This is a genomic window from Asanoa sp. WMMD1127 (assembly GCF_029626225.1).
In the GTDB taxonomy this organism is placed as follows: domain Bacteria; phylum Actinomycetota; class Actinomycetes; order Mycobacteriales; family Micromonosporaceae; genus Asanoa.
In genome coordinates, this window is the sequence record NZ_JARUBP010000001.1 from 3,755,555 (window position 1) to 3,810,703 (window position 55,149).

General features: G+C 71.8%; 56 protein-coding genes and 1 pseudogene (2 of these 57 only partly in view). 33 read left to right on the forward strand and 24 right to left on the reverse strand.

Annotated features, from left to right (window positions below; translation table 11 throughout):
- Together O7635_RS17895 and O7635_RS17900 are read right to left on the reverse strand one after the other, a co-directional pair.
- Positions 1–56 carry the 5' end (the start) of a cellulase family glycosylhydrolase gene (locus O7635_RS17895; RefSeq protein WP_278081568.1) on the reverse strand. It extends 1,546 nt beyond the left edge of the window, so 56 of the gene's 1,602 nt are visible here — the first part of the coding sequence; its start codon is at positions 54–56; the stop codon falls past the left edge of the window.
- Between the two features lie 290 nt (positions 57–346).
- Positions 347–1,555 carry a DUF349 domain-containing protein gene (locus O7635_RS17900; RefSeq protein WP_278081569.1) on the reverse strand — a complete coding sequence of 403 codons (1,209 nt, stop codon included), beginning with the start codon at positions 1,553–1,555 and terminating at the stop codon, positions 347–349.
- A gap of 231 nt (positions 1,556–1,786) precedes the next feature.
- Between O7635_RS17900 and O7635_RS17905 the strand changes: the two genes are divergently transcribed.
- The 3 genes and pseudogenes from O7635_RS17905 to dapF all read left to right on the forward strand — a co-directional run bounded on the left by O7635_RS17905 (position 1,787) and on the right by dapF (position 4,642).
- Positions 1,787–2,479, forward strand: coding sequence for a hypothetical protein (locus tag O7635_RS17905; protein ID WP_278085516.1), 693 nt, complete (start codon positions 1,787–1,789; stop codon positions 2,477–2,479).
- Between the two features lie 73 nt (positions 2,480–2,552).
- Positions 2,553–3,467: pseudogene (gene miaA / locus O7635_RS17910) on the forward strand (tRNA (adenosine(37)-N6)-dimethylallyltransferase MiaA); the annotation flags it as partial.
- Positions 3,468–3,487: 20 nt separating this feature from the next.
- Entirely contained in the window at positions 3,488–4,642 is a 1,155-nt protein-coding gene (gene dapF / locus O7635_RS17915; RefSeq protein WP_278081570.1) for a diaminopimelate epimerase, read from the forward strand.
- A 943-nt stretch (positions 4,643–5,585) separates the two neighbouring features.
- Here dapF and O7635_RS17920 read toward each other — a convergent pair.
- Positions 5,586–7,013, reverse strand: a complete 1,428-nt coding sequence (locus O7635_RS17920) for an NAD-dependent malic enzyme (protein ID WP_347405335.1) — start codon at positions 7,011–7,013, stop codon at positions 5,586–5,588.
- Positions 7,014–7,182: 169 nt separating this feature from the next.
- On the opposite strand from O7635_RS17920, the gene hflX reads away from it, so the two are divergent.
- Both hflX and O7635_RS17930 read left to right on the forward strand, forming a co-directional pair.
- Positions 7,183–8,583, forward strand: a complete 1,401-nt coding sequence (gene hflX / locus O7635_RS17925; protein WP_278081571.1) for a GTPase HflX — start codon at positions 7,183–7,185, stop codon at positions 8,581–8,583.
- Positions 8,584–8,638: 55 nt separating this feature from the next.
- On the forward strand, positions 8,639–10,276 hold the full coding sequence (locus O7635_RS17930; protein WP_278081572.1) for a hypothetical protein: 1,638 nt from the start codon (positions 8,639–8,641) through the stop codon (positions 10,274–10,276).
- A 458-nt stretch (positions 10,277–10,734) separates the two neighbouring features.
- Here O7635_RS17930 and lexA read toward each other — a convergent pair whose 3' ends face one another.
- Positions 10,735–11,523, reverse strand: a complete 789-nt coding sequence (gene lexA, locus O7635_RS17935) for a transcriptional repressor LexA (protein ID WP_278081573.1) — start codon at positions 11,521–11,523, stop codon at positions 10,735–10,737.
- Between the two features lie 203 nt (positions 11,524–11,726).
- On the opposite strand from lexA, the gene O7635_RS17940 reads away from it, so the two are divergent.
- The 3 genes from O7635_RS17940 to O7635_RS17950 all read left to right on the forward strand — a co-directional run bounded on the left by O7635_RS17940 (position 11,727) and on the right by O7635_RS17950 (position 16,236).
- Positions 11,727–12,080 carry a LysM peptidoglycan-binding domain-containing protein gene (locus O7635_RS17940; RefSeq protein WP_278081574.1) on the forward strand — a complete coding sequence of 118 codons (354 nt, stop codon included), beginning with the start codon at positions 11,727–11,729 and terminating at the stop codon, positions 12,078–12,080.
- A 704-nt stretch (positions 12,081–12,784) separates the two neighbouring features.
- Entirely contained in the window at positions 12,785–13,288 is a 504-nt protein-coding gene (gene nrdR / locus O7635_RS17945) for a transcriptional regulator NrdR (RefSeq protein ID WP_278081576.1), read from the forward strand.
- 38 nt (positions 13,289–13,326) lie between these two features.
- Positions 13,327–16,236, forward strand: coding sequence for a vitamin B12-dependent ribonucleotide reductase (locus O7635_RS17950; RefSeq protein WP_278081577.1), 2,910 nt, complete (start codon positions 13,327–13,329; stop codon positions 16,234–16,236).
- A gap of 569 nt (positions 16,237–16,805) precedes the next feature.
- Here O7635_RS17950 and O7635_RS17955 read toward each other — a convergent pair.
- Positions 16,806–17,108, reverse strand: coding sequence for a DUF6582 domain-containing protein (locus O7635_RS17955; RefSeq protein ID WP_278081578.1), 303 nt, complete (start codon positions 17,106–17,108; stop codon positions 16,806–16,808).
- 30 nt (positions 17,109–17,138) lie between these two features.
- Positions 17,139–17,444: a hypothetical protein gene (locus tag O7635_RS17960; protein WP_278081579.1), complete on the reverse strand. Its 306-nt coding sequence runs from the start codon at positions 17,442–17,444 to the stop codon at positions 17,139–17,141.
- 161 nt (positions 17,445–17,605) lie between these two features.
- On the opposite strand from O7635_RS17960, the gene O7635_RS17965 reads away from it, so the two are divergent.
- From O7635_RS17965 to O7635_RS17975, 3 genes are all read left to right on the forward strand, one after another.
- Positions 17,606–17,785, forward strand: a complete 180-nt coding sequence (locus O7635_RS17965; RefSeq protein ID WP_278085517.1) for a DUF5522 domain-containing protein — start codon at positions 17,606–17,608, stop codon at positions 17,783–17,785.
- 10 nt (positions 17,786–17,795) lie between these two features.
- Complete coding sequence (gene lhgO / locus O7635_RS17970; RefSeq protein ID WP_278081580.1) at positions 17,796–18,980, forward strand: L-2-hydroxyglutarate oxidase; 1,185 nt, start codon at positions 17,796–17,798, stop codon at positions 18,978–18,980.
- A gap of 96 nt (positions 18,981–19,076) precedes the next feature.
- Entirely contained in the window at positions 19,077–19,700 is a 624-nt protein-coding gene (locus O7635_RS17975; protein WP_278081581.1) for a hypothetical protein, read from the forward strand.
- A 345-nt stretch (positions 19,701–20,045) separates the two neighbouring features.
- Here O7635_RS17975 and O7635_RS17980 read toward each other — a convergent pair whose 3' ends face one another.
- Positions 20,046–20,729: a metal-dependent transcriptional regulator gene (locus O7635_RS17980; protein ID WP_278081582.1), complete on the reverse strand. Its 684-nt coding sequence runs from the start codon at positions 20,727–20,729 to the stop codon at positions 20,046–20,048.
- Between the two features lie 91 nt (positions 20,730–20,820).
- Here O7635_RS17980 and O7635_RS17985 point away from each other — a divergent pair, with 91 nt between their 5' ends.
- From O7635_RS17985 to O7635_RS17995, 3 genes are read left to right on the forward strand one after another with little or no spacing between them, the layout of a single operon-like run.
- A complete protein-coding gene (locus O7635_RS17985; protein ID WP_278081583.1) occupies positions 20,821–21,654 on the forward strand; it encodes a sulfurtransferase in 834 nt (277 codons plus the stop codon).
- Positions 21,655–21,681: 27 nt separating this feature from the next.
- On the forward strand, positions 21,682–22,860 hold the full coding sequence (locus tag O7635_RS17990; RefSeq protein WP_278081584.1) for an acetoin utilization protein AcuC: 1,179 nt from the start codon (positions 21,682–21,684) through the stop codon (positions 22,858–22,860).
- Entirely contained in the window at positions 22,860–23,390 is a 531-nt protein-coding gene (locus O7635_RS17995; RefSeq protein WP_278081587.1) for a GNAT family N-acetyltransferase, read from the forward strand. The genes O7635_RS17990 and O7635_RS17995 overlap by 1 nt, the downstream gene beginning before the upstream one ends.
- Positions 23,391–23,562: 172 nt before the next feature.
- On the opposite strand, the gene O7635_RS18000 is transcribed toward O7635_RS17995, so the two are convergent.
- Positions 23,563–24,069 carry a hypothetical protein gene (locus O7635_RS18000; RefSeq protein ID WP_278081589.1) on the reverse strand — a complete coding sequence of 169 codons (507 nt, stop codon included), beginning with the start codon at positions 24,067–24,069 and terminating at the stop codon, positions 23,563–23,565.
- 87 nt (positions 24,070–24,156) lie between these two features.
- On the reverse strand, positions 24,157–25,485 hold the full coding sequence (locus O7635_RS18005; RefSeq protein WP_278081590.1) for a vanadium-dependent haloperoxidase: 1,329 nt from the start codon (positions 25,483–25,485) through the stop codon (positions 24,157–24,159).
- A 252-nt stretch (positions 25,486–25,737) separates the two neighbouring features.
- On the opposite strand from O7635_RS18005, the gene O7635_RS18010 reads away from it, so the two are divergent.
- Both O7635_RS18010 and O7635_RS18015 read left to right on the forward strand, forming a co-directional pair.
- A complete protein-coding gene (locus O7635_RS18010; RefSeq protein ID WP_278081591.1) occupies positions 25,738–26,832 on the forward strand; it encodes an XRE family transcriptional regulator in 1,095 nt (364 codons plus the stop codon).
- 153 nt (positions 26,833–26,985) lie between these two features.
- Positions 26,986–29,463 carry a GNAT family N-acetyltransferase gene (locus tag O7635_RS18015; RefSeq protein ID WP_278085518.1) on the forward strand — a complete coding sequence of 826 codons (2,478 nt, stop codon included), beginning with the start codon at positions 26,986–26,988 and terminating at the stop codon, positions 29,461–29,463.
- 49 nt (positions 29,464–29,512) lie between these two features.
- Here the strand turns inward: O7635_RS18015 and sigB are convergent, their stop codons facing one another.
- Positions 29,513–30,469: an RNA polymerase sigma factor SigB gene (gene sigB, locus O7635_RS18020; RefSeq protein ID WP_278081592.1), complete on the reverse strand. Its 957-nt coding sequence runs from the start codon at positions 30,467–30,469 to the stop codon at positions 29,513–29,515.
- Between the two features lie 199 nt (positions 30,470–30,668).
- On the opposite strand from sigB, the gene O7635_RS18025 reads away from it, so the two are divergent.
- Complete coding sequence (locus O7635_RS18025) at positions 30,669–31,457, forward strand: sporulation protein (protein WP_278081593.1); 789 nt, start codon at positions 30,669–30,671, stop codon at positions 31,455–31,457.
- 57 nt (positions 31,458–31,514) lie between these two features.
- Here O7635_RS18025 and dtd read toward each other — a convergent pair whose 3' ends face one another.
- Positions 31,515–31,937 (reverse strand): D-aminoacyl-tRNA deacylase, encoded by a 423-nt coding sequence (dtd, locus tag O7635_RS18030; protein WP_278081594.1) that lies wholly within the window; start codon positions 31,935–31,937, stop codon positions 31,515–31,517.
- On the reverse strand, positions 31,934–33,394 hold the full coding sequence (locus O7635_RS18035; RefSeq protein ID WP_278085519.1) for a methyltransferase: 1,461 nt from the start codon (positions 33,392–33,394) through the stop codon (positions 31,934–31,936). Before O7635_RS18035 ends, dtd begins: the two co-directional genes overlap by 4 nt.
- On the opposite strand from O7635_RS18035, the gene O7635_RS18040 reads away from it, so the two are divergent.
- Together O7635_RS18040 and O7635_RS18045 are read left to right on the forward strand one after the other, a co-directional pair.
- Positions 33,393–33,827: a VOC family protein gene (locus O7635_RS18040; protein WP_278081595.1), complete on the forward strand. Its 435-nt coding sequence runs from the start codon at positions 33,393–33,395 to the stop codon at positions 33,825–33,827. The two genes, O7635_RS18035 and O7635_RS18040, sit on opposite strands and share 2 nt — an antisense overlap.
- Positions 33,828–33,868: 41 nt before the next feature.
- Positions 33,869–34,996, forward strand: coding sequence for a Fic family protein (locus tag O7635_RS18045; RefSeq protein WP_278081596.1), 1,128 nt, complete (start codon positions 33,869–33,871; stop codon positions 34,994–34,996).
- A gap of 47 nt (positions 34,997–35,043) precedes the next feature.
- On the opposite strand, the gene O7635_RS18050 is transcribed toward O7635_RS18045, so the two are convergent.
- Both O7635_RS18050 and O7635_RS18055 read right to left on the reverse strand, forming a co-directional pair.
- Positions 35,044–36,663, reverse strand: coding sequence for a M28 family peptidase (locus O7635_RS18050; RefSeq protein WP_278081597.1), 1,620 nt, complete (start codon positions 36,661–36,663; stop codon positions 35,044–35,046).
- 114 nt (positions 36,664–36,777) lie between these two features.
- Positions 36,778–37,203: a cupin domain-containing protein gene (locus O7635_RS18055; protein WP_278081598.1), complete on the reverse strand. Its 426-nt coding sequence runs from the start codon at positions 37,201–37,203 to the stop codon at positions 36,778–36,780.
- A gap of 67 nt (positions 37,204–37,270) precedes the next feature.
- Between O7635_RS18055 and O7635_RS18060 the strand changes: the two genes are divergently transcribed.
- The 4 genes from O7635_RS18060 (at position 37,271) to O7635_RS18075 (ending at position 39,754) form a co-directional block, all read left to right on the forward strand.
- Positions 37,271–37,915, forward strand: a complete 645-nt coding sequence (locus O7635_RS18060; protein ID WP_278081599.1) for a PadR family transcriptional regulator — start codon at positions 37,271–37,273, stop codon at positions 37,913–37,915.
- Positions 37,912–38,580, forward strand: a complete 669-nt coding sequence (locus O7635_RS18065; protein WP_278081600.1) for a class I SAM-dependent methyltransferase — start codon at positions 37,912–37,914, stop codon at positions 38,578–38,580. Before O7635_RS18060 ends, O7635_RS18065 begins: the two co-directional genes overlap by 4 nt.
- Positions 38,581–38,624: 44 nt before the next feature.
- Entirely contained in the window at positions 38,625–39,197 is a 573-nt protein-coding gene (locus O7635_RS18070) for an HhH-GPD-type base excision DNA repair protein (protein ID WP_278081601.1), read from the forward strand.
- A 311-nt stretch (positions 39,198–39,508) separates the two neighbouring features.
- Entirely contained in the window at positions 39,509–39,754 is a 246-nt protein-coding gene (locus O7635_RS18075) for a hypothetical protein (RefSeq protein ID WP_278081602.1), read from the forward strand.
- A 600-nt stretch (positions 39,755–40,354) separates the two neighbouring features.
- Here O7635_RS18075 and O7635_RS18080 read toward each other — a convergent pair.
- The 3 genes from O7635_RS18080 to O7635_RS18090 all read right to left on the reverse strand — a co-directional run bounded on the left by O7635_RS18080 (position 40,355) and on the right by O7635_RS18090 (position 43,111).
- Complete coding sequence (locus O7635_RS18080) at positions 40,355–42,103, reverse strand: DEAD/DEAH box helicase (RefSeq protein WP_278081603.1); 1,749 nt, start codon at positions 42,101–42,103, stop codon at positions 40,355–40,357.
- Positions 42,104–42,215: 112 nt separating this feature from the next.
- Positions 42,216–42,824, reverse strand: a complete 609-nt coding sequence (locus O7635_RS18085; protein WP_278081604.1) for a trimeric intracellular cation channel family protein — start codon at positions 42,822–42,824, stop codon at positions 42,216–42,218.
- Between the two features lie 14 nt (positions 42,825–42,838).
- On the reverse strand, positions 42,839–43,111 hold the full coding sequence (locus O7635_RS18090) for a DUF3039 domain-containing protein (RefSeq protein WP_347405287.1): 273 nt from the start codon (positions 43,109–43,111) through the stop codon (positions 42,839–42,841).
- Positions 43,112–43,169: 58 nt separating this feature from the next.
- Here O7635_RS18090 and O7635_RS18095 point away from each other — a divergent pair, with 58 nt between their 5' ends.
- Together O7635_RS18095 and O7635_RS18100 are read left to right on the forward strand one after the other, a co-directional pair.
- Positions 43,170–44,069 carry a pseudouridine-5'-phosphate glycosidase gene (locus tag O7635_RS18095; protein WP_278081605.1) on the forward strand — a complete coding sequence of 300 codons (900 nt, stop codon included), beginning with the start codon at positions 43,170–43,172 and terminating at the stop codon, positions 44,067–44,069.
- Positions 44,066–44,947, forward strand: coding sequence for a PfkB family carbohydrate kinase (locus O7635_RS18100; RefSeq protein WP_278081606.1), 882 nt, complete (start codon positions 44,066–44,068; stop codon positions 44,945–44,947). Before O7635_RS18095 ends, O7635_RS18100 begins: the two co-directional genes overlap by 4 nt.
- Here the strand turns inward: O7635_RS18100 and O7635_RS18105 are convergent.
- The 3 genes from O7635_RS18105 to O7635_RS18115 are packed head-to-tail and all read right to left on the reverse strand — an operon-like array spanning position 44,944 to position 46,204.
- Positions 44,944–45,603 (reverse strand): NAD(P)H-binding protein, encoded by a 660-nt coding sequence (locus O7635_RS18105; protein ID WP_278081607.1) that lies wholly within the window; start codon positions 45,601–45,603, stop codon positions 44,944–44,946. The genes O7635_RS18100 and O7635_RS18105 overlap by 4 nt on opposite strands.
- 5 nt (positions 45,604–45,608) lie before the next feature.
- Positions 45,609–45,920 carry a hypothetical protein gene (locus O7635_RS18110; RefSeq protein ID WP_278081610.1) on the reverse strand — a complete coding sequence of 104 codons (312 nt, stop codon included), beginning with the start codon at positions 45,918–45,920 and terminating at the stop codon, positions 45,609–45,611.
- 2 nt (positions 45,921–45,922) lie between these two features.
- Positions 45,923–46,204 carry a hypothetical protein gene (locus O7635_RS18115; protein ID WP_278081611.1) on the reverse strand — a complete coding sequence of 94 codons (282 nt, stop codon included), beginning with the start codon at positions 46,202–46,204 and terminating at the stop codon, positions 45,923–45,925.
- Positions 46,205–46,277: 73 nt separating this feature from the next.
- On the opposite strand from O7635_RS18115, the gene O7635_RS18120 reads away from it, so the two are divergent.
- Positions 46,278–46,652 carry a DUF3099 domain-containing protein gene (locus O7635_RS18120; RefSeq protein WP_278081612.1) on the forward strand — a complete coding sequence of 125 codons (375 nt, stop codon included), beginning with the start codon at positions 46,278–46,280 and terminating at the stop codon, positions 46,650–46,652.
- A 12-nt stretch (positions 46,653–46,664) separates the two neighbouring features.
- On the opposite strand, the gene O7635_RS18125 is transcribed toward O7635_RS18120, so the two are convergent.
- Positions 46,665–48,254 carry an RNA polymerase sigma factor gene (locus tag O7635_RS18125; RefSeq protein ID WP_278081613.1) on the reverse strand — a complete coding sequence of 530 codons (1,590 nt, stop codon included), beginning with the start codon at positions 48,252–48,254 and terminating at the stop codon, positions 46,665–46,667.
- Between the two features lie 268 nt (positions 48,255–48,522).
- On the opposite strand from O7635_RS18125, the gene O7635_RS18130 reads away from it, so the two are divergent.
- Entirely contained in the window at positions 48,523–49,332 is an 810-nt protein-coding gene (locus tag O7635_RS18130; RefSeq protein ID WP_278081614.1) for an inositol monophosphatase family protein, read from the forward strand.
- Between the two features lie 4 nt (positions 49,333–49,336).
- On the opposite strand, the gene O7635_RS18135 is transcribed toward O7635_RS18130, so the two are convergent.
- Entirely contained in the window at positions 49,337–49,852 is a 516-nt protein-coding gene (locus tag O7635_RS18135) for a LytR C-terminal domain-containing protein (RefSeq protein ID WP_278081615.1), read from the reverse strand.
- A 401-nt stretch (positions 49,853–50,253) separates the two neighbouring features.
- Here O7635_RS18135 and O7635_RS18140 point away from each other — a divergent pair, with 401 nt between their 5' ends.
- Positions 50,254–50,550: a DUF4193 domain-containing protein gene (locus O7635_RS18140; protein WP_089248459.1), complete on the forward strand. Its 297-nt coding sequence runs from the start codon at positions 50,254–50,256 to the stop codon at positions 50,548–50,550.
- Between the two features lie 119 nt (positions 50,551–50,669).
- Positions 50,670–51,491, forward strand: a complete 822-nt coding sequence (locus tag O7635_RS18145) for a hypothetical protein (RefSeq protein WP_278081616.1) — start codon at positions 50,670–50,672, stop codon at positions 51,489–51,491.
- Here O7635_RS18145 and O7635_RS18150 read toward each other — a convergent pair.
- Positions 51,469–51,936, reverse strand: coding sequence for a DUF3093 domain-containing protein (locus O7635_RS18150; RefSeq protein ID WP_278081617.1), 468 nt, complete (start codon positions 51,934–51,936; stop codon positions 51,469–51,471). The two genes, O7635_RS18145 and O7635_RS18150, sit on opposite strands and share 23 nt — an antisense overlap.
- An 87-nt stretch (positions 51,937–52,023) precedes the next feature.
- On the opposite strand from O7635_RS18150, the gene dut reads away from it, so the two are divergent.
- The 4 genes from dut (at position 52,024) to O7635_RS18170 (ending at position 54,434) form a co-directional block, all read left to right on the forward strand.
- Complete coding sequence (dut, locus tag O7635_RS18155; RefSeq protein ID WP_278081618.1) at positions 52,024–52,506, forward strand: dUTP diphosphatase; 483 nt, start codon at positions 52,024–52,026, stop codon at positions 52,504–52,506.
- Positions 52,506–53,255 (forward strand): DUF3710 domain-containing protein, encoded by a 750-nt coding sequence (locus O7635_RS18160; RefSeq protein WP_278081619.1) that lies wholly within the window; start codon positions 52,506–52,508, stop codon positions 53,253–53,255. The genes dut and O7635_RS18160 overlap by 1 nt, the downstream gene beginning before the upstream one ends.
- Before the next feature lie 121 nt (positions 53,256–53,376).
- On the forward strand, positions 53,377–53,757 hold the full coding sequence (locus O7635_RS18165) for an OB-fold nucleic acid binding domain-containing protein (protein ID WP_278081620.1): 381 nt from the start codon (positions 53,377–53,379) through the stop codon (positions 53,755–53,757).
- Positions 53,754–54,434 carry a DUF3159 domain-containing protein gene (locus O7635_RS18170; RefSeq protein ID WP_278081621.1) on the forward strand — a complete coding sequence of 227 codons (681 nt, stop codon included), beginning with the start codon at positions 53,754–53,756 and terminating at the stop codon, positions 54,432–54,434. The genes O7635_RS18165 and O7635_RS18170 overlap by 4 nt, the downstream gene beginning before the upstream one ends.
- Here the strand turns inward: O7635_RS18170 and O7635_RS18175 are convergent.
- On the reverse strand, positions 54,397–55,149 hold the 3' portion of the coding sequence (locus O7635_RS18175) for an MFS transporter (protein WP_278081622.1). Its footprint extends 561 nt past the window's final position; only the last 753 of its 1,314 coding nucleotides appear in the window; its start codon lies off the right edge, out of view — the gene reads right to left on this strand; it ends in the stop codon at positions 54,397–54,399. The genes O7635_RS18170 and O7635_RS18175 overlap by 38 nt on opposite strands.

The following is a 55,149-nucleotide window of genomic DNA, read 5'->3' on the forward strand; positions in this document are numbered from 1 at the left end:
GTCGCGGCCGCGACCAGAGCCGCGACGAGATCGCCGCGGACAGGTGTGCGTTGCATGTGCCAGGGCTCCATTTCACGGGGGTACGAGACTCCGCGCGCAGACGCTCGTGCGGCGCGGCGCGTTGCCCTGGCTCCGCGCCCATTCTGATCGCAGTCGATGCCCCCGGTCAATGCCGAAGCGCAAGGAACGGCCCGTTCCTAACGCTTTTCGCATAGGAACGGGCCGTTCCTAACGCTCGACCCACCGCGGAGCTGGCAGGGACGGGCCCCGTGGGGCCCGGCCCGGTCTCCGGCGGGAGCGACGGTCCGCACCACCGCGGACCCGGGCAATAGCCCTATGTGGACTCTCAGTTGGCTTGTTCGGCCAGGTTGAGGAACTGGCGCTTCTGGTTGAGCGCGTTCTCGGCCTCGCGGATGCGCTTGGCGTCGCCGGCGTTGCGGGCGCGTTCGAGGCGCTGCTCGGCCTCGGCGACCTGCTCGCGCATCTGGGCCAGCAGCGGGTTGGCGGACGGCTCGGTGCGGCGCCAGGCGGAGTCCATCGCGAGGCGGACCTTCTCCTCGACGGCGCGGATCCGGCGGTCGAGCCGGCTGGCGTCCTCCCGGGGAACCCGGCCGGCGTCGTGCCACTGGCCCTGGATCTCACGCAGCTTGGCCTGCGCGGCCCGCGGGTCCGCGTCGACGTCGATCGCCTCGGCCTCGGTCACCAGCGCCTGCTTGCGCTCGAGGTTGCCGCGCTGCTCGGCGTCGCGGGCCGAGAAGACGGAGCTGCGGTTGGTGAAGAAGGCGTCCTGCGCGGCGCGGAACCTCTCCCAGAGGCGCTGCTCGGCCTCCTTGGAGGCGCGCGGCGCGGCCTTCCACTCGGTCATCAGCTCCTTGAGCCGCGCGGCGGTCGGACCCCAGTCGGTCGACTCGCGGAGCGCTTCGGCCTCGGTGACCAGCGTCTCCTTGGCGGTCTGGGCCTGCTTGCGCTGCGCGTCGAGGGTCGCGAAGTGGGCGCCCCGGCGGCGGGTGAAGCCGTCCCGGGCGGCGGCGAAGCGCTTCCACAGCTCACCGTCGGACTTCTTGTCGACGCCCCGGATGGTCTTCCACTCGTCGAGGATCTCCTTGAGCCGGTCGCCGGCGGACTTCCAGCCGGTGGACTCGGCGGCGATCTTCTCGGCCTCTTCGACGAGCTGGGTCTTGCGGGCCAGGGCCTCGGCGCGGGCGGTCTCCCGGGCGGCGCGGGCCTCGCCGGCCTTGGCCTCGGCGGACTCGGCGAGCCGGTCGAGCCGGGCGGTGAGCCCGTCGATGTCACCGACGACGTGGGCCTCGGGCAGCGACGCGCGGATGCGCCGGATGGTCGACAGCGAGTGGGACGCGTCGGCGGCGCCGGAGTTCATCCGGGCCTCGACGAGGTCGACCTCGGTGACCACGTCGGCGAACCGCCGGGCGAAGTGGGCCAGGCCCTCCTCGGGCGAGCCGGCCTGCCACGAGCCGACGACTCGTTCCCCCTCGGCCGTCTTGACGTAAACCGTGCCCTCCGCGTCCACGCGTCCGAAGGCCGTCCAGTCGCTCATCTGCCCATCCTCGTTCGTCCGACTCCGTCCGGGATCGCACCCTTTCGGCGTCGCCATAGCGCAGTATTGTTACCGCTGCATTGTCACAGGTCCCACCCCGTGTAAGTCGAGCGCCTATTGGCGACCGTGACCATACGGAGACCGGGGCCGGAATCACGCGGCTATGGTCTGCCGTCCCGATACCGTTATGCGGTGACCCTCGTAGCTGTCGCGGTCTGTCCTCATCCGCCCATGATCGTCCCTGAGGTGGCCGGCGGCGCCGCCGCGGAGCTCGACGACCTGCGCGCGGCCTGCGGCGAGGCGGTCTCGGCGCTCGGCCGGGCCGGTGCGCGGCAGATCGTGGTGTTCGGGGCGGATTCGGCCATGACGTCCTATGACCCACCCCAGCGCGGCTCGCTGCGGCCGTGGGGCGTCGACCTGGACGTGTCGCTCGGGCCGCACGACCCGCTGGAGAGCCACCCGTTGCCGTTGAGCCTGGTGATCGGCGCGTGGCTGCTGCGGCAACACCCGCCCCGCCAGCCCGTCATGGTCAACATGCAGGGCATCGCCGCCGACGCGTCGCCCGACGAGTGCCGCGACTTCGGCGAGTGCTGCGTCCCGGACGGCCCGTGGGCGCTGCTCGTCATGGGCGACGGGTCCGCGTCGCGGGGCGTGAAGTCCCCGGGGTACGACGATCCGCGCGCCAAGCCCTACGACGACGCCCTGGCGGCGGCGCTGGCCGGTGTCGACGTGGCCGCGCTGGGCGCGCTGGACCCGGCGCTGTCCGCGCAGCTGCGGGTGGCCGGCCGACCGGCGTTCCAGGCGGCCGCGGGCGCGGTGGCGGCAGCCGGCGGTGAGTGGTCGGGCGACCTGTCCTACTACGCGGCCCCGTACGGCGTCGCCTATTTCGTCGCCTCCTGGCAGCGCCGCGGGGCGACGGCATGAGGGAGCTTGCGACCGAATCATTCGGCTCAGTAGCCGGCTCATGCTCCTCCGAGCGAAGCGAGGCAGGCGCATGACCGTTGTCGCGGTGGTGGGGCCGACGGCGGCCGGCAAGACGGCGCTCAGCCTGGCGCTGGCTGCCTCGCTCGACGGCGAGGTGGTCAACGCCGACTCGATGCAGCTTTATCGCGGTCTCGACATCGGCACCGCGAAGCTGCCCGTGGATTCGCGGCAGGGCATTCCGCACCACGTGCTGGACATCTGGCCGGTGACGGCGCCGGCGAGCGTGGCGGAATACCAGCGGCTCGCCCGGGCGGCGATCGACGACATCCTGGCCCGGGGCAAGGTGCCGCTGCTGGTCGGCGGCTCGGGCCTCTACGTGCGGGCGGTGCTGGAGGAGTTCGAGTTCCCGGGTACGGACGCCGCGTTGCGCGCCTCCCTGGAGGCCGAGCTGGCCGAGGTGGGCGCCCCGGCCCTGCACGAGCGCCTGCGGGCCGCGGATCCGGTCGCGGCGTCGCGGATCCTCCCGACCAACGGCCGCCGGATCGTCCGCGCCCTGGAAGTGATCACGCTCACGGGCCAGCCGTTCGCGGCCGCGCTGCCGGAGGAGCCGGTGCCGTTTTATCCCTCTGTGCAGATTGGGATCGACGTGTCGACGCCCGTGCTGGACGAGCGTGTCGCGTCCCGGGTGGCGGCGATGTGGGCCGACGGTCTGGTGTCCGAGACGGCCGACCTGGTGTCCGCGGGCCTGCGGTCGGGCCGCACGGCCAGCCGGGCACTCGGATACCAGCAGGTCCTGGCGTTCCTGGCGGGGGAGTGCACGGAGCAGGAGGCACTCGCGGAGACGGTCCGGGCGACGCGCCGCTTCGTACGCCGCCAGCGCACCTGGTTCCGCCGCGACCCCCGGATCAGCTGGCTCGACGGCGCCTCGCCGGGTCTGGCCGCGGCGGCGCTGGGTGCGGTCCACGCACAGCGGGCGGGTGCGCCATGATGGGCGGCGGCAGCTTCGGGATGGGGGGCACTGTGCGGTTCTTCAAGGGCCACGGCACCGGCAACGACTTCGTGATCCTGCCGGACCCCGACGGCGTCCTCGCGCTGACGCCGTCGACGGTGGCGGCACTCTGCGACCGCCGCTTCGGCATCGGCGCCGACGGCGTGCTGCGCGTCGTCCGCTCGGCCAAGCACCCGCACGCCACCGACCTGGCCGGCGAAGCCGAGTGGTTCATGGACTACTGGAACGCCGACGGCTCGATCGCCGAAATGTGCGGCAACGGCGTACGCGTCTTCGCCCGTTTCCTGGCCTCCGAAAGTTACGTCGACGACGCCAGCTTCCCGATCGCCACCCGCTCGGGCATCGTCAACGCCACGGTGACGCCTTCCGAGGTCACGGTCGACTTCGCGATCCCGCGAGTCGGCGCGGCCTCCACCGCGACCCTGGGCGGCTTGACCTTCACCGGCACGTCGGTCGACGTCGGCAACCCGCACCTGGTCTGCACCCTCCCGACGGGCATGGCGCTCGCGGACCTGGACCTGACCGCGGCCCCGGTCTACGACAAGACCCTGTTCCCGACGGGCGTCAACGTCGAGTTCATCGTTCCCGGCGACTCTGAGGCCGCTGTTTTCGGCCACATAGCGGTGGACCGCCGCCCGGCTCCCGACTTCGGCCACATCGCCGTCGATTCGCCGCCCCCGGATCAGCGTCAGCAGGGCCACATCGCGGTGGACTCGCCGCCGCCGGATGGCCCGGTGACGCCGCCACCGGCGCAGCCGGCCCGCGGCCACATCGCCGTCGATTCGCCGCCCACGGACGAGCGTCAGCAGGGCCACATCGCGGTGGACTCGCCGCCGCCGGATGGCCCGGTGACGCCGCCGCCGGCGCTGCCGGCCCGCGGCCACATCGCCGTCGACAAGCGCCCAGCCCCAACGGGCGTCGACGCCCACGTAGCGATGCGCGTCTACGAACGAGGCTCAGGCGAAACCCTCTCCTGCGGCTCAGGCGCCATCGCGGTGGCCGCGGTAGCCCTCCACGACGCGGGCAAGCAAACCGGCGTGGTCGCGGTAGACCTACGAGGCGGCCGCCTGACGATCGAACTAACGGACCAGGCCTGCATCATGACCGGACCAGCCGTCCTGGTAGCCACCGGCGAAACCCTGACAGACCTGTAACGAACGGCGCGCCCCGCGACTACCGCCTATGCGGCGGTGTCGCGCGCTCGCGCACGCAACCGCACCTCCCTTCGCGAACCCGGCCAGCTACGTTCTAGAAACAGACCGCAGCAAAGCGCGCGAATCCACATCGGACCAGCCACTAAGCCGCAGTAGGCCGGGGACCGGGCCGCATCGAGGCGCAACCAATGGATTGTGCCGTGCCGCCGGCGATCGGGCTGACTGAGCCGGAGTAGGCCGGGGACCGGGCCGCATCGAGGCGCAACTAATGGATTGTGCCGTGCCGCCGGCGATCGGGCTGACTGAGCCGGAGTAGGCCGGGGACCGGGCCGCATCGAGGCGCAACTAATGGATTGTGCCGTGCCGCCGGCGATCGGGCTGACTGAGCCGGAGTAGGTGGGGGAGCGGGCCGGTATCGAGGCGCAACCGACGGAGGTGTCCTGCGGCCGGCAATTGGCCCGATTTGAGCCGAAGGAGGTCGGCGACCGGGCCGGCATCGAGGCGCGACCGGTGGATTATGTCGCGAGGCCGGCGATCGGGCTCTTTGAGCCGAAGTAGGCCGGGGATCAGGCCGGTATCGAGGCGCAACCGATGGATTGTGTCCCGCGGTCCGCAATCGTCCCGATCAAGCCGAAGTAGAGCAGGGACCGGCCAAACAACGAAGCGCAACGAATGGACTGTGTCCCCCGAACCGCAATCGGAGTCGATCAGGCCGAAGTGGGTCAGGGCGGGGGAGGATGTTGTGCGCGCCGACTATCAGAGGCGCGCCTTTTGCGACTTGTCGGTGCGCACAACATTCTCCCCCGCCCTAGACAGCAATCAACCGCGAAGCGACAACCCTGACGAAGACCGCGACCGATCGTGGGACGGCCGCACCCAAGACGAACCCGGCCTCCCCGGCGGGAGCAACGGCCCGCACCACCGCGAACCCGGGCAATGAAAATCAGGGCGTAGATGTATCCACGGCCGCAATAGCAGCGCTGGCCTGCGCCGCGGCCCGGACCGCCGCCGCTACCGCAACCGCGACCCGCGAGTCGAACACACTCGGCACGATCACGGTCGGGTTGATCTTGTCCTCGCCGACCACATCCGCGATCGCCTGGGCGGCGGCGATCGCCATTTCCTCGGTGAACTCCTCGGCGTGCGCGTCGAGCATCCCGCGGAACACGCCCGGGAACGCCAGCACGTTGTTGATCTGGTTGGGCTGGTCCGAGCGCCCGGTCGCGACGACGGCGGCATGCTTGCGGGCCTCGCGCGGATCGACCTCGGGATCGGGATTGGCGAGCGCGAAAACGATCGCGTCGTCCGCCATCGCGGCGATGTCGTCGCCGCTCAGCAGGTTGGGTGCGCTGACACCGATGAACACGTCGGCGCCCCGCAGCGCCCCGGAGAGATCACCCTGATAGCCGGACCGGTTCGTGTTCTCGACCAGCCATTGCCACGCCGGCGGCAGGTCCTTCAAACCGGCGTGCAGCACACCGGGCCGGTCGTACGCGATGATGTCGCCCACTCCCTGGCGCAGCAGCAGCTTCATGATCGCGGTGCCGGCCGCCCCCGCGCCGCTGACGACGACGCGCACGTCCTCCATCCGCTTTCCTACCACCCGCAGGGCGTTGGTGAGCGCCGCCAGCACGCAGATCGCAGTGCCGTGCTGATCATCGTGGAAGACCGGAATGTCCAGCAGCTCCCGCAGCCGCTCCTCGATCTCGAAGCAGCGCGGGGCGGCGATGTCCTCGAGATTGATGCCGCCGTACGCCGGCGCGATCGCCTGCACGATGCGCACTATCTCGTCGGTGTCCTGCGTGTCGAGCACGACCGGCCACGCGTCGACGCCGCCGAAGCGCTTGAACAGCGCCGCCTTGCCCTCCATCACCGGCAGCGACGCGGCGGGTCCGAGGTTGCCGAGGCCGAGCACCGCGGAACCGTCGGTCACCACCGCGACCGTGTTGCGCTTGATCGTGAGCCGGCGGGCGTCGGCGGGGTTCTCCGCGATCGCGAGACAGACCCGGGCCACACCCGGTGTGTACGCGCGGGACAGCTCGTCCCGGTTGCGCAGCGCGACCTTCGGCGTCACTTCGATCTTGCCGCCGAGGTGCAGGAGGAACGTACGGTCGGAAACCTTGCGGACGTCGACCCCGTCGAGCGCCTCCAACGCCTTGACCACCTGGTCGGCGTGGTTGGCGTCGGCGGTGTCACAGGTGAGGTCAACGATCACCGTGGTGGGGTCGGAGTCGACCACGTCGAGGGCGGTGACAATCGCCCCGGCCTCGCCTACGCAGGTGGTCAGTCGGCCGATCGCCGAGGCGTCGGCGACCACCCCGATCCGGATCGTGATCGAAAAGCCGGCACTGGGCAGGCGGGTCTGCGCCACGGGGTCCTCCGTCGTTCTTCGGCCCGGGCCACGGCGCCCGCGCCGTAGCGCATTCTTGCCCACCTAGATGGAGGTCGGCCAACCGGCTGGGCGATTTACGGATGCGCTCTCGCTGTGGGCCTGTCACGATTGGTGTTCGAGGAGGATTGTTTTGCGCACATTCCACGCTGTGGATGATCTCGCCGACGTCGACGCCACGACCGGCGAGCTGGAGCTCGAAGACCGACATGCGCTGCGCCGCGTCGCAGGCCTGTCCACCGAGCTCACCGACATCACCGAGGTCGAATACCGGCAGCTGCGGCTCGAACGGGTCGTGCTCGTCGGTGTCTGGACCGAGGGCACCGCCACCGACGCCGACAACTCGCTGATGGAGCTGGCCGCCTTGGCCGAGACCGCGGGTTCGCAGGTGCTCGAGGGCCTGATCCAGCGCCGCGGCCGGCCGGACCCGGCGACGTTCGTCGGTCGAGGCAAGGTCGACGAGCTGCGGGACGTGGTGATCTCGACCGGCGCCGACACCGTGATCTGCGACGGCGAGCTGTCCCCGTCGCAGCTCCGCAACCTGGAGCAGCGGGTCAAGGTCAAGGTCGTCGACCGCACGGCGCTGATCCTCGACATCTTCGCCCAGCACGCCAAGAGCAAAGAGGGCAAGGCGCAGGTCGAGCTGGCCCAGCTCGAATACCTGCTCCCGCGGCTGCGTGGTTGGGGCGAGACGCTGTCCCGGCAGACGGGTGGTTCCGGGCGGGGCGGCGGCGCGGGTGGCGGCGTGGGCCTGCGTGGTCCCGGTGAGACCAAGCTCGAGACCGACCGCCGGCGCATCAACCACCGGATCGCCCGGCTGCGGCGCGAGATCAAGGGCATGCGGACCGTACGCGCGACCAAGCGCGCCCGCCGCAACCGCAACGGGATCCCGGCCGTGACGATCGCCGGCTACACCAACGCCGGCAAGTCGAGCCTGCTCAACCGGCTGACCGGCGCGGGCGTGCTGGTCGAGGACGCGCTGTTCGCGACCCTGGACCCGACCACCCGGCGGGCCCGGGCGGCCGACGGGCGGATCTATACGCTCTCCGACACGGTCGGCTTCGTCCGGCACCTCCCGCACCAGATCGTCGAGGCGTTCCGCTCGACGCTGGAAGAGGTCGCCGAGGCCGACCTGGTGGTGCACGTGGTCGACGGCGCCCACCCCGACCCGGAGGAGCAGGTCCGCGCGGTCCGCGAGGTGCTGGCCGAGGTCGGCGCCGACAGCGTTCCCGAGCTGCTGGTGGTCAACAAGATCGACAGTGCCGACGAGGAGACGCTGCTGCGGTTGAAGCGGTCGTGGCCCGACGCCGTGTTCGTCTCGGCCCGCTCCGGCCGGGGCATCGACGACCTCCGCACGACCATCGAGGCGCACCTGCCGCGGCCGGCGGTCGAGTTGCGCGTCGTGGTGCCCTACGACCGGGGCGAGCTGGTCGCCCGCCTGCACCGGCGGGCCAAGGTGCTGAGCACGGCGCACATTCCGGAAGGCACGGCGCTGCACGTACGCGTCGATCAGGCGCTGGCCGCCGAACTGGCGCCGTACCTGTCGGCATAGGGCGGAGATCACGAGGGGGAGGCGCGCACCCAGCACGACGTGCGACACTGGCCCGATGCCGCGCGCTTCCTCTTCGATCACGGTCGTCCTGGGCGTGGTCGCAGCGGCGCTCGGTGCCGGGTTTGGCACCGCATGGGCCGCTCCATCCCCCGGACCCGACGGCGCCGGTGCCGCGGTCCCCGTGGTGGAGGGCAAGAAGGTCTGCACCGTCAACGACTCGAAGCTGGTCGAGCTGTCCGGGCTGGTCGCCACCAAGTCCGGCTACGTTGTGATCAACGACTCCACCGAGTTCCAGAGCCGCGAGCGGGTCTTCTTCCTCAACAAGCAGTGCAAGGTCGACGACTCGGTCACCTACCCGGGTGGCGGGCCGCGGGACACCGAAGACCTGGCGCTGTCGCCCGACGGCAAGACTCTCTGGGTCGCCGACACCGGCAACAACCTCGGCAGCGACGACCCCCGCTCCAGCATCGTGCTGTGGAGCCTGCCGGCCGACGGCAGCAAGCAACCGACGCTGCACCGGTTCGTCTACCCCGACGACACTCCGCGCGACGCCGAGGCCCTGGTGCTCTCCGGCACCGGCGCCGGCACGCCCCTGGTGATCACCAAGTCGACGGGCAAGGCCGAGCTGTTCATCCCCGCCGCGGCGATCAAGAACAACAACCAGACCGGCGTCGAGATGAAGAAGGTCGGCGACCTGACGCTGCCGAAGACGGAGACCCCCAACCTGCTCGGCCCCGCCGGGCGGCTCACGGTCACCGGCGCGGGGCGGTCGCCCGACGGCTCCAAGGTCGTCGTCCGCACGTACGCCGATGCCTTCGAATGGGATCTCGCCGACGGTGGCGACGTGGTGGCCGCGCTGACCGGCGACGCCGCGCCGCGGATCACCGGCCTGAGCGACCCGTTCGGCGAGGCGATCTCCTACACGCCCGACGGCAAGCAGTTCGTCACGGTCTCCGACGGCGGCCAGCTCGGTGAGGACGAAGAGATCCAGATCCTGAGCTACGCGCCGGCCGCGGCGCCTCCGCCCGCGACCGAGGCCCCAGCCGGGGGTGCCGCCGGCGAGGGTGGCTCGTTCCTCTCCAACCTGTCGCTCAAGGACATCACGACGCTGATCGCGGCGATCGGCGTGATCGGCCTGATCCTGGTCGGCGCCGGCGTGGCCGGCATCGTCGTGGCCCGCAAGAAGAAGGCGGCCGGCGGCGACGCCGAGCCGGTGCCCGGCGCGGGCAAGGCCCGGGTGGGTCGCCAGGTCGCGCCGGAGCAGGCCACGTGGGACAAGGACGGGCCCGGCGGTCGCGTCTACGGCGGGCAGCCGAGCGGCGGCGTCTACGGCGGCCAGCCGGCCGGCGCGCCTGGGGTCTACGGCGGTGGCGGCGGTCCGTCGGGCCCGGGTGGCGGCGGCGGTGTCTACGGTGGCGGGGCGCCGCAGCGTTCCGGTGGCGTTTATGGCGGCGGTGGCGGTGGCGGTGGCGGTGGCCAGCGTGGCGGGTCCGGTGGCGTCTACGGCGGTGGCGGCGGTGGCGACGACGGTCGGGGTTATGGGCCGCCGCAGCAGACCGAGCGGCCGCGTGGGGCCAGCTATGGGCGGCAGCGCAGCGCGCCTGACGACTACGGCTACGGACCGCAGGGCCAGAACGGGCCTGACGGCTACAACGGCTACGTCGGCTCGGGCCACCACCCGGACTACCGCTAGCCGCGCGGCGGTCGGCTGCGACGCTGAGATCGCGATCCGGCTTACCGCAACTTGCTGCCGTACGGCCGGTTGCGCCGGCACTGGCCATGGCCCGGACTACCGCATCCAGCCGCGGACCGGGTTCGCACCTGCGCCGCAGGGAAGATCAGACCACCGTTGACGGCGACCACTGCAACCCGTTGCCGCAGGCGCTGGCATCCGCCATCGGGAGAAAGCGGCGGCGCGTCCGCCGTGTCAATGGTGCGGCGGGCTCGTGTGCCGCGTTGCGTGGCGGGCTCGTGTGCCGCGTTGCGTGGCGGGCTCGTGTGCCGCTTTGCGTGGCGGGCTCGTGTGCCGCTTTGCGTGCGGGCTCGTGCGCCGCTTTGCGTGCGGGCTCGTTGACGGCTGGCGGGGCTGCCATGCCGCGTTGTTGTGTTGCCCGCCGGCCCGGGCGCCGGCGGGGCGTACACCTTGGTTCGTCAGATTCGGCGTAGGACTGCGACGACGCGGCCCATGATGGTGGCCTCGTCGCCGTTGATGGGGTCGAACGCGGGGTTTTGCGGCATCAGCCAGACGTGGCCCTCGCGCCGCTGGAACGTCTTGACCGTCGCCTCGCCGTCGAGCATTGCCGCCACGATCTCGCCGTTGTTGGCGGTCGGCTGCTGCCGGACCACCACCCAGTCGCCGTCGCAGATCGCGGCCTCGACCATCGAGTCGCCCTTGACGTGGAGCATGAAGACCTCGCCCTCGCCGACGAGCTCGCGAGGAAGGGGGAAGACGTCCTCGATGGCCTGCTCGGCCAGGATCGGCCCACCGGCGGCGATGCGACCCAACATCGGCACATAGGCCGGCGCCGGGCGCTGTGCCCGCGCCGCCTCCTCGTCGACGTCGGAGGGCGGGCGCACGTCGACCGCCCGCGGACGGTTGGGGTCGCGCCGCAGGAAGCCCTTCCGCTCCAGCTCCTTGAGCTGGTAGGCGACGCTCGACGGAGAGACCAGCCCGACCGCCTCGCCGATCTCGCGGACGCTGGGCGGGTAGCCGTAGCGCTCCACCCAATCTCGGATGAACTCGAGGATGCGTTTCTGCCGAGCGGTCAGCTCGGCGGCGGTCACGTCGGGGAAGCTGCTGACCACGGGCGCCACGGCTCTGACCTCGGACGTCGCCGCGCGAGCCCGCGCGGCGCCCCGCTTGCGTGTGGCTGGTGACGCGGCCTCGGACGCGATTCTCTGCGGTTGGTGCTGCCGGCTCGCCCGGTCGTCGGTCGACACGTCCGTCCTCCCTGGTCGGCTGTGATGCCCTAATTCGCGGTTCGGGTGACCATGACCGTATCGGTGGGTTGAGACAGTTTCAAACATCTGTACGAGATCCGTGCCCGGCGTGTCGCGCATCTGGGCTCGACATCCGAACGCCTGTTCTGATAAACCATCGTACGTCCGTACTATCGAACTGGCGTTCGATCTTGGGGGTCGGGATGAGCGTGGTCGGCATTTCGGGCAGTCCCGCGGCGGTGTTGCGCAGACTTCCGGTGCGAAGAACGAAGCCGCGACTACGCCTGACCCGGCGCGGCCGGCTCGTCCTGGTGGTGCTGTTCCTGCTGGCCGTGGGTGGCCTGGCGGCCATCCTGTCGCCGGCGTCGCGTGCCGCCGATCCGGCGGGTCCGCCGGCGGTCGCGGTGGTGCAGCCGGGCGACACGCTGTGGTCGGTGGTGGAGCGGCACCGGCCGGGTAATGCGCCGTTCGCCGTGATCGACGAGGTCCGCCGCCTCAACAACCTGGACGACTTCACGGTGTTCGCGGGTCAGCACCTGATTCTGCCGGCCGAGTGACCACCTGCCGTCAGCGGCGCACTGGTTCCCGTGACGGCCTACCTGGTCCGCGTGGTTGCGGCGACGGCGCCGACCATGTCCGGGCGCATCCTGTTGCGGGATAGCCGCCTGCCACCCGACGGTGTGCACTTGGCCCATGTGCGGGTCGTGCCGGCCAGCTGCTGCGAGCGTTCTGTCGCCGTGGCGGCATGCCGCGTGACCGGGAGCCGGCGACCGCGTTGGGAGGTTCGAAGGCCCGGGATAGGCGTGCGATCCTGCCGCGACGGGTCCCGATCGTCGCGGACGTAAGACGGCTTGTCGGTGAGCGTCCGGCGCACGTCGTCGGAGTGCCGCGGACCGCATCCGGGTCTGGCTGGCGCCCTAGTGCGACGGCGGCGTAGCGGTCACAGGAGTCCCTCCCATCACGTCGCGACAGAAACGTGGCAGTGGCGACACGCCCACCCAACTTGACCGGGCGACGTGGGCGGCCTACGGTCGAACCCCTAGATGTAGTAGTTACAGGTATGTAAGTTGTCCACAGGTAGGGGTAGACTCCACAGGGTTACCCACACCTTTCCCACAAGTTGTGCACAGCGGTGTCCACCGGAGGTGCTGCGCCGTTGTCCACTGGCGTGCCCGTCGTGCGCTTACGCGGCGGCCGCCAAAAGTGTCAGAGGGTCCGGCTAGCGTGACCCGCGGGATCAGTTCAGGAGAGGAGGTCGTCGATGCGCTGCCCTTACTGCCGACACCCCGATTCACGGGTAGTCGACTCGCGTGAGGCCGACGACGGCCAGCTGATCCGGCGGCGGCGTTCGTGCCCCGAGTGCGGCAAGCGGTTCACCACCGTCGAGGAGGCCGTCCTCGCCGTGGTCAAGCGCAGTGGCGTCACCGAGCCGTTCAGCCGCACCAAAATCATCAGTGGCGTGCGCAAGGCGTGCCAGGGCCGGCCGGTCGACGACGACTCGATCGCGCTGCTGGCTCAGAAGGTCGAGGAGACCGTTCGCGCCAAGGGAGCCGCGGAGGTGCCGAGCCACGACGTGGGGCTCGCCATTCTCGGTCCGCTGCGCGACCTCGACGAGGTGGCCTACCTGCGGTTCGCCAGCGTCTACCGCTCGTTCGAGTCGCTCAGCGACTTCGAGCGCGAGATCGAGACGCTCCGCGCGGCCGCCGCCGCGCGACTAGGGGGCACCGCCGATGCGGCTGTCAACGCGGAGACGCGTACCAAGTAGAGCTTTTGAATGTGTTCGTAAACGAGGGGGCAGGTGACATGGCGGGCGACGTTGCCGCTGGCAAGAGTCGAGCGCGGGCCGTGGGGGCGACCGGGCTCAAGGTCGAGCGGGTGTGGACGACCGATGGTGTCCACCCCTACGACGAGGTGGCGTGGGAGCGCCGCGATGTGGTGATGACCAACTGGCGTGACGGCTCGATCAACTTCGAGCAGCGCGGGGTCGAGTTCCCGGAGTCGTGGAGCGTCAACGCGGCCAACATCGTCACCACCAAATACTTCCGTGGCGCCGTGGGCACCCCGGAGCGTGAGTGGTCGCTCAAGCAGCTCATCGACCGGGTGGTCAAGACCTACCGCAAGGCCGGCGAGGAATACGGCTACTTCGCGAACTCCGGCGACGCCGACATCTTCGAGCACGAGCTGACCTACATGCTTCTGCACCAGGTGTTCAGCTTCAACTCGCCGGTGTGGTTCAACGTCGGCACGCCGTCGCCGCAGCAGGTCAGCGCCTGTTTCATCCTCGCCGTCGACGACTCGATGGACTCGATCCTCGACTGGTACAAGGAGGAGGGGCTGATCTTCAAGGGCGGCTCCGGCTCCGGCGTCAACCTGTCGCGGATCCGCTCGTCCAAGGAGCTGCTCTCCTCCGGCGGCACCGCCTCCGGCCCGGTCAGCTTCATGCGTGGCGCCGACGCGTCCGCGGGCACGATCAAGTCCGGTGGCGCCACCCGGCGGGCCGCCAAGATGGTCATCCTCGACGTCGACCACCCCGACATCGAAGAGTTCGTGCTGACCAAGGCCCGTGAGGAAAACAAGATCCGGGCGCTCCGCGACGCCGGCTTCGACATGGACCTCGGCGGCTCCGACATCGTCAGCGTGCAATACCAGAACGCCAACAACTCCGTCCGGGTCACCGACGAGTTCATGCGCGCCGTCGACGAGAACGGCTCGTTCGACCTGCGCGGGCGGCTCGACGGCGCGGTGATCGAGTCGGTCGACGCCAGCAAGCTGTTCCGCACGATCGCGCAGGCCGCGTGGGAGTGCGCCGACCCCGGCCTGCAGTACGACGACACGATCAACGACTGGCACACGTCTCCCGAGACCGGTCGGATCACGGCGTCGAACCCCTGCTCCGAATACCTGCACCTCGACAACTCGTCGTGCAACCTGGCGTCGCTCAACCTGATGAAGTTCCTCCGGGCCGACGGCGGCTTCGAGGTGGAGAAGTTCGTCAAGTCGGTCGAGTTCGTCATCACGGCGATGGACATCTCGATCTGCTTCGCCGACTTCCCGACCGAGAAGATCGGCGAGACCACCCGCGCCTACCGCCAGCTGGGCATCGGCTACGCCAACCTCGGCGCGCTGCTGATGGCGTCCGGCCTGCCCTACGACTCCGACGGCGGCCGTTCGCTGGCCGGCGCGATCACCTCGCTGATGACCGGCACCGCCTACCGGCGTTCCGCCGAGCTCGCCGGCGTGGTCGGCGCCTACGAGGGCTACGCCCGCAACGCCGAGCCGCACAAGCGGGTCATGCGCAAGCACGCCGCGGCCAGCGACGACATCAAGGCGTCGGGTCCGGTGGCGACCGCGGTCGCCCGTGAGGCGTCCAAGCAGTGGCAGCAGGGCATCAAGATCGGCGAGAAGTCGGGCTGGCGCAACGCGCAGGCCTCGGTGCTCGCGCCGACCGGCACCATCGGCCTGATGATGGACTGCGACACCACCGGCGTCGAGCCCGACCTGGCCCTGGTCAAGTTCAAGAAGCTGGTCGGCGGCGGCTCGATGCAGATCGTCAACCAGACGGTGCCGCGCGCGCTGCGCAGCCTCGGCTACCCCGAGGAGCAGGTCGAGGCGATCGTCGAGCACATCGCCGACCACGGCCACGTCGTCGACGCGCCGGGCCTCAAGCCCGAGCACTACGCGGTCTTCGACTGCGCCATGGGCGAGCGCTCGATCGCGCCGATGGGCCACGTGCGGATGATGGCGGCCGTCCAGCCGTTCATCTCGGGCGCGATCTCCAAGACGGTCAACATGCCCGAGTCGGCGACCGTCGAAGACGTCGAGAAGATCTACTTCGAGGGCTGGAAGCTCGGCCTCAAGGCGCTGGCGATCTACCGCGACAACTGCAAGGTCGGCCAGCCGCTGTCGGCGGCCAAGCCGGCCAAGGCCGCGGCCTCCACCGAGGCGCCGGCCGCGGTGGAGAAGGCGGTCGAGAAGGTCGTCGAATACCGCCCGGTCCGCAAGCGCCTGCCCAAGAAGCGCCCGTCGGAGACGGTCTCCTTCTCGGTCGGCGGCGCCGAGGGCTACCTCACCGCGTCGTCCTACCCGGACGACGGCCTCGGCGAGGTCTTCCTCAAGATGTCGAAGCAGGGCTCGACCCTGGCCGGCGTCATGGATGCGTTCTCGGTGGCGATCTCCATTGGCCTGCAATACGGGGTGCCGCTGGAGACCTACGTCGCCAAGTTCACCAACATGCGGTTCGAGCCCGCCGGCATGACCGACGACCCCGACATCCGCATGGCCGCGTCGGTGATGGACTACATCTTCCGCCGGTTGGCGCTCGACTTCCTGCCCTACGAGCGCCGCGCCGAGCTCGGCATCTTCACCGCCAAGGAGCGCGCGGCCCAGCTGCGCGCGGAGGCCGAGGCCGAAGCGGCCTTCGACCACACCTCGATGGCGTCGTCGGCCCCGATCGAGGCCAAGCCGACCGACGCCGACGACAAGGGCGCTGAGGAAGCCAAGGCAGCCGAGCCGGCAACGGCCAAGGTCGTCGGGGCCGACACGGTGCAGATCGCGGCGCCGTCACCGCGGGTCGGCTCGTCGACGGAGCTGCTCGAGGCCGTGATCGGCAAGGCCGCCGACGCGCCGCTCTGCTTCACCTGCGGCACGAAGATGCGCCCCGCGGGCAGCTGCTACGTCTGCGAAGGCTGCGGCTCGACCTCCGGCTGCAGCTAGCGGAGGGCCAGAACCAAGCGAAAGGAGCCGGCCGATTGGCCGGCTCCTTTCGCGTTCGGCCGGAAGTCGGCCGCGGCTCGCAGTCGGGCCGCAGCCGTCGGGCGCGGGGGCGCACCCCGACCGGTGCTGACGGATTAACCGTGACCGGCGCGGCGGTCCGCCGAAGCGTTGCTGACCCGACCGCTGGTGGTGGCGGTTCGAGCGTGACCGGCGCGGCCGGGATGGACGTGGATCGGGTCCGCCGAAGGGTTGCGGCTCGACTGGTGGTGGCGGTTTGAGCGTTGCCGGCGCGGCCGGGCGTGACGTAGACCGGGTCCGCCGAAGGGTCGCGGCTCGACCGGTGGTGCCGCGCGTCACCGGCGCGGGGCCGGGCGTGACGTGGATCGGGTCCGCGGAAGGGTCGCGGCTCGACCGGTGGTGCCGCGCGTCACCGGCGCGGCCGGGCGTGACGTGGATCGGCTCCGCCGAAGGGACGCGGCCCCGCCCGGTGCGGCGGGCCAACCACGGCCGCGCCGCAGCCCGGCTTCGGAAGTTGAGCTCTTGGCGTTCGGCGCCGAACGCCGCCAGCCCTACTGGGTCGGGTTGTCGGTGTGCGGGCGCTTGCCGAGCTGCCGCCAGTCCGTCTCCGACATGTCGACGTCGTAGTGTTTCGCGGCCTTTTTCAGGTTCGCGAACGCCTGGTCGCGTTCCTTGTCCGTGACGTCCTTGACCTGGTCGAAGCGGGCGATCGCGTTCCGGACGTGGTCCGCGTCGGTCAGCGGCTCCTTGCGCTTGTCCGGGAAAGCGAACGCCGAATCCGGCAGGCTGCGCTTCTCGCCACTCGACAGCGTTCCTTCGTCGCCCTTGTCGGTGGGCTTCCAGGTGGTCTCCATAACAGGAGCCCTACCCACGGCGACCGCAGGCTATGCGGCGCAGGCCGTCCAGTCGACCAGCACCCGATCCGGACGTTGGGGGTCGATTCGGGCGGCGAAGGGCAGGCCGTCCTGGGCGCGGGCGAGGAAGGGCTCGGCGATCGGACCCAGATACATGGCCGGGTACGGCGGTCCGCCGTCCACCCGCCGCACCGACATCAGCACCTCGAGCACCGGCTCGCGGTCGACGAACGCGCCCGTTTCGCGCAGGTCGAACGGCTGGGCCTGGCCCGGCACGCCCGTCTGTGCGAGCTCGGCCAGGTCGTCGCGCAAGGGGAGGTGCTGCGTGGTGGTCATGCCGGTGGCGCCCTCTCGTCGTACGGATGATGCCTCTTGGGATATAACCGGCGAAGGGCATTCAGGCAGCGGACGACCGGTCCGATAGGTCCGATAGGGTACGGCCGGTGGAGCGCAAGCCCCGAGCGGACCGACCGCTGAACCAGCCGCACCCGAGCCGGATGCCCGCGGACCCGGCCGAGGCGCTGGAAATCTGCGCAGCCCATGACGCCGCGCTCGCGGCCGGTGAGGCCGGATATCTGGACCCGCGGACCGGGCTGTTCGTCCTTTCGGCCGGCTTCCTCGCGGCGCGCGGCACGTGTTGCGGTCGAGGCTGCCGGCACTGTCCTTATGTGAACTAGGGTTCGCGCCATGACTCGGTACGTCGTCATCGGGGCCGGCATCGTCGGCCTGGCCACCGCGCACCGGCTCACGCTCGACCACCCCGACGCGTCGGTCACGGTGATCGACAAGGAGGACCGGGTCGCCGCCCACCAGACCGGGCACAACAGTGGCGTCATCCACGCGGGCGTCTACTACAAACCGGGCAGCCTCAAGGCCCGGCTCTGCGCCGCCGGCCGCGCATCCATGATCGACTTCTGCGCGGCCCACGGAATCGCCCACGAGGTGTGCGGCAAGCTGATCGTCGCCGCCGACGAGTCCGAGGTGCCCCGCCTGCACGCGCTGCACGAGCGCGCGGTCGCCAACGGGCTGCCCGCCAGGCTGATCACCGCCGCGGAGGCCAAGGAGCACGAGCCCGAGCTCCGCTGCGTCGAGGCCCTGCGCGTCGAGTCCACCGGCATCGTCGACTTCACCGCCGTCTGCACCACCTTGGCCGACCTGGCCGAGAAGGGCGGCGCCACGCTGCGGCTCGGCACCGCCGTCACCGGCATCGACCGACGCCGCGGCGAGCAGATCGTGCACACCAAGACCGGCGACGTCACCGCCGACGTGGTGATCAACTGCGCCGGCCTGCACGCCGACCGGGTGGCCCGCCTCGCGGGCGTCGAGCCGCCGGCCCGGATCGTGCCCTTCAGGGGTGAATACTTCGAGCTCACCCCCGAACGGCGCGATCTCGTACGCGGCCTGATCTACCCGGTGCCCGACCCGCAGTTCCCCTTCCTCGGCGTCCATCTGACCCGCATGATCGACGGCACCGTCCATGCCGGACCCAACGCGGTGCTGGCGCTGGCCCGCGAGGGCTACCGCTGGAGCAAGGTCAACCCGCGCGACATCGCCGACTTCGCGAGCTACTCCGGGCTGTGGCGGCTGGCCCGCAAGCACTACCGGTACGGCCTGACCGAGGTGCGCCGCTCGCTCAGCCGCCGCCTGTTCGCGCAGAGCCTGGCCCGCCTGGTCCCCGCCGTCACGGAGGCCGACCTGCTCCCCGCCGGCGCCGGCGTCCGGGCCCAGGCCATCGCCCGCGACGGCGCCCTGGTCGACGACTTCCTGATCGTGGCCCGCGACCGCCAGGTGCACGTGCTCAACGCACCGTCACCGGCGGCCACCAGCTCGCTGGAGATCGCCAAGCACATCGTGGCCCAGCTCCCGGGTTGACGACGGACAACCCGGACTTCCGCACCGCCCGCCGACACCGTATGTTTTCGGGCGGCGCACTCCTGCGCGGGTCAAAGCGTCGATCGAGGAGTTGTTGTGGTCCCAGCGCACAGCCACCACAGCGACCCACCCACCCAGCCGTCCAGGGTGGATGGTCGCCGGGCGTCCCGCCTGCTCTGCGTGGGCGCGGCCCTGACCGTGGCCGTCGCCGGCTGCGCCGACGAGCCGGTCACGCCGGAGGCCGTCGCACCCCCGCTGCGCACCAACTTCCCGGCCGCGACAGCCGGCGGCGCCTGCGTCTACTTCGACTACGACACCATCGAAAAAGCGATCGGCGTACGCTTCGGCATCTCCGCCGCCAGCCAGAGCGGCCAGACCACCACCTGCGTGGTCCAACCGCAGGAGGGCGAGCTCCCCGATCTCGCGCTCACGATCAGCAAGACCAGCGCGGACGCCGACATCTTCAAGGACGAGGTCGTCCCGGACAAGGGCGCGACCGCGGTCAAGGGCCTGGGACTGGCGGCCTATTCGACGCCGGTGGCGGCGACGAAGACCAGCGGCCCGGGGCTCGAGGTCTGCTGGCTGACCAAGGACAAGCGCCTGATGTCGCTCCGCTTCACCAGCCTGCTCGACTCACCCCCACCGCCGAACTCCCTCGCCCCGCAAATGGTCGGCCTGGCCAAACAGGTCGAATCAGCCAAACCACCCAAGAAATCCTGACCACCACCCGGTCGGGCCGGGCCCTGTCGTCTCGTCGGGCTGCTCACCGCGAGCCAGGGTCGGGTGGGGCTGCTAGCGCCGGACCAACTCATCTGCTCGGGCCGCGGACCGCCGGTCGTGTCGCGGGGTGCTGACCGTGGGCCCGGGGTCATTGGTGGGGCGGCCGGCGCCGGGCCAAGTCATCTGGTCAGGGCCTCTGGCCGCACAGCGATGTGCTGGCAGCTGGCCGAATCAAGTGGAGGCGCTACCGATCGCCCGCCCGAGAAGGCCGGCGCAAGAGAAAGTTCACCGGCACGAGTGACGGCGAAGGCCGGCCCATCGGGCCGGCCTTCGACAAAGAACGGCTCAGTGCGCCGCGACGAACACCCGCGAAGCGACCTCGCGCGGCAGCCGCACCTGGTCGCCCGACCGGTCGATCATGACGCCGTCCCGCTCCTGGGCGACGGTCACGGTCGCGCCAGGATCGACACCGGCCGCGTGGAGCTGCCGCAGCACGTCGGAATCGGTCTGGACGCTCTCGCAGATGCGGCGGACGATCACCTGGCCGGTGAGGCCCGGGAACGCCAGGTTGCGCTCCTTGTTGTCGAAGCCGTCCGCTTCGGCGGGCGGGGTGCCGAGGGCGTCGAGGCCCGGGATCGGGTTGCCGTAGGGGGAGCGGGTCGGGCGGTTGAGCAGGTCGTAGACCTTCTGCTCGACCGCGTCGCTCATCACGTGCTCCCAGCGGCAGGCCTCTTCGTGGGCCTCCTCGTAGGGCATGCCGATCACGTTGACCAGCAGCAGCTCGGCGAGGCGGTGCTTGCGCATGACCGAGACCGCCTGCTCGCGGCCGAGCTCGGTCAGGTGCAGGTGGCGGTCGCCTTCGACGCGGAGCAGGCCGTCGCGTTCCATGCGGGCGACGGTCTGGCTGACGGTCGGGCCGCTCTGGTGCAGCCGCTCGGCGATGCGGGCGCGCAGCGGTGGCACACCTTCCTCTTCCAATTCGAGGATGGTGCGCAAATACATCTCGGTCGTGTCGACAAGGTGATTCACGGCAGAAGGCCCTCCTAGCTGTCGATATTACCTCGCCACGCCGACAACCCCGACGCCGCGAACGGCGCGGGGCGGGTGTTCACTGGAGCGCGTGGTTTCCGCCGATGATCTCACGATCGACCCCGATGAGTTGCGATCCGGCCTGTCCGGGACGACGGTGCTCGACGTCCGGTGGCGCCTCGGTGGCCGGCCGGGCCGTGAGGACTACGCCGACGGGCACATCCCCGGCGCGGTGTTCATCGACCTCGACACCGAGCTGGCCGGCGAACCCGGACAAAACGGCCGCCACCCACTGCCCGACCCGGTCAAGCTCCAGGAAGCCCTCCGGGCCAAGGGCATCAGCCAGCACACACCAGTCGTGGTGTACGACGCCAAGGACGGTCAGGCGGCAGCCCGCGCCTGGTGGATCCTCCGCTGGGCCGGCCACCGCGACACCCGCGTCCTCGACGGCGGACTCGAGGGCTGGACCGCCCGCCAACACCCGGTAACCACCGATGTGCCCAATCCCACCCGCGGCGACATAGAGGTCAAACCAGGCAGCCTCCCCACCCTGACCGCCGACGACGCCGCCCGGCTCGCCCGCCAGGGCACGCTGATCGACGCCCGCGTCGGCCCGCGCTTCCGTGGAGAGGTCGAGCCCGTCGACCCGGTCGCCGGCCACATCCCCGGCGCCGTGAACCGCCCGACCACGGAGAACACCACGGCCGACGGCCGCCTCCGCGACGCGCCCACCCTCCGCCACGAGTTCGCGCAAGAAGGCGTGGACGACGGCGCCCCCGTCGGCGCGTACTGCGGCTCCGGCGTCACCGCCGCCCACACCGTGCTCGCCCTGCACCGCGCCGGGCGTACCGACGCCGCTCTTTACGTCGGCTCCTGGAGTGACTGGGTGACCGACCCCAGCCGCCCGGTGGCGACCGGCGCATAGCCGCGCCGGGCATGGGAGCATGGCGCCATGTCCGACGGTGCGGTGGTGGTGTGGGACGAGGACCTGCTCGGCTACGACCTGGGTGATCATCCGTTGAACCCGGTCCGGGTCGAGCTGACCATGGCGCTCGCCCGTGACCTGGGCATCCTCGACCGCGCCGGCGTCCGCGTCGTCAAGCCGACCCCGGCCGACGACGCCGCGCTGGCCCGCGTGCACCGCGCCGACTACCTCGACGCCGTCAAGGCCGCGCCCCACGACCCGTTCTTCCGGGGGTACGGCTTCGGCACGCCCGACAACCCGGTCTTCGACCACATGCACGACGCGTCGGCCCTGGTCGCCGGGGCCACCATGGCGGCCGCCGAGGCGGTCTGGCGCGGCGACGCCCGCCACGCCGTCAACGTCGCCGGCGGCCTGCACCACGCGATGCCGGGGCGGGCGTCCGGGTTCTGCGTCTACAACGACCCGGCGGTGGCCATCGCGCGCCTGCTCGACCAGGGCGCCGAGCGGATCGCCTACGTCGACATCGACGTCCACCACGGCGACGGCGTCCAGGCCATCTTCTGGGACGACCCGCGCGTGCTCACCGTCTCGCTGCACGAGTCGCCGCTCACCCTCTTCCCCGGCACCGGCTTCCCGGACGAGACCGGCGGCGAGGGCGCCGAGGGCAGCGCGGTCAACGTCGCACTGCCACCGGGTACGGGCGACCGCGGCTGGCTGCGCGCCTTCCACGCCGTGGTGCCCAGCGTGCTGCGCGCGTTCCGCCCGCAACTGCTGTTCAGCCAGTGCGGCGCCGACAGCCACCGCCTCGACCCCCTGGCCGACCTGCGGCTCTCCGTCGACGGTCAGCGGGCCGCCCACATCGCGATGCGTGACCTGGCCGAGGAGCTGTGCGCGGGCCGGTGGGTGGCGACGGGCGGCGGTGGCTACGCCCTCGTCGAGGTCGTCCCGCGCACCTGGACCCACCTGCTGGCCACCGCCACCGGCGACCCGCTCGACCCGCTGCTCCCCACCCCGCCCGGCTGGCGCGAGCTCGCCGCCCGCCGGGCCCCCGGGCGCGAGGTCCCGCTGCGGCTGACCGACGACAGCGACGTGCGCTTCGAACCCTGGCAGCCGACGAGCGACGACGCCGTCGACCGCGCGGTCACCCAGACCCGGACGGCCGTCTTCCCGCTGCTCGGCCTCGACCCGCTCGACCCGCGCGACTGATGCTGATCCGGCCGGCCACGCGGGCGGACCTGCCCGCGGTCGCGACCGTCGTCACCGCCGCGATCGAGGCCCTCCAGCAGGGCTACCTCGACCCGCAGCAGATCGAGTCCAGCCGCGCGATCATGGGCGTCGACACCCGGCTGATCGACGACGGGACCTATTTCGTCGTCGAGACGACGGACAGGACGCTCGCCGGCTGCGGCGGCTGGAGCCGGCGCGCGACCGTCTACGGCGGCGACCACTCGACGGGCCGCGACGACAAGCTGCTGGACCCGGCCACCGAACCGGCGCGGATCCGGGCCATGTACACCGATCCGGCGTACGCCCGGCGCGGTGTCGGCCGCCTGGTGTTGAGCCGCTGCGAGGAGGCGGCCCGGGCGGAGGGCTTCACCAGCCTGGAGCTGGTCGCGACGCTGGCCGGCGAGCCGCTCTACACCGCCGCCGGCTTCACGCCCGTCCACCGCTTCACCGACGCCACCGGGGGCGCGCCGGTCCCCTTGATCAAGATGCGCAAGCCGCTCGAACCGTGACCCGGGAATCAACCGTCCGGGCCGGATGCGGCTCGTCCGTACCGACTTCGAAGCCGTCCGGGTCCGTCCGGACCCATCCGGGCCGGCCGAGCTCTGCTGTCGTGAGCGCGCGCCGGTCGCCGGCCCGGCCGCCCGACAGCGGTCGAGCCGGCACGGGAGTGCGCGACGGCGGTCAGCGTGGCGACGACACCGTGAAGGAGCACCAAGGGGTCCAGGCCGAGGCGGTGCTGGAGTTCTGCGCCCGGACCCGAAAGCGGTAGTCGCCACTCGTGATCTTCCCGGCTGGCACCTGGAAGACGAACACGCGGCCGTTGAGGATCGGCGTGCTGGCCCGGACCACCCTGTTGCCGGCCGCGGTGGCCACCTCGAAGGTGCCGGACAGGCCCGGATACGGCGCGAACGGCGGATGGGTCGCGCCCTGGGGCGTGGTGGGACTGGCCGAGAGCACGGGGCTCGAACTGGTCACGAGCGGGCGACCGGCGTCGCAGAACTGGTTCGCCTCGTAGGTGCCGTTGGAGAGCCGCTCCGCTTCGGGAACCCCGGGCGGGCTGGCGGCATATGCCGTCCCGGTGCTCATCAGTGCGATCGCGATGGGGGCGGCGCACACGATCGCCACCCGTGTTGTGCGCTTCTTCGCATCCATGTTGTCCAGTAGACGTCCATGGATGCGGCTGTGCATTTTGGAGCTGGCCGCGTTAAGCGCCTTGTAATAACCGAACGCCGATCGGGGGCCGGCCCACGGCCGGCCCCCGATCGGCGGAGCGGATCAGTAGCAGGGGTTGGGGATGCAGGTCATCGCCCGGATCCGGGTGTTGGTCAGGGTGCCCACGTCGTTGCCCGTCGCCCGGCCGTCGTCGGCGTCGAACTGGTAGTGCACACCGAGGTAGATGCGGCTGCGGGCGTTCTCGGTCGCCGCCGCGGTGAAGCTGGTGAACGTGCGCGTCACGCCCCCCGCGTTGGGATCCTCGGTGGTGCCGGTGTAGGTGACGGCGTCACCGAACTCGCCGATCATCACCCGGGCCCATGCGCCGGCGAACGTGGCGTGGCCGGAGATCCAGGCCGGGAAGCACGGCGAGGGTCCGAGCGGAAGCCAGGTCGAGTCGGGCGCGGTGTTGGGGTTCCCGTCGGTCGACGCCAGTTGGATCGCGGTGACGGGTCGCCAAAGGTCCACGGGCGTCAGGAACTTGGAGTCGCGAGCCGCGATGCCCGCGTCGGCCATGGCGAACGAGAGCAGCGCGTAAAGCCGGGACAGTCGCAACGGGTTCGTGATCCGCGTCTGCGCGACGATGCGCGTGTGGTCGAGCAGCTGCCCCGGTGGCTTGTAGGTGCCGTTGACGTCGTTGGCCCAGAAGTGCGCGATCTGGGTCTGCGTCGCCGTGCGGGTGGTGGAGTTGACCCGGCCCAGCGACTTCACCTCGTTGAACACCGTGGTGTAGGTGCTGCTGGCCAGCAGCTGCGCGTAGTTGGTGGCGCCGGCTGGCAGCGGCCGGCGGAACTGCGACCCCGAGCTCATCACGAACGGCTTCATCCGGCCGAGGTTGGGGTCGATCGGCGCCGTGCAGTCCGGGTTCGGCGTCAGCCGCCAGGCGCCCGGCACATTGTCGAAGGTGTACGTCGGTGGGGCGTTGGATCCGTCGTTGGCGCGTGCCGCCTTGACGCTGTTGATCACCTGGTTCGCCGCGTTCGTCGCGGCCTGCTGGCTGGCGGTGCCGTGCCGCGCCGTGTACTGCTGCTGGATGTACGCCTGTTGGCTCGGGAACGTGAACTTGAGCAGCTCACGCGCCGCGATACCGGCGGCCAGGTTGTCGTCGGTGTTGGGGTCGAAGACCAGCAGCGCGAACGCCCGGTCGAAGCCGGTCCCGACCAGGTTCTGCCGACTCCAGTTGGCCGAGTTGAGCGTGTCGAAGATCCCCCCGTTCATGATCGCCGCAGCGCGGGCCAGCGGCACGGGGCCGCCGCCCTGGCGCCGGAAGAGCTCCAGCAGGACGTTGTTCCAGTAGTAGACGGTCGAGACGGTCGCCGTGCTGGCCGCGGCCGAGGCGGGCTGTGGGCTTGCCACAGCCAGGCCGGTCGAGGTCAGCGCGCTCGCGAGCACCAGGCCAATCCATCGACGGATCGAGGTGCGCATGTTCACCCCCGGGTGATGACATTGATGTCCGGGAGATCGTCCCGAGGCGTGAACCCGTCCGGCTATGCGTCCGGACAAACCCGGATGTACGCGGATGGCCCCATTGCGTAGATCCGCAGGAATAGCGCGCGATCTATCGATGCCGGCCGCGTACGGTTACGTTCGTGCCACGCGCTGTGCGGCCCTGGGGGAGGGTGCGTGACGGGGAGCGATGCGTTAATGCGGGGGCGGCGGACTGATCCGCCCAACCCGCTGTCCGCCAGCACGGTCGACGAGTTCGGCGCGTGCCTGCGACAGCTCAAGAAGTGGGCAGGGGATCCGTCCTTCGGCGAGCTGGGCCGGCGCACCGGAGTCCCGCGCAGCACTCTGGCCGACGCGCTGAGCGCACGGCGGGCCCGCCTGCCGAGGCTCGAGGTCATCCAGGTCGTCGTGCGGGCGTGCGGCGGGGACGCCGGTGACCTCGCTCGATGGGAGTCCGGCTGGCGGCGGGTCCAGGAGCGTGTCGATGCGGCCGCCGTGGCCGGCCGGGAACCGCTGGGGACGACGCTGCCGAGACAGCTGCCGCGCGGGCCGACTGCGCTGATCGGCCGGGATCAGCTGGTGGACCGCCTCGGCGTGCTGCAGCGCCAGCACGCGGCGCGCGCCAACCGGTCGATGCTGGTCATGTTGGTCGGCGCGGCCGGCGTCGGCAAGACCGCGCTCGCCGTCGACTTCGGCCACCGGGTCGCCCGCAACTATCCGGACGGTCAGCTCTACGCCGACTTCTGCTGCGCGACGCCCGCCCAGATGGTGACGGTCGACGAGGTGCTGCCGATGTTCCTCGAGACGCTCGGCGTGCCGCGGGCCACCCAGCCGGCAGGGGTCGCGGCGCAGGGCAGTCTCTTCCGCTCCCTCACCTACTCGCGGCGCCTGCTGGTGCTGCTCGACAACGTGCGCGACGCCGATCACGTGCGTCCGTTGCTCACCAGCGGACCGTCGTGTGCCACCGTGGTCACCAGCCGGGACCGGCTGTCCGGGCTGGTCGCCCGGGAGGACGGCACGCGGATCACGGTGCGGCCCCTCGACCCGCCCGACGCGGTCGACCTCATCGCGCTGATGCTGCAGGACCGGCGGGGTGTGCAGGAGCCGGAGGCCATCTTCGAGCTGGCCCGGCTGTGCGGCTACCTGCCGATGGCGCTGCGGACCGCGGCGGCCAACCTGGCCGATCGACCCGACTGGCCCATCTCCGCCTACGTCGCCACGCTCGCGGCCAGCTCCCACCCCGACCCGGCGGTCCCGTTGGGCGGCGCGCACCGCCAGGGCCAGGCCGCATGACGTGCGTCCACCTGCCGTAGGGCCCGGACCCGCGGGCGTCGGGCGTCGAGCGGGCCTAAGGTGGAACAGAGGTGAGCGAACGTGTCCCAGCGTGCCACCGAGCGATCGGCGGACGTCCTGCTGAGCGACGGCACCACTGTCCACGTGCGACAGATGCGGCCGACGGACGCGCCCGGCGTGGTGGACGCGCATTCGCGTTTCTCGGAGCGGACCCGCTACCTGCGCTACTTCTCGCCGTACCCGCGGATTCCCGAACGCGACCTGCAGCGTTTCGTCAACGTGGACCACCGCGACCGTGAGGCGTTCGTCGTCGAGATCGGCGGCCGGATCGCGGCGATCGGTCGCTACGACCGGCTCGGGCCCGATGCCGGTGACGCCGAGGTGGCGTTCGTGGTCGAGGACGCCTACCAGGGCCGGGGGATCGGGCCGCTGCTCATGGAATACCTGGCGGCGGCCGCCCGGGACGCCGGCATCACCCGGTTCGTCGCCGAGGTGCTGCCGGCCAACGCGAAGATGCTGCGGGTGTTCGCCGACTTCGGCTACGAGGTCGAGCGCCGCTACGCCGACGGCGTCGTGCACCTCGCGTTCCCGATCGCCCCGACGGAGTCGTCGCTGGAGGTGCAGTGGCGGCGCGAGCACCGCACCGAGGCGCGGTCGATCGCCCGGCTGCTCGCCCCGCGGGGTGTCGCCGTCTACGGCGCGAGCGCCAGCGGGCACGGCGTCGGCGCGGCCGTGCTCGGGCACCTGCGCGACGGCGGGTTCGCCGGGCCGGTGGTCCCGGTCCACCCGAGCGCGAAAAGAGTCGGCGGGCTCGCCGCCGTGGCCCGGGCCGCCGACGCCGGTGTGCCGCTGGACCTCGGCGTCGTGGCCGTGCCGCCCGAGAGCATCGAGGCCGTCGTCGACGACGCGACCCGGGCCGGCCTGCACGCACTGGTCGTGGTCAGTGCCGGGTTCGCCGAGGTGGGGGAGACGGCCGCCCAGGACGACCTGATCCGGCGCGCGCATGCCGGCGGGATGCGGGTCGTCGGACCGAACTGCCTCGGCATCGCCAACACCGACCCGGCCGTGCGGCTCAACGCGACGCTGGCGCCGCACCTGCCGGCCCCGGGCCGGATCGGGTTCTTCAGCCAGTCCGGCGCGCTGGGCGTCGCCCTGCTGGCCGAGGCCGACCGGCGCGGGCTGGGCCTGTCGACCTTCGTCTCGGCCGGCAACCGGGCGGACGTCTCCGGCAACGACCTGCTGCAATACTGGCGGGACGACCCCGGCACCGACGTGATCCTGTTGTACCTGGAGTCGTTCGGCAACCCGCGCAAGTTCGCCCGGCTGGCCCGGGGGATCGGGCGCGACAAGCCGATCGTCGCGGTCGCCTCGCCCGCGCGCCCGCCCGGCGCCACCGAGCGCGGCCCCGACCCCGCGGCCGTGGGCGCCCTGTTCGCCCGGTCCGGCGTGATCCGGGTCGACACGGTCGGCGAGCTGTTCGACGTCGGCGCGCTGCTGGCCACGCAGCCGTTGCCGGGCGGGCGGAGGGTCGGCATCGTCGGCAACTCGCCCGCGCTGACCACGCTGGCCGCCCGGGCCTGCCAGGCCAGCGGCCTGCGGGTCGCCGACGGCTATCCGCGCGACGTCGGCCCGGTCGCCGGCGCGCACGAGTTCGGGGACCGGCTCGCCGAGGCCGCGGTCTCGCCGGACGTCGACGCGCTCGCCGTGGTGCTGGCGCCCCCGCTGCCGGGCCAGCTCGTCGACGAGGACGCGGACTTCGCGGCCACGATCGCCAGCGTCGCCCTGGCCGGTGACAAGCCGGTGGTGGTGACGTCCCTTGTGGAGCGGGTGCCGGCCGGCATCCCCGCCTACCCGTCGGTCGAGGAGGCGGCGCGGGCGCTGGGCCGGGTCGCTGCCTACGCGCAATGGCGGCGGCAGCCGTCCGGCACCATCCCGCCGCTGTCCGGAGTGGACATCGAGGCGGCGGCGCGGGCGGCGGCGCAGGACGACCGCGAGGCGCTGCTGGCGGCGTACGGGATCCGGCTCGTTCCCGACGCCCTCGTCGACTCGGCGCCGGAAGCGGTCGAGGCGGCGACCCGGTTCGGCCTGCCGACCGCGCTCAAGGCCGCCGGTCTGGAGCTGCGGCACCGGATCGACCTCGGCGCCGTCCGCCTCGACCTGCGCGACCCGGAGGCGGTCCGGGTCGCCTACCGGGAGCTGGCCGAGGCGTTCGGCCCGCAGGTGCTGGTGCAGCCGATGGTCCCGGCCGGGGTGGCCTGCGTCGTGGAGATGATGGAGGACCCGGCGTTCGGCCCGATCGTCGGCTTCGGCCTGGGCGGGGTGGCCACCGAGCTGCTCGGCGACCGGGCGTGGCGGGCCGCCCCGCTCAGCGACCGGGCCGCCGCGGCCCTGGTCGACGAGCCCAGGGCGGCGCCTTTGCTGCGGGGCTACCGGGGCGCCGCGCCGGTCGACCGGGACGCGCTGGTCGACCTGCTGCTGCGGGTCGGGCGGCTGGCCGACGAGCAGCCGCGGGTGCGGTCGCTCGCGCTGCACCCGGTGCTGGCCCGCCCCGACGGCCTGTCGGTCCTGCACGCCACCATGATCTTCGGTGACCCGGGCGTCCGCCCCGACACGGGACCGCGCCACATCTGAGCCGGAAGCCCCCCACCACGGCGGCGAGGGGCTTCCGGAAAGGCGACGGTCAGGAGGCGTACGCCTCGAGACGCTGGGCCCGGGAGGGGTGGCGCAGCTTGAGCAGCGTGACCTTCTCGATCTGGCGGATCCGCTCGCGCGACAGGCCGAACTCGCGCCCGACCTCGTCGAGGGTGCGCTGGCGGCCGTCGTCGAGGCCGAACCGCAGCCGGATGACGGCCTGCTCGCGCTGCGACAGCGTCGACAGCACGATCTCGACCTCGTTGCGGAGCATGCCCTGCGAGACCTCGTCGCCCGGCTCCTGACGGGCGTCGACGCCGACCACGAAGTCACCGAGGGCGCTCTCGCCGTCCTCGCCGACGGCCTGGTCGAGGCTGACCGGCTCGCGGTCGTAAGAGATCAGCTCGATGACCTGGAACTCCTGCATCTCCAGCGCGACCGCGACCTCGGCCACCGTGGGCTCCCGGCCCAGCGACACCGCCAGGTCGCGACGGGCCCGGACCATGCGGTTGACCTGCTCGACCATGTGCACCGGGATGCGGATCGTCCGGGACTGGTCGGCCATCGCGCGGGTGATCGCCTGGCGGATCCACCACGTCGCGTACGTCGAGAACTTGTAGCCCTTGGCGTAGTCGAACTTCTCGACCGCGCGGATGAGGCCGAGGTTGCCCTCCTGGATGAGGTCGAGGAAGGCCATGCCCCGCCCGGTGTAGCGCTTCGCGATGCTGACCACGAGCCGCAGGTTGGCCTCGAGGAGGCGGTCCTTGGCGGCGCGCCCCTCCTGGGCGACGATCTCCAGGTCGGCCCGCAGCCCGTGGGGGATGTCCGCCGTGGCGAGCTTCTCCTCGGCGAACAACCCGGCTTCGATCCGCCGCGCCAGGTCGACCTCCTCGACGGCCGTCAGCAGCTTCGTGCGGCCGATGCCGTTGAGGTACGCGCGGACGAGGTCGGCGGAGACGCCCCGTTCATCGGTGGCGTCCAGGTCGATCTGGTCGTAGTCGTTCATTTCCAGCTACCCCGCTTCCCGGCAACCCTCCGTGGTGCCGTGCGAAGAGCTTCTCGCAATGGGCGTGAAGCGGGAGTGAGGAGATTGGGCGGGTGGCATGAATCCGGGAGGGCGTTTGCCCGGCTTGTCGGTTTTGTTGACTGGATCATTGCGCCGCACCGCTAGTCTGCTCGCAACTTCACAGCAGAAAGGCACGTCGGTGGTCTTCAAGCGAATGATGCAGGCGTTGGGTGTCGGCGGCCCGTCCGTCGAGACGGTGCTCAGCAACCCCAACTGCCGCCCGGGCGGCTACCTCGAGGGCCAGATCCACGTCGTCGGCGGCGACCACCCGGTCGACATCGAGTACGTGGCCCTCGGCATGGTCACCCGGGTCGAGGTGGAGAGCGGCGACGCCGAGTACGACTCGACCACCGAGTTCCACCGCCAGCGCGCCACCGGCGCCTTCCGGCTCGAGGGCGGGCAGCGCTACGACATCCCGTTCCGCTTCGAGGTGCCCTGGGAGACCCCGATCACCGAGGTGTACGGGCAGCACCTGCACGGCATGACGATGGCCCTGCGGACCGAGCTCGAGGTGGCCCGCGCCGTCGACAAGGGTGACCTGGACGCCGTGGCCGTGCATCCGCTGCCGGCCCAGGAGCGCATCCTCGAGGGCCTCAACCGGCTCGGCTTCCGGTTCGCCCGCGCCGACGTGGAGAGCGGCCGCATCTACGGCGTGCAGCAGAGCCTGCCGTTCTACCAGGAGATCGAGTTCTACCCGTCGCCGCAGTTCGCCCGCGCGATCAACCAGCTCGAGCTGACGTTCGTGGCCACGCCGCAGCACCTGCAGGTGGTGCTCGAGCTCGACAAGCGCGGCGGCCTGTTCACCGAGGGCCACGACACCTTCGGCCGGTTCACGGTCGACTACGCCTCCGCGGAGCGGACCGACTGGGCCGCCCAGCTGCACGGCTGGCTCGAGCAGTCCCTCCGCAAGCGGGGGCTGTTCTTCTAGTAGTGAAAGGAACGGTCCGTTGTTAACGCATAGCGTTAACAACGGACCGTTCCTTTCTCACAGCTCCAGCAGGACGGTGCGCGGGCCCACGTTGACGCTCTCGACGAGCATGTGGGCCCGGAACCGCCCGGTCTCGACGTGCGCGCCCCGGCTGCGCAGGGCGTCGGCGAACGCGGTCACCAGCGGCTCGGCCACCTCGGCCGGGGCCGCCGCGGACCAGCTCGGCCGGCGCCCTTTGCGCGCGTCCGCGTACAACGTGAACTGGCTGACCACCAGCACGGGCGCGCCGAGGTCGCCGGCCGACTTCTCGTCGTCGAGGATGCGCAGCTCCCAGACCTTGCGGGCGAGCGTGTCGGCGAGCGCCGCGTCGTCGCTGTGCGTGACGCCGAGCAGCACCAGGAGCCCGTCCTCGATCGCGCCGACGACCGCGCCGTCGACCGTCACGGAGGCGCGGGAGACCGTCTGGACCAGCGCCCTCACGCCACCGGCTCCACGATCCCGCGCTCGACCAGGTGAGCCACGATCGGCCCGGCGGCCTCGGCCAGGTCGTCCTCGGCCACCTCGTGGGCGGCGGCCAGCAGGGAGATCTGGTCGCGCAGCGGCACCTGCCCGTCGGCCCCGCTGACCAGGGCCAGCACCAGCGGGTCGACCTCCTCGCTCCAGCGCAGTCCCTCCGGCATCACCAGCACCTGGCGGTCGACGGCCCACCCCTCGGCACCGAGCGTCGCCTCCTGCTGGAGCTGCAGGCCCGGTGCCGTGCGGTAGCGGCTGCCGAGCAGGTCGGCGTCGCGCACGAAGTCCTGGCGGTCGAGCCACGCCGCGATCTGGTCGCCGAGCGGCTGTTGGGTCTGCTGGCGCAGGTCCTCGACGCGGACCACCGGGTCGGCGTGCCCGCCCCGGCGCACGGTGACCAGGCCGAAGCCGATCGCCGCGACGTCGTTGGCGTCGAACCAGTCGAGCCACGCGGCCGCGCGGGCCGGGTCGCCGTCCTCGTTGGCGTCGGCCAGCCACAGACCGACGTACGTCATGGGGTCGGCGACCTCGCGCTGGATGACCCAGGCGTCGAGGCCGGTGCCGGCGAACCAGCCCGCGACCCGCTCGCCCCAGTCCTCGCCGGCGACGTGCTCCCAGTTGGCCAGGAACTGCATCACGCCGCCCTCGGTGAGCAACCCGGGCGCGGCGGCCGCGAGCTCCGCGCAGACCGCGTCGCCGGGGCGGCCCGAGTCGCGGTAGGTGTGCGTGGTCGTGCCGGGCCCGATCACGAACGGCGGGTTGCTGACCACGAGGTCGAACCGCCGGCCCTGGACCGGCTCGACCAGGTCGCCGCGGAGCATCTCCCACTGCTGGCCGCTGAGGGCGGCGGTGGTCGCCGCGAACCGCAGGGCGCGCTCGGACAGGTCGGTCGCGGTGACGGCGCCGGCGTGGGTGGCCAGGTGCAGCGCCTGCACGCCGCAGCCGGTGCCGAGGTCGAGCGCGGTGCCGACCGGCCGGCGGATCGCGGCGCCGACGACGGTCGACGAGGCGCCGCCGATGCCGAGCACATGGTCGGCGCGCAACGGCTGCCCGGGCCGGGCCGACGAGGGGACGTCGGAGAGGACCCACCAGGCATCGCCGTACGGCTCGAGGTCGACGCCCTGCCGCACCCCGCCGCCCGGCGCCGCCTCGACCAGCCCGGCGTCGAACGCCTCGGCGAAGTCGACGGGCGCCAGCGCGGCCGCGACCGCCTCGACCTCCTCGGTCTGGCCGCAGACGAACAGCCGGATCAGCGTCGACAGTGGATCCCGGTCCTCGGTGATCCGCAGCGCGGCCCGGAAGTCGTTGCGGGCCACGGCCGCGGTGGCGGCGGGCCCCAGCCGCGCGGCGATGCCGGCGGAGGTGAAGCCGGCGGCGCCGAGCGCGTCCTTCAGCCGGGCGACGCCATCAGGAGACAGGAGCATGTCGGACACGTACGGCATCCTGCCATGGCGGGTGATCATGACCGCGCGGTGGCAGGGTTGCCGCATGGTCAGCCGTTTCACGCAGTGGACCCTGGACGTCCGCGACCCGGCCCGGATGGCGGCCTTCTGGTCGGCCGCGCTGGGCTACGAGATCGACGCCGACGGCCAACACCTCCGCCCGCCGGCCGACGCGCCGGCTGGGTCGCTGACGGTGTGGCTGCAACCGGGCGCGGGCGCGAAGCGGGACAAGAACCGCGCCCACCCGGACCTGCACGCCCCCACCGGAGACGTGGCGGCGGAGGTCACCCGCCTGTTGGCCCTGGGCGCCACCCGAGCCGACGTGGGCCAAACCGGCGACGAGGGCTTCACGGTCCTCACCGACCCGGAAGGCAACGAGTTCTGCCTGATCCACCACCCCTGGCGGCGCGACTGAACCCAAGCGCGTCGATGCCACGATCCTCGTAGCATCGACGCATGTTGTACGCCGTGCCGGCGCTCGACGGCGACGACAATCGAGTGTTGGGCGAGATCGAGTCACTCCATGCCGCGTTCTTACAGTTCGGTCGGGCCGGCGAGTGGGTCGGTGGCGTCCGTAAACGCCTGTTCGCCAGCGCCATCCGCGGTTCCAACACGATCGAGGGCTACACGGTTTCCCCCACCGCGGCGACGGCGATCGTCGACCACGTCGCGGTCCCGGCCGACGTGCCGGAGGAGGCCCGGGAAGCGGTCCGTGGCTACCGGGACGCCCTGACCTGGGTCACCCAGACCGCGGACATGGCGTCCTTCGCCTACAGCGAGACGGCCCTGTCGGCCCTGCACTTCATGATGATGCGGTTCTGGCCGGAGCGGGCCCCGGGCCGCTACCGCACCCGGGGCATCGTCGTGACCGGCGCCGACCCGCTGGTGCCGGCCTATGTGGGTCCCGACGCCGACCGCATACCCGGTTTGATGTCCGAGCTGGTCGACTGGCTCAACGCCGGTGACCTGGCCGCCCATCTCCTCGTGCGCGCGGCGATGGCGCATCTCAACCTCGTGCGGGTGCATCCGTGGCGGGACGGCAACGGCCGCATGTCGCGGTGCCTGCAGACCATGGTCATCGCGCGTGGTGGCCGGCTCGCGCCCGAGTTCTGCTCCATCGAGGAGTGGCTCGGTTTCGAGCTCAACACGGTCGACTACTACCGGGCGCTGCAGGAGACCGGCGGCACCTACGAGCCCGCGACCGACGTGCACAGCTGGGTCCGGTTCTGTCTCCGGGCGCACCATCTGCAGGCTCAGATCGTCGACCGGCGGCTGCGCTACGGGCAGGAGGTCTGGGCGGCGCTCGCCGAACTCGTGGCCGGAAGCGGGTTCCACGCCAGAACGGTCGCCGCTCTCTACGCCGCCGCGACCGACCATCTGCGGCGGGAGATCTACGCCGGCGCGGAGGGATTGTCCCGCGATCAGTCCGTGCGCGACGTGCGGGCCCTCGAACGGGCCGGGTTGCTGACCGCGGTCGGATACGGCGCGACGCTGGCCTACGTGGCCGCCGGCCCCGCCCGGGAGATCGCGGATCAGGTGGCCGCCGGGCTGACCGCGCCGGCGCGCGAGCCGTACGGACGCTGAGGGCCCCTCCCGCACGAGGCGGGAGAGGCCCTCGGTGATCGAACGCGCTAGATCGAGCCTTCCTTGCCGACGTAGGCCGGGCCCGCGCTGCTGCGGGCGGCGGCCGTGGTCGGGCGTTCGGGCAGGGCTGACGTGTCGAGGGCGAACGTGAGGATGGCCGTCGCCATGGCGTCGGAGTTCACGTCCAGGGCCTCGAGGTTGAGGTTGCCGAGCATGTCGTACTGGCGGTCCAGCTCGGCGTAGAGGGCCGCGTCCGCGCCGTTGCGGACCGGGAACAGGCTGTCGCAGGGGTCGTGGTAGCACGGGTCGTACTGCTCGCCCTCGACGCCGCCGTAGTCGGCGACGTCTTCCGCCGTCTTCAGGACCTCGGCGCCGGTGAACAGGCCGCCGGCCGGGATGCCGACGCCGGCCGCGATGAACGGGCCGTAGTCGGAACGGCCGGTGAAGTCGGCCGCCCTCGTGGGCAGGCCGCGGTCGGCGAAGAAGTCCTGGAAGACCGCTTCGATCTCGGCCGAGCCGGGCGGGCCGGCCGGCGAGCCCTGGCCGGCCGAGTCGTCGCCGTCGTACACCCCGAGGATGTAGTTGGGCGACGCGATCATGTCGAAGTTGAGGTAGAGCGCGATGTCGGAACGCTGCGCGGGCGTCAACTGCCCCACGTAGTACGTCGAACCGACCAGGTTGGACTCCTCGGCGCCCCACCAGGCGAACCTGGTCTTGTTGGGCGTCTTCGTCCTCGCCATCTGCAGCGCGACCTCGAGCAGCGCCGCGGAGCCGCTGCCGTTGTCGTTGATGCCGACGGTGTCCGGCTCGGAGTCGAGGTGGGCGCCGGCCATCACGACGTCGGTCGCGTCGCCGCCACGGGACTCGGCGATCACGTTCTCCGTCTGGCGTACCTCCGACGTGGTGTCGGCCATGATCCGGACGGTGAGACCCGGCGTGTTGGCGAGCGCCTCGCCGGTCGCGTAGGACACGCCGACGGCCGGGATCGCGGCGGGTGCGCCGAGCGTGGGCAGCAGCAGGTTGTAGCGGTCCGGGTTGGCCTCCGGCGTGCCGTTGCCCTGGTTCATCAGGATGGCCGCCACGGCGCCGGCCGCCTGGGCGTTGGCCACCTTCAGGCCGAAGGAGCAGTTGGTGCCGCCGCGCTGCAGCAGCACGATCTTGCCGGTCACCACGGCGGGGTCGAAGTCGCCGGCCTCGCAGCCCGACGTCGATGTCCGCGGCGGGTCGAGCGCCAGGTCGACGGGTACGACCGCGGCCGTCACGTCGGCCGAACCGGAGTAGTCGGCCAGGCTGTAGGTGACGCCCTCCTCGTACACCGTCGGGTTCGGGGAGACCTGCTCGAAGGCCGAGCCGAACTCCTCGAAGAAGTTGAACGAGAACGGCTGCCGGGTGACCTCGTAGCCGGCCAGCCGCAGCAGGGTCGCCACGTAGTCGGCGCTGCGGTCGTAGCCGACGAGGCCGGAGCCGCGATTGCCCCCGCTGAGGCTGCCGATCGCCTGGAACGCGATCTCGTGCCGGAGCACGCCACCCAGCGTGACCGCCTTGGTGAGCTTGCGGACGGAGTTGTTGTTGGAAGCTGCCTGCGCCGGGTTCGTCAGCGCCAGGGCACCCACCAGACTGGCGGCCCCGATGACCGCCAGGGTTTTGCGGACGGTGCGGAACACCACGATGTGCACTCTCCTCGCCGTTCGCCGCACCCGGCCCCCATGCCCCCGTGCCGGGTGGATCCACGACGATCGCATAGACCGGCGATGATCAAAACCGCCGTTCGGTCGAGCGGATCACACCATCCTGAAATCGGCGAAGTCGAATCCGGGCGCCACGACGCAGCTGACCAGCACGGGCTCGTCCCGCAGCGGCGCCGCGGCCTGCCACACACCACCGGGTACGCGCAGCTGCGGGCGCTCGCCACCCGCCACGTCCGGCCCGAGCACACTGGACCCGACCGCTCCGGGCGAGTCGCCGGCGCCGCCGAGGCGCAGCGTGAGCGGACCGCCGGCGTGCCACAGCCACAGCTCGTCCGAGCGGACCACGTGCCAGGCCGACTCCTCGCCGGGGAACAGGGCGAAGTAGATGCCGGTGGCGGCCGCGCGCGGGCCCGCGTACCCGGGCGGGGTGAAGGTGTGCGCGGACCGCCAGGTCTCCGCGAACCAGCCGCCCTCCGGATGCGGCTGCAGGCCGAGCTCCGTGATCCAGGGATGCGTCATGCCGGCGACGCTATCTTCCGTCTTGCTTACTCGCGTGCGTATACTCGCATGCGAGTAAAGGAGAGCCATGGCGCGGAAGATGACCAACCTGCTCGGCCTCGCCATCCTGGCGACGCTCGTCGAGCGACCCATGCATCCCTACGAGATGGCGTCGCTCATGCGGGCCCGCGGCAAAGAGCACGACATGGAGATCAAGTGGGGGTCGCTCTACCGGGTCGTGGAGAGCCTGGCCCGGCACGGCTTCGTCGAGGCGTTGCCGGCCGAGCGGCAGGGCGGGCGGCCGGAGCGCACGGCGTACCGGCTCACCGAGGCGGGCCGGGCCGAGCTCGTCGACTGGACGCGCGAGCTGGTCGCCGTGCCGGACCGCCGGCCGGGCCCGTTCGTCGCCGCGCTCTCCGTGCTCGGCGTGCTGGCCCCCGACGACGTGGTCGACCAGCTCGGCGCCCGCGAACACCGACTCGCGGCGGACCTGGCCGAGGCCGAGCGGGCGATGGCCGGCTACGCCGCCGCGGTGCCGCGGCTGTTCCTCGTCGAGGGGGAGTACGAGCTGGCCATGCGCCGGGCCGAGCTGGCCTGGGTGCGGGCGTTCCGGGCCGAGCTCGTCGAGGGGAAGCTGCCCGGCCTGGACGAATGGCGGACCTATCACGAGACCGGCGAGCTGCCGCCCGCGGTGGCGGCGCTCGCGGCGTTGGGCGAGGAGGAGACGCGGTGACGGACATCAAGCGGCGCAAGCTGATCGGCGAGATGGAAGGGCCCATGGCCCGGTGGTACGCGAAGCAGCGCGGCTCCGACGCGCAGCTGGTGCTGTGGCGGCAGCAGGCGGCCGAGCTGGCCGAGGACCTCCCGTCCGGTGCCGCCGTGCTGGAGGTGGCGCCCGGCCCCGGCTACCTGAGCATCGAGCTGGCCCGGCTCGGGTTCGCCGTGACCGGCCTCGACATCAGCCGGACCTTCGTCCAGCTGGCCACCGACCGGGCGCGGGCCGAGGGCGTCCAGGTCGAGTTCCGGCACGGCGACGTCGCCGACCTGCCGTTCGCCGACGACAGCTTCGACCTGGTGGTCTGCCAGGCGGCGTTCAAGAACTTCGCCAGCCCGGTGACCGCGCTGGACCAGATCCACCGGGTGCTGCGACCGGGCGGCGTAGCGGTGGTGCTCGACATGAACCGCGGCGCGACCGACGACGACATCCGGGCCGACGTGGCCGGCATGCGGCTCAACCGGGTCAACAGCGCCTTCACCCGGATGGCGCTGGGCGGCCTGCGCCGGCGTGCCTACACGGCCGCCGACTTCGCCCGGGTCGCCGCCGACAGCGCGTTCGGCGACAGCGCCGCGCACGCCGACGGCATGACCCTGGAGGTACGGCTGACGAAGGCCGCCTGACCGCGGGTCACCGTCCGGGGCGACCGTCGGCCAAGATGGTGCGCATGACGTTCTCGCTGCCCATCGCCCCGGAGGCCAACGCGCTGCTCGACCGGAGCCCGCTGGCGCTGCTGATCGGCATGACCCTCGACCAGCAGGACAAGCTGGAGAAGGCGTTCTCGTCGCCGTACGTCCTGGCGCAGCGGCTCGGGCACGAGCCGACGGCCCGGGAGATCGCCGACTTCGACACCGAGGAGCTGATCCGGCTCTTCGCGACGCCGCCGGCTCTGCACCGGTTCCCGAAGGCGATGGCGACCCGCACGCAGGAGGTCTGCCGCCAGCTCGTCGAGCGTTACGACGGCGACACCGCGCGGCTGTGGACCGAGGCGAGCGACGGCGCGGACCTGTTCAAGCGGGTCGCCGCCCTGCCTGGGTTCGGCAAGCAGAAGTCGCAGATCTTCGTCGCCCTGCTCGGCAAGCGCTACGGGGTGCGGCCGGCGGGCTGGCGGGAGGCGGCTGGCGCCTACGGGGCCGAAGGGTCGCACATGTCGGTGGCCGATATCGTCGACGAGGCTAGCCTTGGCAAGGTGCGCGACTACAAGAAGTCGGTGAAGGCGGCGGCGAAGTCTGTCGGGTAAACGCCGGATCCCTCGTTTGGGCGTGTCTGGCCCGTGCCACACAGGCGCGTTCAGGATACCGTGGCAAGGGCCCGTGACCCAGCGCTGAGTCATCTTTTCGACACGTAGCGTCAATAGATCCACGTCAGAGGCGGGTTGTCCGAGCGAGATCATTGACGCGGCCCCCTTGGGTGCCGGCACACTGTGACCAACCAAGGTGTGACCTGGGTCCCCCGGGGGCATCTAGGGAAGGCCGCAGCACCACCGGGTGTTGCACGATAGGTGAGCAAAGACCGAAGAAGGATGTTCATCGGTGACGAAGGAGGAAGGCGATGACCCCCACTCTCACGCCGCCGCCTGAGACGGTGGTTCCCCCAGCAACCGATGAACGGTGCGATCGGTGCAACGCGGCCGGCAAGCTCCGCATCACGATGGCTGGCGGAGGCGAGCTCGTGTTCTGCGGCCACCACGCCAACAAGTACGCGGATGACCTCGTCAAGATCACCGTTCAGTTCGCAGCGGACCCGGACTTCGAATGGCGCGGCGCCGACCTGATGGCGTCGAACTCGTCGAACTGATCCGACCGATACTCAAACCGGGCCGGACCCCTCAAGAGGGGCTCCGGCCCGGTTTCTTCCGCCAAGAGCGCGGGCCGGACCCCTCAAGAGGGGCTCCGGCCCGGTTTCTTCCGCCAAGAGCGCGGGCCGGACCCCTCAAGAGAGGTCCCGGCCTGGTTTCTTCCGCCAAGAGCGTTGGCTGGAACCCCTCGAGAGGGGTCCCGGCCGGTTTCTTTTCCGCTAAGGGCACTGGCTGGCTGGAGACCCGCGCGAAGGGCTCGGGCCGGTTCCTGCCGGGCCGAAGGCACGGGCTGGCCCGGATTCCGCACGAAGGGCTCTTGCCGGTTTCTTCCGGCCAAAGGCACGGGCTGGTCCGGATTCCGCACGAAGGGCTCTTGCCGGTTTCCGGCCAAAGGCACGGGCTGGCCCGGATTCCGCACGAAGGGCTCTTGCCGGTTTCTTCCGGCCAAAGGCACGGGCTGGCCCGGATTCCGCACGAAGGGCTCTTGCCGGTTTCTTCCGGCCAAAGGCACGGGCAGGCCCGGATTCCGCACGAAGGGCTCCGGCCGAGGGCGCCGGCTGGCCGGAACCCGACACAGGTTCCGGCCGGTTCGTTTCGGCTCAGAGGGTCTGCACGGTGGCGATCCGCTCCTCGAGCTGCTCGATCGTCGCCTGGGCGCTGGGCGGGCCCCCGCAGATTCGCCTCAGCTCCGCGTGGATCTTGCCGTGGGGCAGTCCGGTCCGGTGGTGGTGCGCGGCGACCAGAGCGTTGAGCTGACGGCGCAGGACGACCCTTCGCTCGCCCGCCGAGACCGGCCCCGGCGGCGCCGCGGTCATGCCGGCCACGCGGGCCCCACCGGCCCCGTCCGCCATCGCGGTCGTCGTCGACCGGCGGCGTTGGGCCGCCAGTTGGTCAGCCTGGCGCTTGTTGAGCAGCGTGGCCACCTGGTCGGCGGTGAGCAGGCCGGGCAGGCCCAGGTATTCCTCCTCCTCGGGCGTGCCGGCCAGCGCGCCGGTGCCGAACGAGGCGCCGTCGAAGATCACCTGGTCGAGCTCGGCGGTGGCGGAGAGCATCTCGTGCCGCTTGGTCAGCTCACCGCTGGCGTCCTCCGCCTTCTGTGCCCGCTCCAGCAGCTCGTCGTCGAGGCCGTCCTCGCTCTTGGGCGCGCCCAGCACGTGGTTGCGCTCGGCCTCCATCTCGCTAGCCAGCCCGAGCAGGTGCGGCACGCTCGGCAGGAAGACGCTGGCCGTCTCACCGGGCCGCCGGGCGCGGACGAACCGGCCGATCGCCTGCGCGAAGTAGAGCGGGGTCGAGGCGCTGGTCGCATAGACGCCGACGGCCAGCCGCGGGATGTCGACGCCCTCGGAGACCATCCGGACGGCAACCATCCACCGCTGGTCGGAGGCCGCGAACTCAGCGATCCGGGCCGAGGCGCCGACGTCGTCCGAGAGCACCACGACGGCCTTCTCGCCGGTGACGCGTTCGAGCACCTTGGCGTACGACCGGGCGTTCTGCTGGTCGGAGGCGATCACCAGGCCGCCGGCGTCGGGCATCCCACCGGCCCGCTTGATCTGCAGCCGCGCGTCGGCGGCCCGCAGCACCTGTGCCATCCAGTCGCCGGTCGGGTCGAGCGCCGTGCGCCAGGCCTGGGCGACCAGGTCCTGTGTCATCGGCTCGCCGAGCCGGGCGGCCAGCTCGTCGCCGGCGCTGGTGCGCCAGCGGGTCTCCCCGGAGTACGCGAGGAAGATGACCGGCCGGACGACCCCGTCGCGCAGCGCGTCGGCGTAGCCGTAGACGGAGTCGGCCCTGGACCGCTGCAGGCCGTCGTCGCCGCGCTCGTAGGCCACGAACGGGATCGGGTTGTCGTCGGACCGGAACGGCGTGCCGGTCAGCATCAGCCGCCGGGTCGCGTTCTCGAACGCGGCCTTGACGCCGTCGCCCCAGGACCGTGAGTCGCCGGCGTGGTGGATCTCGTCGAGGATGACGAACGTGCGCCGCGTCATCGTGCGCCGCCGGTGCACCTGCGGCGCGATGCCGACCTGGGCGTAGGTGACGACCGCGCCGTGGAAGTCGGCCGACGAGTGCAGGTCGGCGTTGCGGAAGGCGGCGTCGAGCTGGATGCCGACCCGGGCCGCGGACTGCGCCCACTGGGTCTTGAGGTGCTCGGTCGGCGCGACCACGGTGACCGCGTCGACCGTGCCGGCGTCGAGCAGCTCGGCGGCGATCCGCAGCGCGAACGTGGTCTTGCCGGCGCCCGGCGTCGCGACCGCCATGAAGTCGTCGGACCGCCGGCGCAGGTAGTCGACCATCGCCTTGCGCTGCCACGACCGCAGCGCCGGGAACGACTCCAGCGAAGGCTTGGCGACCACGCGGCGTTCCCCCCTACGTCACGAAAAACGCCCTCGCGGTGAGGCGAAGGCGGGTCTCAGCATAACCACGCCGGGAGCTTGATCCCCAGCAGACACAAGGGTGACGAACGGCTCAGGTCGGTGGCGTGTTGTTCCAGTGCCGGCGCAGCGCGACCAGGCGGATCGCGAAGACCAGCACGCCCGCGCCGACCATCGGCCAGCCGGTCAGGTCGGCCCGGTGCAGGGCCGTCACCATGACCGCGCCGGCCAGCGCGGCGACGGCGTAGATCTCGCGGCGCAGGACGATCGGGATCTCGCTGAGCAACAGGTCCCGGGCGACGCCGCCGCCGATCGCGGTGATCATGCCGAGCAGGCAGGCGCCGACCGGCGGCACCCCCGCGCGCAGGGCGACGAGGGTGCCGGTGACGGTGAACAGGGCCAGGCCGGCCGCGTCGAGCACGACGACGACGCGGCGGAGGCGGGCCAGCTGGGGGTGGAAGAAGAACACGGCGACCGCTGTGAGAGCGGCCACAAGGGCGTAGCGCCAGTCGTCGAAAGCCAGCGGCGGGCTCTGGTCGACGGCCAGGTCACGGACGATGCCGCCGCCCAACGCCGCCACGAAGCCGACAAAGCAGACACCGAACAGGTCCAGTCGCTTGACCACTGCGGCGGATGCGCCGGAAGCGGCGAACACAGCGACGCCGAGCAGGTCGGCGAAGAGGAGTGCGGCGGTGGCTGACACCGCCGAACTCTAGATCACCCTTCGGGCTTCGGGTCCTGGTCGTAGAAGCGGTTGTCGTCTTCGAAGATCTCTTTGCACTCGGGGCAGACCGGGAAACGGCTGGGGTCACGTGAGGGGACCCAGACCTTGCCGCACAGCGCCTTGACCGGGGTGCCGAGGACCATGGCCTCGGTGATCTTGTCGCGGTCGGCGTAGTGCGAGAACCGCTCGTGGTCGCCCTGCTCGAACGGCGTCTCGACGGGACGCTCGAGAATCGTGCCGCTGGTTTCGGGGCTAGGACTGGTCACCAATCAAGTCTGCCAGGTAGGTGCGGTCGCCGCACCTGGCCACCCGTACGGTGACAACGTGAACGACTTGGTATTGGCGCCGGAAGTGGCGGAAGCGCTCGGCGTCGGCAACCCCGTGGTCGCGCTGGAGAGCACGATCATCGCGCACGGGCTGCCCCGCCCGGACAACCTCACGGTCGCCCGCGAGATCGAGGCGACGGTGCGGGCCGCCGGCGCGGTGCCGGCGACCATCGCGGTGCTCGAGGGGCGCGTGCACGTCGGCCTGGACGACGCCCAGCTGAGCCACCTGGCCGAGGCCGACCACGTCGCCAAGCTGTCGGCCCGCGACCTCGCCGTGGCCGCCGCGAAGCGGGTCGACGGCGCCACCACGGTCGCCGCCACGAGCGCGATCGCGGCCGCCTCGGGCATCCGGGTGTTCGCCACCGGCGGGCTCGGCGGCGTCCACCGCGACGCGCCCTACGACGAGTCGGCGGACCTGGTCACGCTGGCCCGCACGCCGATCGCGGTGGTCTGCGCCGGGGTCAAGTCGATCCTGGACGTCGGCGCGACGCTCGAACGGCTCGAGACGCTGGGCGTCGCCGTCGCCGGCTACCGGACGCTGCGTTTCCCGGGCTTTTACCTCACCGACAGCGGCTTCCCGGTGGACTGGTCGCTGGACTCGCCCGAGGAGGCCGCCCGGGCGATCACGGCGCGGGCCGCGCAGGGCGTGCACCACGGTGCGCTCGTGGTGGCCAACCCGCTGCCGGCGGACCAGCAGCTCGACCCCGCCCTGCACGACCGCACGCTGGCCGAGGGGATGGCCGCGCTGGAGGAGCAGGGGGTGACCGGGAAGGCGGTCACGCCGTTCCTGCTGGGCTGGTTCCACGAGCACACCGCCGGGGCCAGCCTCGACGTCAACGTCCGGATCATCCTGCGCAACGCCGACCTGGCCGCCCGGATCGCCGCCGCTGCCGCATGAACGGCCGCGTGGCCGTGCTCGGAGATCTGGTGACCGACGTGGTCGCGGTGCTGGCCGAGCCGCCGGCGCCGGACACCGACACCGCCGCGGCGATCCGCTTCACCGGCGGCGGCCAGGCGGCCAACACGGCGGCCTGGCTCGCCTGGCACGGCGTCCCGGTCACGCTGCTGGCCGCGGTCGGCGACGACGCGGCCGGCGCCGCCCGGCTGGCCGAGCTGGCCGCCGCGGGCGTCGACTGTCCGCTGCCGCCGCGCCCGGGAGCGCCGACGGGCACCGTGATCGTGCTGGCCGAGGGCGGCCGGCGGACCATGGTCACCGACCGCGGCGCCAGCCTGCTGCTCGACCCGGACGAGGTCGCCGCCGCGCTGGCCGTCGGCGGCGCCGGGCACCTGCACCTGTCGGGGTACGCCCTGCTCGACGAGCGGTCGCGGCCGGCCGGCCTGCGGGCGCTGGCGGTGGCCCGGCGGTTGGGGCTGACGGTGAGCGTCGACGCGGCGTCGGCCGCCCCGCTGCGGCAGGTGGGCGGCGCCGCATTCCGGTCCTGGGTACGCGGCGTCGACCTGCTGCTGGCCAACGAGGACGAGGCGGCGGTGCTGGCCGCCGACCGGCGGGACCGGCCCCGCGCACTCGCGGCCGAGCTCGGCGCGGCGGTGGTGGTCAAGCTGGGCGCGGCCGGCGCGATCTGGGCCGGCCCGGGCGGCGACGCGGAGGCGGTGCCCGCCGTCAGCACGGCCGTCGTGGACCCGACCGGCGCCGGCGACGCGTTCGCCGCGGGCCTGCTGGCCACGTGGCTCGCCGGCGGCGACGCGCGGGCCTGCCTGGCCGCAGCCGTCGCCGCGGGCGCGCGGGCCGTGGTCACGGTCGGCGCCCGCCCCTAGGAGCGGGCGAGCGCCGCGATGTCGGGGTTGTCGAGGACGTGTTTGGGCGGGCCGGTGCGGGCGACCGCGAGCATCGCCCGGCCGACCTCCTCGGTCGTCACCACCTGGCGCGGCGCGATGCGGCGGAACAGCGGGATCAGCCAGCCGAGCGCGGCCATCCCGACGCGGTAGACCCGGTTGCGCGGCTGGATGCCGTGCAGCGGCTGGATGAAGCCCGGCCGGAACATGTAGCCCTTGGGGAACCGCTCCAGCAGCTCACGCTCGGTGCGCCCCTTGACCTGGGCCCAGCGCTGCCGGGAGGTCTCGGAAGTGCCCGCGCCCGAGACGTAGACGAACGTCGGGTCGGGGGAGCGGGCCGCGAGGGCGTCGGCGACGCCGAGGGTCAGATCGTGCGTGATCCGCTCGTAGGTCTCGGCGCTCATCCCGACCGACGACACCCCGAGGCAGAAGAAGCAGGCGTCGATGCCGGCCAGCGCGTCGCCGGCGCCGTCGAGGTCGAACAGGTCGGTGACGACGACCGAGTGCAGCTTGGGATGCTCGGCCCGCAGCGGCGAGCGGCCCAGCGACACCACTTCGGACACGTCGGGCGCGAGCAGGCATTCGCGCAGCACGCCCTGGCCGACCATCCCGGTCGCGCCGGTGAGCAGGACCCGCATGGCGCTCAGGCCGCGTTGTTGCGGGGCAGGGTGGCCAGCGCCCGGCGCAGGTCGGCGAGCGACACCGTCGCCGAGTCGTCGAGGTCGGCCAGCCCGGCCTCGATCCACTGGCGCATCAGCGTGGTGACGCCGATCCCGCGGGCGTCGGCCGCGGCCCGGACCCGCTCGTAGGTGGGCAACGGCAGGCGCACCGACCGGCTGACCATCGGCTGCTCGCTGTCGGGCGCCGGGAGGTCACCGGGGGTGCCGTTGCTGATCAGGTCGGCGAAGTCGTCGCCGCCTTCGTGGAACCGCTTGATGGCCTGGTCTCTGTCCACGGTCAACGCCTCCAACGGGTCACGTCCTCGTAGCGCTTGGCCTCGCTGTCGGTCATGTCGCGCGCCGAAAGGATGTCGTAGTCGTGGTCGTCGTGGACCGTCTCGGCGAGCAGGACCACGAGCCGCCGGCCGCGCCGGCTGGCGGCGTAGACCACGGTGAGCTCGTCGAGGCGCCGGATGACCCGCTGCGTGCCGTGCAGGGCCTCCCAGACCTCGCCGGGCGTCACCTCGTAGACCGCGAGGTTGCTCAACGCGTCGTCGGTGAAGCTGTACCGGCGGCCCACGCTCTCAACGTACCACGGACGTAACACGGACCGCGCCGTCGTCGCGGCACGCTTCTGGTGACAGGATGGAAGAGTGAAGCGCCCGGCCGCTCGACCAGTAGTCATCACCGACGCCGCGCGCAGCCAGGACGACCAGCTGCGCAGCCGGACGCATCGCTACGTCTTCATGATGCTGACGCGAGCCGTCTGCGTGATCGTCTTCGCGGTGCTCGTCGGCACCCGGCCGCCGCTGCTCTGGCTCTGGCTGCTGCTCGTCGGCGCGGCCGCGGTGGTGCTGCCCTGGCTGGCCGTCATCCTGGCCAACGACCGGCCGCCCAAGGAGAAGTACCGGCATTTCTCCAAAGGCAGCTCGAGCCATAAGGAGAAGCCGGCGCAGCCGAGCCTGCCGACCCAGCCGGCGAGGGACGACGATTCCGCGCCGCACAAAACAATCGACGCGGAACCGTAACCTTCGAGCCGCTCAGTCCAGGTAGTCGCGCAGGACCTGCGAGCGCGACGGGTGGCGCAGCTTGGACATCGTCTTCGACTCGATCTGGCGGATCCGCTCGCGGGTCACGCCGTAGACCTGGCCGATCTCGTCGAGCGTGCGCGGCTGGCCGTCGGTGAGGCCGAACCGCAACCGGACCACGCCGGCCTCGCGCTCGGAGAGCGTCTGCAGCACCTGCTGGAGCTGGTCCTGCAGCAACGAGAACGAGACCGCGTCGACGGCCACGACCGCCTCGGAGTCTTCGATGAAGTCGCCGAGCTGGCTGTCGCCCTCGTCGCCGATGGTCTGGTCGAGCGAGATCGGCTCCCGTGCGTACTGCTGGATCTCGAGGACCTTCTCCGGCGTGATGTCCATTTCCTTGGCGAGCTCTTCGGGGGTGGGCTCGCGGCCGAGGTCCTGGAGCAGCTCACGCTGTATGCGGCCGAGCTTGTTGATGACCTCGACCATGTGCACCGGGATGCGGATGGTGCGCGCCTGGTCGGCCATGGCGCGGGTGATCGCCTGCCGGATCCACCACGTCGCGTAGGTCGAGAACTTGTAGCCCTTGGTGTAGTCGAACTTCTCGACGGCGCGGATCAGACCCAGGTTGCCCTCCTGGATCAGGTCGAGGAAGGCCATGCCGCGGCCCGTGTAGCGCTTGGCCAGCGAGACCACGAGCCGGAGGTTGGCCTCCAGCAGGTGGTTCTTGGCGCGCTCGCCGTCGCGGGAGATCCAGCCCAGGTCGCGGGTCAGCTGCGTGGGCAGCTTCTCCTCGCCCTCGTCGGCGGCCCGCAACCGCTCGGAGGCGTAGAGGCCGGCCTCGATCCGCTTGGCCAGCTCGACCTCCTGCTCGGCGTTGAGCAGCGGAACCTTGCCGATCTGCTTGAGGTAGGCCCGGACGGAGTCGGCGGAGGCGGTCAGCTCCGCGTCGCGGCGGGCCTGCTTGAGCGCCTCGGACTCCTCGTCGTCCCACTCGAAGTCGTTGTCGGTCGCGGCCGAGGCGGCGTCGGTGGCGGCCGCCTGGGCCAGCTCGGCCGGCTCCTCCACGACGACGTCCTCGATCTCGGCGGCGAGCTCCTCGGGATCGATCTCTTCGCCCTCGGCGGGGGCCTCACCGGGCTCGGCGGGCGTCCCGTCGGCGTTCTTGGCCGCCGGCGCCTTGGTCGCCTTGGCCGCTGCCTTGGCCCGGGTGGCCTTGGCCGGCGCCGCCTTGGCCGCACTCGCGGCCGGCGCCGCGCCGTTGGCCGCCGGTGCGTCGTCGGTGGCGGCCGGTGGCGCCTGCTTGGGCGGCGCGGTCTTCTTGGCCGCCGTGGTCTTCGCGGTGGTGGCCCGGGAGGCGGGCGTCGCCGAACGGGCCGCGGCGACCTTGCGCTTCGTGCTCGCGGAGCCGTCGACCACGACGGTGATGCCGGCGTCGACGATGGCGCGCAGGATCTTCTTGGCCTGGGCCGGGGTCACCTCGGCCGACTCGACCGTGCGCTGGACCTCCGCCGACGTGATGTGACCGCCTCCGCGCTGGGCGTGGGCGATCAAAATCTCGGTGATCGAGCGGACGTCTGCGCCGGTTTGGCGTGGCTCTGTCACGAATGACCTTCCGGAGGCGATCGAGCGGGCACAGCCGGTCGGAACCAGCGATGCGGTGGGCCAGGTTTCAAAGGTAGTGGGCCCCCGAGCCACGAACCGGCCTGCGCGGGAAGTTCGTGACAGGTGGGCAGGCGTGAATTGTAACGCCGTCGCTGGCGAAACATCGCGCGGCGCACGACCGTAGAGCGGCCTGGCCGCTGAAGGCGGCTGCCGGAGGAGAGCGAGCGATGGACTTTGTCAGAATCGTAACCGGAACGAAGGGGGCCCCATGACCGACACGACGCCCGCTCCGGCGGAGCTTTTGGCGATCGCGGTGACCGTCGCGCGGGAGGCGGCCGACACCGCGCGGGCCATGCGCGCGGACGGCGTCTCCGGCGTCGCCACGAAGTCGACCGACACCGACGTGGTCACCGCCGCCGACCGGGCCGTCGAGCGCCAGGTGATCGCCGCGCTGGGCGCGCTGCGGCCCGGCGACACGGTTCTCGGTGAGGAATACGGGGGCTCCGACGGCCCCGGCGCGGTCCGCTGGGTGGTCGACCCCATCGACGGGACGGTCAACTACCTTTACGGCCTGCCGCAGTACGCGGTGTCGCTGGCCGCCGAGGTGGATGGGGTGGTCGTGGCGGGCGTGGTCCGCAACGCGGCCACCGGCGACGAGTGGACGGCCACGCTGGGCGGCGGCGCGTTCCGCGGCCGGCGGCGGCTGGGCGGCTCCGCGCAGACCGAGCTCGGGCAGGCGCTGGTGGCCACCGGCTTCGGCTACGACGCGAAGCGCCGGGCGCACCAGGCCGAGGTGCTGACCCGGTTGATCACCCGGGTCCGCGACATCCGCCGGTTCGGCGCCGCGGCGATCGACCTGTGCCTGGCGGCCGAGGGCAGCGTCGACGCGTACTTCGAGAAGGGGCTCAACCCGTGGGACCACGCGGCCGGCGGGCTGATCGCCGCCGAGGCCGGGTTGCTGGTGGGTGGGCTGACCGGTCAGCCGGCCGGCCCGGACATGCTGGTGGCGGCGCCGCCGGCGATCTTCGGCCCGCTGAGCGGGCTGCTCGCCGAGTTCGACGCCGCCGGCGGTCCGTGAGCCGTTACGGGGCGGGGCAGGCCTGCGGCGGCAGCTTCGGCTCGCCGGCCGCGGCCAGCTCCACAAGCGACTGGTTGACCTCGGTGGTGGTGGCCAGCTGCTTGAACTGGTCGCCGATCACCACGTCGACCACGTCGTCCTTGCGGGCCGGGTCGTATTCCGGCTTGGCCTCGTCGAGGAAGTAGGCCCGGATCACGTGGGCGCCGGCGACCGCCTTGGGCCCGAAGCGCAGCAGGGCCACCCCGTCGACGGCCGTCTTGGAGTTGCCCTTCTTGACGACCTGGAACTTGCGGTTGGCGAAGTCGCTGCCGACCGACTCGGCGAGATTGACCTTGTCGGTCGCGTTGAAGACATTGATCTTGATGTCTTCGGCCTTCTTCAGTGTCAGATCCACGACCGGCCAGCCCTCGGGGCACTGGGCCGCCAGGGTGCGCCCCTTCTGCGAGTCGTCGACCAGCGCGTAGACCACAAAGGCCACAGCCAGCACCGCGAGCACGCTCACGACGACGAGCGCTCGCACTCGCGCAAAGGTCATAATCTCGCTCCCGTGCAGGTGACGGCGGTGGTGCTCGGTTGGCATGCCTGGTGGCGTGGCCTCGGTCACCCGGTCTGCGACCGAGGTTAACGGTTGTCCGCCCGACGCGCGGAAACACCCATGACATCCCCGGCGCGCCGAACGTGATCCACGGCCGCAGACACCTATCTTCGTGTCGCCTGAGTCACATCGGGAACAACTTCGGGCCAAAGAGCGTCTTAGTGGGCCACGAGGGCGGTATACATGCCTCCCGCAGGGGCAGGTAAGGTACCGCGCTCGCGGGCGCCCGTCGTGCCCCGCCCGAAGTTTCGCGGCCGACCGGGAACCGAAACACCGTCGCTTGGCGTTACACCTAGGCGACTTATCGATACGGGAGAGTGAGACCGATGGCCACCGACTACGACGCCCCGCGTCGCGACGAGGTCGACCTCGGCGAGGACAGCCTGGAAGAGCTCAAGGCCCGGCGCACGGACGCACAGTCGGGCGCCGTTGACGTCGACGAGGCCGAAGTGGCCGAGAGCTTCGAGCTGCCGGGCGCCGACCTCGCCGACGAAGAGCTCACGGTCAAGGTGCTGCCGATGCAGCAGGACGAGTTCCGCTGCGCGCGCTGTTTCCTTGTCCACCACCGCAGCCAGCTCGCCTTCGAGCGCAACGGCGATCTGATCTGCCGCGAGTGCGCGTAACCGCCGATTGACCACCATGGCGGCGACCCGGGGGTGGGTCGCCGCCGACGACTTCGACCTGCGGGCGTGGCCCGGACCTGCTTGACTCGTGACAGGGCACACGAGCTGAAGGGGTACGGATGAGCCACGCCGACCGGTCCACGGGCGAACCAGACTCCGCGGCCCCGCCGGTGTCTCCGCCCGAGACCCCGTCCACGAGCGACGCCGAGCTCGGTGACACCGTCGCCAAGCTCACCGCCGACGACCTCGAACCCGGCGCCCGCAAGCGCCTCCTGGGCCGGCTGGTCGGCCAGGTCCGCGCCCGGGGCGTGGGTGACCTCTTCAAGCCCCGCGCCGCCGTCAAATGGGTCGCCGACGCCGTCGGTGACGTCGCGCCGTACCTGCCGGTCCGCGACCTCGAGACGCTCCGCCGGCACCATCCCGGGCTCGACGACGACAAGCTCGCCGAGCGGCTCGTCCGCAACGCCAGCCGCGCCACCGCCAGCGTGGGCGCGGCCGGGGGCGGCGTCGCGGCGATCGAATGGGCCGCCACGCCCACCCTGCTCTCCGCCCCGGTGCTGCTGGCCGCCGAGACGGTCACCGTCGTGTCGATCGAGATCAAGCTGATCGGCGAGCTGCACGAGGTCTACGGCCAGTCGGTGCCGGGCAACGGCGTCGAGCGGGCGATCCCGCTCGTGATGGCCTGGTCCCAGCAGCGCGGGGTCAACCCGATGGTGCCCGGCGTCGGCATCGGCGCGGTGCTCGGCACCGCCGCCCGCAAGGAGATGCGTGACCGGCTGCTGCGCCGGCTCGGCCGCAACCTGACCACGCTGGGCCCGTTCCTGACCGGCGCCGCGGTCGCCAGCTATCTCAACGGGCGCGCCACCAAGGCGCTGGGCGAGCAGGTGATCGCCGACCTGAAGAAGCGCAAGCGCAAGATCATTGAGGGTGAGCAGCGCTGACCCGTGCGCTGATGACCCCGGCCAGCCGCACCGGGTCGCGCGAGCTGACCACCCAATATGGCGTCGGGTCGGCCGGATCGTCGATGACCACCTGCACGGCGCCCGAGATCCACGGCCGCTGCACCACGAACGCGAGCTCGTGGCTGCCGACGCCGAGCAGCTCGCGCTTGCCGGCGGCGTCCAGCGGCACCGCGTCGGTGACGAACGACAGCGGGATGTGCGCGTCGTCGACGACCAGCTCGCCGCCGGTCACCGCCACCCGGATCCGGCCGGCCCGCCAGAGCCCCAGCAGGGTCAGCGGGATCAGCACCACGAACGGGAGCCACGCGCGTACGCCGCCGGCGCCCATCCACACCTCGAGCGCGAGCAACGCCGCGACCGCCACCCCGCACGGCCACAGCCACCAGGGGAGCCGTAACCGCTCGGCGTAGTCATCGGTAGCCACGATGTCCGAGGGTACGGCGCGACGTACGCTCGGCACCCGGCAGGATAGGAACGACCGCCTCGGCGGACCCGACAGAAAGCTGACACCGTGACCGACGCCGCCGTCCGGGTGGCAGTGCGCCAGCTCGACCCGGACCTCCCGCTCCCGTCGTACGCCCATCCCGGTGACGCGGGCGCCGACCTGTCGGCGGCCGCCGACGTGGAGATCCCACCCGGTGGCCGGGCGCTGGTGCCGACCGGCGTCGCGATCGCCCTGCCGGAGGGCTTCGTCGGCCTGGTGCACCCGCGCTCGGGGCTGGCCAGCCGGATGGGCGTGACGGTGCTCAACGCGCCGGGCACGGTGGACGCCGGCTACCGCGGCGAGATCCTCGTCAACCTCGTCAACCACGACCCCGCGACGCCCGCGAAGATCTCGCGCGGTGACCGCATCGCCCAGCTTGTCGTGCAACGCGTCGAGCGGGCAGACTTCCACGTCGTCGAGACGCTGCCGGGATCCGCACGCGGATCGGGCGGCCACGGTTCGACCGGCGGCGTGGCGGCATCTTCGACCCTGGAAGGGCAGGCGCACTGATGTTCTCGCGAGGCGGATCCGGGCGGCACGCGCGCGGCGAGGGCGGCGGCCGCAACAGCCGGTCCGACCGGCCGGCCCGGGGCAGCGCGTCGGTGCCCCAGCCGTCGTCGGCGGCGCCGTCCTACGGCCCCTACGACATCTCCGAGGCACCGTCCGGTGTGGAGCGACTCGACCTCGGCAGCCTGCAGATCCCGGCCGTGCCCGACGTCGAGATCCGGGTGCAGGCCAACCCCGACGGCGCCGTGCAGCAGGTCGTGCTGGTCAACGGCGACAACGCGCTGCAGGTCGGCGTCTTCGCCGCGCCGCGCAGCGAGGGCATCTGGGACGAGGTGCGCGACGAGATCCGCAAGTCGCTGTTCAGCGAGGGCGTCGCCGCCGAGGAGTCCCAGGGTGAGTACGGCCCGGAGCTGCGGGCCCGCGTGCGCACCGCCGACGGGCTGACCGACCTGCGCTTCCTCGGCATCGACGGCCCACGGTGGATGGTCCGGGGCGTGTTCCAGGGCCCGGCCGCGACCGACCCGTCGCGGGCCGGTGTGCTGGTCGAGTGCCTGCGCGGCCTGGTCGTCGACCGGGGCCACGAGGCCAAGCCGGTGCGCGAGCCGCTGCCGCTGCGGCTGCCCAAGGAGGCCAGCGAGCAGGTGCACGAGCAGCAGGCCGCGCCCGAGCCGGCGCCATCGCCCGCGCCGCCGGCCAACGGGGCGGGACCCGGGTCGGGTCCGCGCCGCCGCCCGTCGCCCCGACCGCGCTGAGCGATCGATCGACGTCGCCGCGTAGCCCGCTCGCCGCGGGGAGGTGGGTGACGGCCGTCACGCGTACGCTGAAAGGGGCGTGCGCCCGGCCGGGGCGTCGAGGAGAGTGAAGCCGAAGGTCATGGCCATCGACCAGAGCCGCACCTCGCTGCGGCGGTTCCTGCAGCGGCTGACGGCTGACGAGGAGACGCTGGAGGCCGAGAGCCTCCAGCGGGAGAGCGCGAAGTCCGGCTGCATGCCGGCCGGGCTCTGCATGCGGGGCCAGGTCGTGGCGCTCACCGGGCGCCTCAAGACCGTCGTCTACACCCCGCGCACCAACCTCCCCACGCTCGAGGCCGACCTCTACGACGGCAGTGACGTGGTGACGCTGGTGTGGCTGGGCCGGCGGCACATCGCCGGGATCGAGCCCGGGCGACAACTGACCGCGCGTGGTCGCGTCGCGGTGCGGGATGACCGTAAAGTCATCTACAACCCGTACTACGAGCTGGAAGCCACCAGATGACGTCTTCGCCGCGCGCCGCCGACGAGTCCACCCGCGACCCCGACGGCGAGGAGCCGCTGCCGCCCTTCGGCGAGATGGTGGCCCAGCAACTCGGCGGCTGGCGGGGGCTGGTCGAGTCCAGCGTGCCCGTCATCGTGTTCGTGGTCGTCAACATCCTCTGGGAGCTCAACCCCGCGCTGATCGCCTCGGTCGGCGTCGCGGTGGTGATCGGCGCGATCCGGCTTGCCCAGAAGCGGCCCATCCGGCACGCCGTCAACGGCCTGTTCGGCATCGCCCTGGGCGCCGTGATCGCCTGGCGCACCGGCGAGGCCCGCGACTTCTACCTGCCCGGCATCATCCAGAGCTACGTCTTCGCCGCGGCGCTGCTTATCTCGGCGGCGGTGCGACAGCCGCTGGTCGGCTGGGGCTGGTCCGTGATCATGGCCGGCGGGAAGTCCGACTGGCGCGAGGACCGCCGGCTGATGCGCACGTTCATCTGGCTGACCGTGGTGTGGGCCGTGGTCTGGATCCTCAAGGTGAGCGCGCAGGCCTGGCTCTGGTACGACAAGCAGGACGACCTGCTCGGCGTCGCGCGGCTGGTGCTGGGCACGCCGCCCTACATCCTGCTGGCGCTGTTCACCGTGGCCGTGGTGCGCCGGGTCACCCGCGAACGCCCGCCCGCGGTCGAGAGCGCCTGAACACCAGCCACGCCCCCGCGCAGACCGCGGCCGAACAGGCCAGGGCCACATCGGTGTCCGCCGCCGCGCCCATCACCGCCACGCCGAGCGTGGCACCGACCTGCCGCACCGCGTTGAGCAACCCGCCCACCGCACCGGCCGTGCCCGGCGGCGCCGCCTGGACCACTGCCGTGACCAGCGCGGGCAGAACCAGCGAGACACCGGTGCCAGTGAGCAGGAGGCCGGGTGCGAGCCACGGGTAGCCGCCGGCGGCGAAGACCGTAGCCGCCAATGCGACGCCACCCGCGCTCAAGGTGGCGAGACCGGCCAGGATCGGCCTCCGCGGGCCGACCCGGGCCACGAGCCGGCCGGTGAATGGTGGGTTGGCGACGAACGGAACCGTCAGCGGGAGCAACGCCAGGCCACTGGCCAGCGGACCCAGGCCCCATTCGCGCTGGAGGAGCAACGGCAGCACGAACAGGCCGCCGGTGAGCGCGAAGGTGACCGCCGCCGCCGCGAGCAGGCCGGAACGTACGCCGGGGGAGCGCAGCAGGGTGCGGTCCAGCACCGGCGTGCCGCTCCGCCGGTCGAGCGCGCCGAACAGCGGAGCGGCGACGGCCAGGCCGGCGACCGACAACGCGGTGTGCGGCCACGCGCCGACACCGGCGGCGATCACGCCATCCGTGAGCAACGCCAGCACGGCCGCGGCGGTCAGCTGGGCCGGCCAGTCGATGGG

What these genes read in the sequence shown, in the direction of transcription:
- O7635_RS17955 (WP_278081578.1), bottom strand. Translation starts at nt 17,108, where the DNA reads ATGGAGACCACCTGGAAGCCCACCGACAAGGGCGACGAAGGAACGCTG.
- nrdR (WP_278081576.1), top strand. Translation starts at nt 12,785, where the DNA reads ATGCGCTGCCCTTACTGCCGACACCCCGATTCACGGGTAGTCGACTCG.
- dapF (WP_278081570.1), top strand. Translation starts at nt 3,488, where the DNA reads ATGGGGGGCACTGTGCGGTTCTTCAAGGGCCACGGCACCGGCAACGAC.
- O7635_RS17960 (WP_278081579.1), bottom strand. Translation starts at nt 17,444, where the DNA reads ATGACCACCACGCAGCACCTCCCCTTGCGCGACGACCTGGCCGAGCTC.
- O7635_RS18010 (WP_278081591.1), top strand. Translation starts at nt 25,738, where the DNA reads ATGCGGGGGCGGCGGACTGATCCGCCCAACCCGCTGTCCGCCAGCACG.
- O7635_RS18160 (WP_278081619.1), top strand. Translation starts at nt 52,506, where the DNA reads ATGTTCTCGCGAGGCGGATCCGGGCGGCACGCGCGCGGCGAGGGCGGC.
- O7635_RS17940 (WP_278081574.1), top strand. Translation starts at nt 11,727, where the DNA reads ATGAGCGTGGTCGGCATTTCGGGCAGTCCCGCGGCGGTGTTGCGCAGA.
- O7635_RS18130 (WP_278081614.1), top strand. Translation starts at nt 48,523, where the DNA reads ATGACCGACACGACGCCCGCTCCGGCGGAGCTTTTGGCGATCGCGGTG.
- O7635_RS18035 (WP_278085519.1), bottom strand. Translation starts at nt 33,394, where the DNA reads ATGCTCCTGTCTCCTGATGGCGTCGCCCGGCTGAAGGACGCGCTCGGC.
- O7635_RS17930 (WP_278081572.1), top strand. Translation starts at nt 8,639, where the DNA reads ATGCCGCGCGCTTCCTCTTCGATCACGGTCGTCCTGGGCGTGGTCGCA.
- O7635_RS17965 (WP_278085517.1), top strand. Translation starts at nt 17,606, where the DNA reads ATGCCCGCGGACCCGGCCGAGGCGCTGGAAATCTGCGCAGCCCATGAC.
- O7635_RS18100 (WP_278081606.1), top strand. Translation starts at nt 44,066, where the DNA reads ATGAACGGCCGCGTGGCCGTGCTCGGAGATCTGGTGACCGACGTGGTC.
- O7635_RS18060 (WP_278081599.1), top strand. Translation starts at nt 37,271, where the DNA reads ATGGCGCGGAAGATGACCAACCTGCTCGGCCTCGCCATCCTGGCGACG.
- lhgO (WP_278081580.1), top strand. Translation starts at nt 17,796, where the DNA reads ATGACTCGGTACGTCGTCATCGGGGCCGGCATCGTCGGCCTGGCCACC.
- O7635_RS17900 (WP_278081569.1), bottom strand. Translation starts at nt 1,555, where the DNA reads ATGAGCGACTGGACGGCCTTCGGACGCGTGGACGCGGAGGGCACGGTT.
- O7635_RS18165 (WP_278081620.1), top strand. Translation starts at nt 53,377, where the DNA reads ATGGCCATCGACCAGAGCCGCACCTCGCTGCGGCGGTTCCTGCAGCGG.
- O7635_RS18055 (WP_278081598.1), bottom strand. Translation starts at nt 37,203, where the DNA reads ATGACGCATCCCTGGATCACGGAGCTCGGCCTGCAGCCGCATCCGGAG.
- O7635_RS18015 (WP_278085518.1), top strand. Translation starts at nt 26,986, where the DNA reads ATGCGGCCGACGGACGCGCCCGGCGTGGTGGACGCGCATTCGCGTTTC.
- O7635_RS18145 (WP_278081616.1), top strand. Translation starts at nt 50,670, where the DNA reads ATGAGCCACGCCGACCGGTCCACGGGCGAACCAGACTCCGCGGCCCCG.
- O7635_RS17990 (WP_278081584.1), top strand. Translation starts at nt 21,682, where the DNA reads ATGTCCGACGGTGCGGTGGTGGTGTGGGACGAGGACCTGCTCGGCTAC.
- O7635_RS18000 (WP_278081589.1), bottom strand. Translation starts at nt 24,069, where the DNA reads ATGCACAGCCGCATCCATGGACGTCTACTGGACAACATGGATGCGAAG.
- O7635_RS17905 (WP_278085516.1), top strand. Translation starts at nt 1,787, where the DNA reads ATGATCGTCCCTGAGGTGGCCGGCGGCGCCGCCGCGGAGCTCGACGAC.
- O7635_RS18075 (WP_278081602.1), top strand. Translation starts at nt 39,509, where the DNA reads ATGACCCCCACTCTCACGCCGCCGCCTGAGACGGTGGTTCCCCCAGCA.
- O7635_RS18170 (WP_278081621.1), top strand. Translation starts at nt 53,754, where the DNA reads ATGACGTCTTCGCCGCGCGCCGCCGACGAGTCCACCCGCGACCCCGAC.
- O7635_RS18040 (WP_278081595.1), top strand. Translation starts at nt 33,393, where the DNA reads ATGTCGGACACGTACGGCATCCTGCCATGGCGGGTGATCATGACCGCG.
- O7635_RS18140 (WP_089248459.1), top strand. Translation starts at nt 50,254, where the DNA reads ATGGCCACCGACTACGACGCCCCGCGTCGCGACGAGGTCGACCTCGGC.
- O7635_RS18045 (WP_278081596.1), top strand. Translation starts at nt 33,869, where the DNA reads ATGTTGTACGCCGTGCCGGCGCTCGACGGCGACGACAATCGAGTGTTG.
- O7635_RS17950 (WP_278081577.1), top strand. Translation starts at nt 13,327, where the DNA reads ATGGCGGGCGACGTTGCCGCTGGCAAGAGTCGAGCGCGGGCCGTGGGG.
- O7635_RS18070 (WP_278081601.1), top strand. Translation starts at nt 38,625, where the DNA reads ATGACGTTCTCGCTGCCCATCGCCCCGGAGGCCAACGCGCTGCTCGAC.
- sigB (WP_278081592.1), bottom strand. Translation starts at nt 30,469, where the DNA reads ATGAACGACTACGACCAGATCGACCTGGACGCCACCGATGAACGGGGC.
- O7635_RS17995 (WP_278081587.1), top strand. Translation starts at nt 22,860, where the DNA reads ATGCTGATCCGGCCGGCCACGCGGGCGGACCTGCCCGCGGTCGCGACC.
- O7635_RS18105 (WP_278081607.1), bottom strand. Translation starts at nt 45,603, where the DNA reads ATGCGGGTCCTGCTCACCGGCGCGACCGGGATGGTCGGCCAGGGCGTG.